This window comes from Spirosoma sp. 48-14 (genome assembly GCF_001898575.1).
GTDB lineage: Bacteria > Bacteroidota > Bacteroidia > Cytophagales > Spirosomataceae > Spirosoma.
The window spans coordinates 217,002-261,181 of record NZ_MKUD01000022.1; the positions used below are offsets into that span (position 1 = coordinate 217,002).

The following is a 44,180-nucleotide window of genomic DNA, read 5'->3' on the forward strand; positions in this document are numbered from 1 at the left end:
AGTGGTATCCAGCACAACTCTTACGATGGGTAGTTCTGTTTCACTGGTCGCCAGTGGCTGCACCGGCGACGGGACAAGGGTTCGATGGTATCAGGCTGCGGATGATCAGGAGTTGACGATGCCGATCTCGCCAACGGTAACGACACAATACTATGCCCGCTGTGAGCGGACAGTTGGAACGAAAGTATGTCTGAGTGATAAAAGCCAGAATGCAATAGTAACGGTGGTGATGCCTCCGCCCTATAATTCGGTGCAATCAGGAAACTGGAATCTACCATCAACCTGGAATTGTAACTGTATTCCAGATGGCACACGCTCGGTTCAGATCATGGATACACACACGGTAACGATCCCGAACGCTTATACAGGGCTGGCAAAAGGAGTTCAGTTTTTTGGAACTGGTAAACTGACTATGCAAGGCACTGGAAAAGTGAGTATTACCAATTGATTGACTGGAAAGCAAGTGCTTTCCAGTCAATCCGTACTTTATCGGGACGAGTAATTCGGGGCTTCTTTCTGAATCTGAATATCGTGCGGGTGGCTTTCGCGAACACCAGCCGATGTAATTTTGACGAATTTCGCCTGGTGCAAAGCCGGAATATCGGCAGCACCACAGTAACCCATTCCCGCTTTCAGGCCACCCACCATCTGGTAGACGATCTCGGCTACTTTACCTTTGAAAGGTACGCGACCAACGATACCTTCTGGAACCAGCTTTTTAATGTCGTCCTCGGCATCCTGAAAATAGCGGTCTTTCGACCCTTCTTCCATGGCTTCAACGGACCCCATGCCCCGGTAGGTCTTAAACCGACGGCCTTCGTAGAGCACCACTTCACCGGGTGCTTCTTCCGTTCCGGCCAGTAAGGAACCAATCATTACGGTGCTGGCACCACCGGCAATCGCTTTGGTTATATCACCAGAGAAGCGAATACCCCCATCGGCAATAACCGGAACTCCTGTACCCTGCAAGGCTTTCGCTGATTCATAGACGGCGGTTAGCTGGGGCATACCGATACCGGCAATAATCCGCGTGGTACAGATACTACCCGGACCAACGCCTACTTTTACCGCATCGGCTCCGGCATCGGCAAGGGCTTTGGCACCTTCGCCTGTGGCCACGTTACCGGCAATGACTTCCAGGTTGGGAAACTTTTGCTTAATATCCCGCACAGCATCCAATACCCCTTTTGAGTGACCATGGGCCGTGTCGACGCTGATAACATCAACTCCTGCTTTGACCAGGGCTTCGATTCGGCGGTTAAGGTCGGGGGTAACACCGACGGCAGCACCCACCCGTAAGCGGCCCAGCTCGTCCTTACAGGCGTTGGGATGACTCTTTTTCTTGAGAATGTCTTTGTAGGTAATCAGCCCAACCAATTTATAATCGTCATCAACGATCGGAAGTTTCTCGATGCGGTACTGTTGCAGGATGCTTTCCGCTTCTTCGAGGGTAAGCCCCTGGCGTGCCGTAACGAGCTTGTCGCTGGTCATAATATCGGTGACCGGCTTCGAGAGGTCATTCTGGAAGCGCAGATCGCGATTGGTCAGAATTCCGATCAGTTTTCCACTGTCGTCCACGACAGGAATACCCCCGATTTTGGATTCACGCATGATTTTATGCGCATCGCCGAGGGTTGCCGTTGCTGAAAGCGTGATCGGATCGATGATCATGCCACTTTCCGAGCGCTTAACCTTGCGAACCTGATCGGCCTGAGCTTCGATGCTCATGTTTTTGTGAATGATACCAATACCCCCTTCCTGCGCCATAGCAATGGCAAGCGCGGATTCGGTCACCGTATCCATAGCCGCCGAAATAAGCGGAATGTTTAGCTGAATCTTGCGGGTAAGTTGGGTAATGGTGCTGGTGTCGCGGGGAAGAACCTCCGAGTAGGAGGGCAGGAGCAGTACGTCGTCGTAGGTGAGAGCCTCGTAAAGAAACTTACTGGTATCTAAGCTCATGAGCAAATAAGCAGGTTGTGTTATTTGCCGGGTAAAATTACAAAAACTTTTCGATAATCGGCTATAAATTTAAAATATACCTCAAAAGCTGTTGACATCTATGGGCCTATGTCACCCCGGTTTGTACTCGGATATACGTATGACGAAATGTTTGTTTTTTGCTAGCCTTTCGTTGGCAATGGCTTGCGTGAAGCTTGTGTTTAACATAGATTTGCTTGCGTTAGCCTCCCTGGAAAAGGCGCTGGCTACGAAGGCCAATTTTTTAAATTACCAACACCACAAACCTTTCCATATAATGCGCTACCTATTCCTTATCTGTGTTCTTTTTCTTTCCAGCCACTGTTTTGCTCAACTGGATACCATCTACACCAATAACGAAAAAATAGCCTGCACAGTAAAGGAGGTCACCCCCGACGCGGTACAGTTTACCTACCCAAACGAAACACTTCCTAACTCCCTTTACAAAAACACGATTAGCAAAATCGTATTCCGATCCGGCCGGGTTCAGGTGTTTTCTGAGTCTACTGCTCTCAATCCGATCCGCTCCGTGGAGGATTATGAAAAGGTGACGATTACCCAGGTAGAAGGGGATACGAAAGGACTCTTCAAGTTGGGCGAAGTGAGCTCCTCGGCCCGCGGTGGAACAATCTATTCCAACGTAGACAAGGTGAAAGACCGGGCCATGAAAAAACTGAAAATGGAAGCGGCCATGAAGGGAGCGAACCTGGTTTATATGGCCTATCAGAAAACCGATGGCAATCACTATGGCGGCTACTTTCAGGCCTCAAAAGCCGCCGAAACAATTTACACTGGTGTGGCCTATACCAACAGTACGATTAACAAGGATGACTTTTTAAAGAAAATCGGGGAGCCTAAACTGCTGATGTCAACTACCCAGATTATTCTCTTAAAGGGCATGGCCATCACCAAGTCTGAGTATTCGACAGAAAACATTTCTACCCCAATTCAGATCAAACGTATATTCAATGAGGGTAGTCAGCTCTATGTCGAAGCTGATATTCGTGGCTTCTCTATGCCTGCTTACCGAATCGTTCGCTTTGATGAGTATTCATTTACCTTGCTGGCTGAGGATAAAAATAAAACAGTTGATTTTATCGTGCCCTTCAATCGGAATCAACCATAGGTTCCTGGAAAGGCGCTGGCGACGAAAGACAACTTTTGTGAGACCAACACCGAAATTTTGTAGCTGAGCAACACACCTAAACACGACCTTACCATGAACACGACCCAACCCGAACCCCAGCCCGGCGATTATTACGGTGTCGTCTACAAGGGCAGCTTACTGATACCCCTTTTTCTACTGATCTTATTGGGCGTAGGTATCTGGCTGCTGATCCGCAGACGACGAAAATAGGCCCTTTAGATGACTCTGTGACGATAATAGGGCTAGCCTATCAAGTAGCTTAACACCTTTCTGACGAATGAAATACCTCTTAAGTTTCCTCCTTGTTTGGCCCCTCTTTGTACAGGCGCAAGAGGAATGGCATCCTCGCCCTAAAAAAACAACGACCGTTACTGAGGCTGATCTGCACCAGGGGAAACGGTTGATTGGTGAGGATTTCGACTATGGGTATCAACCCTCCTCAGCCCAGGGCTGGATTATTAAAACAGGAGATACACTGCAACTGGGTAAAGGGACTATGCCTGATAAATCGTTTGCCTTTATCTATCAGGATCCCGCCAATTTGACTTTGGCTCGTAGAAATGGATTCATGGGTAAAGATTATCTGGACAATCTGTACGCTGGTACCCGTCTAGTAGTGAAAGAGTTTACGACAAGTGGATCGACAGCGATTGCGGTTGTCCGAGCAGGGGTTCGCTATTATATCCAAATCGAGAACGCTATCGAAGCCGGAGAACTCCTGCCCCCTTCTCACTATAGAAAATCGATAGTATCAGCCAGTCAGCCAGTAGGTAGCGTAGCCGATGAGCTATTGAAATTTAAAAAACTACTTGATTCCGGCGGTATAACCCAACTGGAATACGACGCTCAGAAGAAAAAGCTTTTGAATCAATAATCCCACCACATCCCTTCCTGTCCATGAAACACCTGTTTACTACATTTTTTAGTTTCCTTTCTATCTCTGTATTTGCTCAAGGCGGTAATTACGTAGCCAATTCATCAAACTCTTCAACACCTGGTCAGGATAATGTATTGATTGGGCCACTAGTTGGCGTAAGTATTACTGGAAATGGGATTGCTAATACCTTTGTTGGCTCTAATGCAGGGAGACGAAATACTACTGGCCAATCTAATAGCTTTTATGGTTTTAGAACTGGCTGGTACAATACAACGGGTATAATAAACTCCTTTTTTGGGGCAGATGCCGGTTTTAATAATACGACAGGTAGTGCTAATAGCTTTATAGGCAATACAGCTGGCTTTACAAATACGACGGGATTCTACAACTGTTTTTTAGGAAGTGAGTCCGGCTTTTATAATTCCACTGGGAATAACAATACGTTTTTAGGGAACAGATCCGGGCAACAAAATACTATAGGTACTGGTAATAGTTTTGTGGGCGCCGAAGCTGGAATTAGTAATACAACAGGTAGTGGTAACAGTTTTTTAGGTCTTAAAGCTGGTAAGAACAACACCACTGGTGAGCTGAATACTTTAGTAGGATTTCTGGCGGGTCAGAATGTGACGACGGGTAATAATAATATAATAATTGGGCCCTATTCCGGCACGGCCATTTCTGATAGTGACGATAACGTTTTAATGGGCTATAACAGCCAGGCAGAAGATGGACTTCAAAACGCCATCGCCATCGGTTCCAACAGCCGGGTAGCTGTCAGTAACGCCCTGATTCTGGGCCACGGGGTGAACGTGGGTATTGGTACATCAGCACCAACGGCCCGGCTGGAAGTGGTCAGCGATAAGTCGGATGATAGTGGCCTTCGTTTATCGAGCCTAACAGATAATAGTCGAACGGCTCATCAGAGTGATCAATTTCTAACTGTCGATAGTCAGGGTAACGTAGTCAAGGCTCGTTACCAGCTCCGAATTCAGGATCCGGCCCAGTGGAGTGATAAGGTGTTTGCGCCGGGCTATTCGCTCCAGCCCCTTCCGGCCGTTGAAGCCTATATCCAGAAGAACGGCCATTTGCCAGACGTGCCCTCCGCTGAGGAGGTAGCTGAAAAAGGCGTCGACCTGGTGAAGATGAACGCGTTACTGCTTCAGAAGATCGAAGAGTTGACGCTGCATATGATCGAATTGCAGAAAGAGGTTGATATGCTAAAGAGAACTGGTAGCAAGAATTGATAAAAAATTGTAAATATATAAATATGGGAATGCTATGAAAGAAGAGATATTAAAAAAGCTTAGTAATGTTGATTGGAGCGGAATAAATGCCGAGTATTTTACTCATTTATTTTATAACGCATTTCCTAAACTTTTACATAATTGTATTAATTTTAAGGATAAATTATTAGGGAAGTCTAGTGAAAATACACGAGTTCAAAATAATGTTGATGTTGGTCTAAAAAGTGATTTAGAATATAAAGTCACTGAGCAGATAGTTATAAAGAAAATAGTTTCGAACGTAAAAGAGAGTAGAAATTGGGCGAAAGAGATAAGCTTCAAAGACTTAATTCATTCAAAAGATACTAGAAAGATATTCGTACCATTAGATTTCTACTTGACACCAAGAAGAACTCATTTCGAAGTTAATAATGAGCCGAAAGTATCTTTATCGGATGTAGATTTCTCGGAGAAAAATATTGTTGTTCTTGGCGGCCCTGGTGCCGGAAAGACAACATTAATGAAAAAGATTTTCATTGATGAGTTGGATAAAGAAATTAAAGATAGGTCTTTTCTAACTCCGTTTGTTATTCAATTTAGGTATATTGAAAATGCAAAAGATGAGTTCACTATTTATGAATTACTTTATGAATATTTTGGAATTGATATAAATATTCACTTAGATATTTATAATATTATCTCAAGATATGAGAAGTTACTGGGAGAGTCGGATAACGAAGATGAAGATTATGCGACTCAATACGATGATGAGGAGATAGAAATTTATTCAAAGGCTATTTCTGATAAAAGTGATTCTGTAGATTATATTGATTTATTAGATAAGTATAAAACAGCCAAAACAATATACGAGCATCAGGTGAGTTCCTTCCAACAGTTTAAGGAACAGCTTATTACTGAGTTTATTGATAGCCTTAATTTGTTATTAATTTTTGATGGATTCGATGAGTTACCATCTAACAATGTAAAAGCGAGCTTGATAAAAAGTATTGAAAAATTATCGTTAAATATAAATAATACTAAATTTGTTCTTACTTCAAGAACAGGAGAGTTTGACGTTCAAATCCCCAATTGCCAAACATACGAAATAGCTGATCTGAACGGAGCCCAAATTACACAGTTTATAAGTAATTGGTTTGATAATGAGCAAAAGTCTAACAAAATGTTAGCAGAACTTGAGAAATCCCCATATAAAGATACTGCATTAAGGCCATTAAACTTGGCACATTTGTGTGCCTTGTTTGAAAGGAATGGCGAAATTCCAAGAAAACCTAAAACGGTCTACAGAAAGATTGTAAATTTATTAATTGAGGAGTGGGATGAGCAAAGAAATATTAAAAGAGCTTCCAAGTTTAGTCAATTCACACTTGATAGAAAGTTTGACTTTTTATGTAATCTGTCTTATTATTTAACTGCTAGGTTAGTTAAAGTATTCTTCACACATAGGATGTTAAAGGATTGTTACTCAGATTTATGTGATAGATTTCAATTGCCTAGTAGTGAAGTAAGTGTTTTTGTAGATGAACTTGAAAATTTTACGGGACTATTCGTTAAGTCTGGCTATGATCGTTTTGAATTTTCTCATAAATCAATCCAAGAGTATTTGGCTGCCGAATTTTTAGTCAAAACAAATCTTACTTTGGTAAGAAAACAATTTTTACTTGAAATGCCCAATGAATTAGCTATTGCAATTTCATTAGCATCTAATCCAAGTTTATACTTAGCTACCGTATTGTTTGAACTTAGCCATCATGCCGCAACTAGTAGTTTTTTGTTTCCACTTTTTCAGCGCATTTTTTTAGAAAAGCCTGACTTCGAGACTACTTACTTTTTGCCTTTAAGCTTAATTTATCTCTATGACAAAGTTAAAAGACATAATAAGGATAATTTTGAAGAGGCAATCGATATTATGTTTAGTTGTGCACCTAAAGAGGTAATCCATAAGTCTTTCTCTAAATTAAAGGAGCTTTATTGGAAAGTTGAGCAATTAGAGTCAGGGCAGAAAATTGCAAGAATAGTCGGTAACTCTCTAGTTCAATTTGATTTAGAAGAGTTAAAAGTTCCTGAACCTTACAACGCCTATATTGAACTGGACCCTTATTTAGAAAAAATTTACTCAGGCCGGTAGCATATTGACATCTAGTTTACAGCACATTACTCTAACTACTTCCGCGTCTGCCCATCCTCTGAAACTGCCCACATAGTAGTGGAGCGCAATCCCATCTCTACCCCTAATTTTTCAGCTAAAAACAAAAAACGACCCACTACTAATTGATATATAGTCAGTTGTAGGGCGTTCGCTTGCCAAGTAAAGCATGAAGTACGCGTTAAGCGAATGAGAATTTCAATTCGGCCTAAAGTGATTGGTTTAGTGTTCAAATAATTTATATGCGTTACATCAGCTCATTAAATTATAGTTATAATCATCTGGCAGGATGGGCATTTTGTTTTCTACTCAGTAATTATGCCCTACGAACTCATTTGAATGGGTTACCAGAAAAAGGAATTAAACCCGGATTCACGTTGAAGTCCGGGTTTTTTGTTCGTGGTGCCGATGGGGTTCGCATGAGATTCTCATGTTACTAATTTTCTATTATGAAAATATTATGTTTTCACTTGTGGTTGTTTATCAATAAGTTATACCGTTTACTCATTTTATTGACTGGACTTTGCCTGCGAGGAGTTAGAAAAGAAATTCAACTCAGCAGTACATGAATAAATTAATTGTCATTCGGGGGACCTCACCAACTGGGAATGTGGTACGTATGTATTTGAATGTGGATGAACATGAAGCCCTCCAGCAGTTTTTAAAGCAGTTCATCTATGTATCCAGCGATATTATCGAATTCGACCACGAACTACAGGTCGATACACCGGAACCTTATCTACGCTTTAAAGCCGTTACGGATTCTGGTAGTACCCAGTCGAAACCAATTAACACCAATACGCCAATTGTTCGGCTACCCTGGCAATAGCGGGGCAAAGCTTTTAAGCTACCGCCTATCGTTTACGCCTACAACAAATAGCCTCTGATCTGCGGGTTCAGAGGCTATTTGTTGTAGGCGTAAATGAAGTAGTCAATCAGGCTTAGGGTATTTATGCGACGTCTACCGATTATTTGACTGCAATCTGGATCGACTTGCCGCCATCTCCAGCCGTAAACTGGCAATCGCTGAATTTAGGGGCCGACATTTTGGGTCGGAAATTGTTACTGAATCCGTACGGCTCTTTCGGAATCCCGAACATATTTTTATCCAGCTTCCCGTTATTATTTTCATCGTGAAAAACCGCAACAGCATAATCCCCTGGCTCAACACTGAGGGTTGCCTGAACACTGTTGCCTTGTATATCCAGTTTTTTTCCTTCTATGGGTTTCCCGCTCGGGAACGATTCTCCTGGCTTGAATAGCGCAATAAAAACGGCTCCTTTTTGCGACTTAAGGTTATGAACCTCAATAGTTAGGGTCGCCTTTTTAGGTGACGAAGGAGCGGTCTGGGGCGTCAGATAGAGGCCAAAAAGTGAAAACCAAAGGAACATACAGTACTGTGTTTTTATAAAAACGGATTTATTTTGCATATATGATAGCCCAGCGCCCACTTCCGCCAAAACGATGGATCACCAAACCGTACCCTAACCAGGCGGAATACGGAGAGATAATTGATGGATTAACGCAGTCTTTGGGAATTAGTCCAGCGTTGGCGGCCCTGCTGGTACAACGGGGGGTTACCACTTTTAATGAAGCCCGTTTGTATTTCCGTCCCGAACTTGGGCATCTGCACGATCCATTCCAGATGGCTGATATGGACCGGGCTATTGAGCGGCTTCAGGTAGCGCTAAGTCCCGAACGGAGCGAGAAAATTCTAATCTATGGCGATTATGATGTGGATGGAACAACGTCGGTGGCACTGGTCTATGGGTTTCTGAAAAACTATCATGCAAAGATAGACTATTACATTCCCGATCGTTACAAAGAGGGCTATGGGATTTCGAAACAGGGTGTTGAGTGGGCTGCTGAAAACGGATTCTCGCTAATTATTGCGCTCGACTGTGGCGTTAAATCTGTGGAGCGGGTGGCAGACGCCAAAGCACTTGGGGTTGACTTTATCATTTGTGATCACCACCGTCCCGGATCAGAATTGCCCAATGCTGTTGCTGTTCTGGACCCCAAGCGTGACGATTGTACATACCCTTATAAAGAGCTAAGTGGTTGTGGTATAGGGTTTAAGCTATTACAGGCTTACTGTCAGAAGGCTGGTATCGAGCCGGATGTGCTTTACCCGTATCTGGATCTGGTGGCCGTCAGTATTGCTTCGGACATTGTGCCGCTGACGGGCGAAAACCGTGTGATGGCGTATTATGGGCTAAAATACCTGAATGCCGCTCCTCGTACCGGATTGAAAGCGTTAATTAGTGTGGCAGGTTTCACAAAAGCGGAATTGGATATCACCAATCTGGTCTTTGGACTCGGGCCACGAATCAATGCGGCAGGGCGGATTCAGCATGCCAAAGCCGCTGTGCAGCTTTTACTGGCCGAGTCGAAAGACGAAGCTGATGAATTCGCGCTGGCTATCAATAAACACAACAATAGCCGCCGGGAGTTTGATAGCAGTATTACCGAACAGGCGCTATCGATGATTCGGCAGAGTGAAGCGCTGACCCGAGCCAAAAGTACCGTATTATACGATGCTACCTGGCACAAGGGTGTCATTGGCATTGTGGCATCGCGTTGTATCGAGCATTTTCATCGGCCTACCATCATCCTGACGCAATCGAACGATAAAGCGGCTGGGTCGGCCCGGTCGGTGCCGGGGTTCGATGTGTACGAAGCCATTGAAGAGTGTGCCGATTTGCTGGAGCAGTTTGGTGGGCATACGTTTGCGGCCGGAATGACCATGCCCCTTGATAACATTGAGCCATTTCGGCGGAAGTTTGAAGAAGTCGTTTCGCGTACCATTAAGGAGGAGCACCTGACTCCGCTCATCGATATTGACCTACCGCTCGATTTTAGTGAGATTTCTGACAAACTGGTCCGAATAGTGAAGCAAATGGGCCCTTTCGGTCCCCACAACATGCACCCGATTTTCATGACGGATGATGTCTATTTAACAAGTGAGCCATTCATCATGAAAGACAAACATCTGAAAATAAATGTCCGTCAGGGGCGGTCGGGGCACACGTTAACCGCCGTTGGCTTCGGTCTGGCTCATGTAGCTGCCCATCTTCAGCCCGGAAAGCCTTTCTCCATCTGTTATCAGGTGGAGCACAACGTGTATAATGGCAATGTGTCTTTACAGTTGATGCTAAAAGATGTAAAAGTTTAGTCGGACACAAAAGCCAGGTATTCGCTTTACAGATTGAAAATCAGGGGTATCGATTTGGCGTTGATGGGCCAGACTCAGTCGGTAAAGGGCCAAGAAGGAATCCAGAGTTACTAAAATCCATAAGATTGCCAATTGCGTTCAGGGGAAAAATAGCCAAATGCAATCCGGGAATAATCGTCCTAATAATTGTTAATAATCAACGCTTGATAGGCATTGTAGCTAAAAACGCTTGCCAGTACGTTGGAATAGCCCGACCTTTGTTGGTAAGACTGCGTTGAAATCGTAGTTCGGTTCAGGCCGTTTTGCTATTGTATTCGAATGATTCTCAGAACTGAAAATTTAATAAAGAAATACGGGTCCCGGCTGGTCAATAATAACGTATCGTATCAGGTCGAAACGGGTGAGATTGTGGGGCTACTAGGGCCTAATGGGGCTGGTAAAACAACTTCCTTTTACATGGCGGTAGGGCTGATCAAACCGAATAGTGGTAAAGTCTTTATTGATGATACGGATGTGACCGACCTGCCCATGTATAAGCGGGCCCGACTGGGGCTTGGGTATCTGGCACAGGAAGCGTCCGTTTTCCGTGATTTATCAGTTGAGGAAAACATTCTGGCCGTACTTGAAATGACTGATCTGCCCAAGCAGCGCCAGAAAGAGAAGATGGAAGAGTTGCTGGAGGAATTTAGTCTCGCCCACGTACGCAAAAATAAAGGCAAGGTGTTGTCGGGAGGAGAACGTCGCCGTACAGAGATTGCGCGTGCATTGGCTGTCGATCCCAAATTTATTTTGCTCGATGAACCCTTTGCTGGGGTCGACCCTATTGCCGTGGAAGATATTCAGAGCATTGTGGCAAAGCTCAAACACCGAAACATTGGTATCCTGATCACCGACCACAACGTAAACGAAACGTTGTCGATCACCGACCGGGCTTATCTGCTCTTCGAAGGGAAAATTCTGAAACAGGGTTCGGCGGAAGATCTGGCAAACGATGAGCAGGTCCGGCGCTTGTATCTCGGGCAGCACTTTGAGCTGAAACGGAAAATCTAAAGTAATGCGGGTGGGAACCCGCTTTTGATGTTAATAAACATGCGGGTTCCCACCCGTATTACCCAAGTACTTCCCGCAGAACGGGCAGCGATTTGACTTCGCCGATTGAATCGATATGAATTTGATAATAGCCAACCAGAGCGTCCAGCAATTCATTTCGGGCAGATCGGGAGAGTTTTATGGGTGTGCCGAGCGGCTGGCGAAGCATGATATTAAGGGCTGTTTCCATCTCCGTATCGGGTAGAAATGGGTAAGAGTTTTCACGAAGCTGACTTTCAAACTCGCGGGCCGATTCGGGACCGAAGCCTAAAAAGAACGAGAGTTTGAGTAAAAAGGCAAGGTGAAAATTCTCAAAGTTGGTGTGGGCAGTTTCCAGAAACACGATCGAATCGACCAGAAATCGGAATAAAGCCGGGTTAGGTGCTTCTTCTTTCAGTACTTTGTTTAATAGCTCGGTTACAAACAGCGCGATCGTTGATTTGCTGACGTCGAAAGGAATACTCTGGAATGGATAGCTCGTTTTAAGCTCCGACAGTCGGTGTAAATCGCGATCAGGCTTGTTATAAACGACCATGTCCAACAGGGTCAACGGCTGGAACAGCGCAATTTTGTTGTTCTTGCTGCGAGCCGTTCGTACGCTATTGACCAGATAGCCCTGGAGACCAAATTCTTCGGTGTAGATACGGGCAATAATGGAGGTTTCGCGGTAACGAATGTAGCTGAGGGCAATTCCCTGCGTTTTTTGCAGCATTGTGAGTTGACCGCCGAAGCGGTAGAACATGAGTCTACTAAGATAACTCTTTTTCAGCGAAATTCCGGTCAAATGCCCGAATTTCGTTACCCTGAACCATAGCTGCCAACTCGCCTGAACTGGTTCGTATAGGCATACACGTGGCGATTGACAGTCTATAGGCCGGGGTAAATTTTGTACATGCACATAGTCGCTTACTCAGCGATTACCGTATTGACTAATAGACCGTTCTGGCCAGCTCAAAATCGGATGAGTCATAACCTCAGCTACCTGGTGCGCTGAGCCCGATGAAGTAAAAGTAAAAACAAGCTTACTTTGTAAACATGAATTCACCTTTATTCTATGAAACTGTATAAAACCCGTTCCGGTATCGTTGTCGAGAATGAAAATACGTTTTACACCATGCCCGATGCTGATTGGGATGAACTGGTAAACCGGGATGATCTGCATGAATTTTTGAATACGTTTACGGCCCTTCCCGCTATATCCGACGAAGGCCAGGCCTGGATACAGGCTGGATTACTGGCTCCCATTGGCCGACAGGAAGTATGGGCGTCGGGGGTAACTTACCTGCGTAGCCGTAATGCGCGTATGGAAGAATCCAAAAAATCAGGGGGGGATAACTTCTATGATCGTGTGTATGATGCCGAACGGCCGGAATTATTCTTCAAAGCCACGCCCGAACGAGTGGTAGGGCCGGGCGCGAATGTCCGCATCCGTGCCGACTCGACCTGGAATGTTCCTGAACCCGAATTGACCTTGTTTATCACCTCGACCGGGAAAATAGTCGGATACACCTGTGGTAATGATATGAGTTCGCGGAGTATTGAAGGTGAAAACCCACTGTATCTGCCTCAGGCTAAATCGTACGATGGTAGTGCTGCACTGGGTCCCTGTTTGTATGTACCCGAATCACCTATCTCGCCCGATGCAACTATACGCCTGGAAATTATTCGTAATGAGCAGGCAGTTTTTACCAATAGCATTGCCATTAGCCAGATGAAACGGCAGCATACCGAACTGGTTTCGTTCCTTTTCCGCGAATGTTCGTTCAAAAACGGCTGTTACCTGATGACCGGAACCGGTATCGTGCCTTCCGATGACTTTACCCTCAATTCGGGCGATGAAATCAGCATTACCATTGATGGTATTGGTACGCTGACCAACACAGTCGAATAGGCGAGGGGTTTCGGTGATATTGGCCATGATTACCAACCCTTGGAAACTCGCCCAAACGGTGTAAATACCTACGCGGGTTATCTGAAAAGCGTTTTGAAGAGAGTGTAATGCTTCCATTTGATAAGCACTATACTCTCTTCAAAACGCTTTTTCATGCTGTTAAATCGGAATGGGAATAATAAACATTAGGTTCCTACGGTACCTAATTGCCTAATAATCAATAGTTAAATCGCAAAGTTTGCGTTAAACTACTATTCGGAGGCAATTACTTTAATGCTCTTCCTGACGTCAGTAACTTTTTCACGCAAAGCTTCCAGCGAATCGTCCATTACCGTGACATGGCCCATTTTTCGAAAGGGTTTGGTAATGGCTTTTCCATAAAAGAATGGAAATACACCGGGCATAGCCAGCAGCGTTTCCAGCCCTTCGTATTGGGCGGGGCCGGTATGACCATCTTCGCCCAATAGATTGATCATAGCGGCAGGCTGATAGGCTGAGGTGTCACCTAACGGATAATTCAAGATAGCCCGCCAGTGTTGTTCAAACTGCGAGGTGACATTAGCCCGGATCGTGTGGTGCCCACTGTTGTGCGGACGTGGAGCCACTTCGTTGATCAATACATTCCCCGCTTTATCGAGAAATAATTCGACGGCCAGCAATCCGACAATCCCAAATGCTTCCGCTGTTTTCCGGGCAATTCGTTGCGCTTGCTGATCAATCGCTTCGGAGATTTCGGCAGGGGCAAACAGGTACTCGACCAGGTTAAGTTCAGGATGAAAGACCATTTCCACCGTCGGGAAGGTAGTGACGTCTCCCTGTTCATTTCGGGCTACCAGTACAGCCAGTTCTTTTTCAAAATCGACCGCTTTTTCTAAAACCCCCGGTGCATCGAACGCTTTACCAACATCGGAGACAGTGGCAATACGCTGAACCCCCCGACCATCGTACCCGTCGCGGCCGAGTTTATGAAAGGCTGGTAAAAAATCAGGCTGCTGGATCTCAATCATCGCCACATCAACCCGGTTGTCTGTCAGTATAAAATCGGCGGTTGGGAGGTTATGATCCCGGTAAAATTGTTTCTGCAACCGTTTGTCCTGAATCGTTCGGATTACTGAAGGTTGCGGGAATACGCGCTTCCCTTCACGCTCGAGGGCTTCCAGCGCTTCAACGTTGACGCGTTCAATTTCGATGGTTAGCACATCAACCGACTGCCCGAACTGATACACGGTGTCGTAATCAGTTAGCGAGCCCTGCACAAACTGGCTGCAAAGATGCCGACAGGGCGCTTCGGCATCTGGATCGAGAATATGAACACGAAGGTTCCAGTCAATAGCGGCTTGCAGGAGCATCAGGCCGAGCTGGCCACCGCCTAGAATACCAATGGTAGGTGTCACTTTTGTGAACGAGCGAAAGAGTGAAATCGGACGGCTCAGGCCGCCCTGCGCCGAAGCGGAGCGAATAATAGGGCAAAGTTACCGCTTCGCTCGTTCACTCGTTCGCTCGTTCGCTCTTTTTCTAGTCTCTACGCTTAATATCGCCACCACCCGACTCACTTTTCGAGAGTACTTTGGCAGAACCAGAGTAATAGATATCGGCTCCACCGGAGGCTTTCATGGTCAATTCCTGGTTTGCATGAACGTATACATCCGAACCCCCGGATGAACTGGCGTTGCAAACATCGACAGTCAGTTTTCGGGCATCCAGATCCGCTCCTCCCGATCCGTGGGCATTGAGTGTACGGGCCGAACCTTGTAAAATGGCATCGGCTCCACCCGATGCGGATACGTTCAGTTCATCGGCTTTGAGATCGAGCTTAACATCCGAGCCTCCTGATGCTTCCAGGTTTAAGTCGTTGAATGTCAAACGGCCTTGCCCAAATACATCGGCTCCACCCGATGCCTGTAAATTGCTTAACTGTTTGAAGGTGACGTACGCTTTCACATAGTTATTTCGGCCAAAATTCCAGCCACCGAACCCTTTCCGTTCAATGTATAGTTTTAGGGTGCCATTTTTGACTTCGGTAATGACCCGATCTTCATCAACTCCTTTTCCTTCGAGGGTTATTTTCTCCGAATTCCCCTGCGTTAGGTAGAGGTCAATGCCACTGCTGACACTGAGGCCGGTAAATCCTGAAACGGATCGGTCTTTTTTCCAGTCCTGCGCATGCAGGGTATACGTAGTGGTAGCGAGAAGAATCGTAGCGAAGAAGATGGTTTTCATTGGCAGGTTTGTTTTTGGATTTTTGAAGAAGATGACAAAACTTTCGGCTGCGTTGCATGCAACTAAAAAAAGATGTCCGATTTCAATGGTAGCTTTGTCCGTTACCGGACGGTGTTTAGTTAGCAGCTATGCCTAAAGGCTTATTAGTCAGATAGCTATGACTTTGGCACGACGGTTGAGTAACGTAGGCAAAAGGCCAGCAGGGCAATCTCTTAACTGAACGAACATAATTTCAAAAGTAAACTAAATATGATTCAACTACGCAACGTCTCTAAGTTCTACCCAGCGGGTTTTGGCCGGGTGTATGTGTTGCGCAATATCAATCTCGACATTGCTCAGGGTGAATTTGTTTCCATTATGGGGCCATCGGGTTCGGGCAAATCGACTCTATTGCATATTCTGGGATTATTGGAAGAGCCTTCCGAAGGAGAATATTTCTTTGATGATCAACCCGTACAGAAATTGTCGGAGAAACGCCGGACTGAACTGCACCGTACGCGAATCGGCTTTGTGTTTCAGGCGTATCATCTGATTGATGAACTGACGGTTTATGAGAACATCGAAACACCGTTACTCTATAAAGGATTGAGTGGTTCGGAGCGGAAAAGCCGTGTTGCTGAATTGCTTGACCGATTCAACATGGTGGCCAAAAAAGATTTGTTTCCATCGCAGTTATCGGGGGGGCAGCAGCAATTGGTAGGTATTGCACGGGCCTTGGCCGCTGAGCCTTCCGTCATTTTTGCCGATGAGCCAACAGGTAATCTTCATTCCGATCAGGCCCGTGATATTATGGAGCTGTTTCGCGAACTGAATAAGAAAGATGGTGTAACCATTGTACAGGTCACACACTCCGAAATCAATGCCGAATATGGTACACGTATCCTTCGACTAAAAGATGGCTGGTTGGACGATTCAGCTGTGAAGTTGAGCGAACAGGAGGCTAAGTAATGCGAACGCATCAACAGACGGTGCCCGTGTAATGCTAATGCCGTTTACCTGTTGTAGCCACTGAATGCCCATAACGTTCGTACAGAATACGGCTTCGGCTTCGATAAGCGATGTTGGTTGAAAGGTGCCTTCCTGAACGTTGAGGCTGTTTTCAGCTGCCAATCTGATAAGTTGCCGACGCAGAATACCGTTAATGCATCCTGTTTCGAGCGAAGGGGTAAAAAGGGTTTCTTTGCTAAGCCAGAACAGGTTGGACGCTAAACATTCGGATAGGTACCCATGCGTATTGAGGAGAACCACCTCGTCGAAGCCATGCTGTTGTTTATAGAGTCCAGCCAGTACATAAGGGAGGCTATTGATCGTCTTGAAGGATGAAACAGGCGATTTTGATACCCGAAAGTCTTCATAGATGCCTGTCGTTGTTTTTTCACTGATCGAAAACGGACTGCCTGGTTTGGTGGTAATGAGCAGATTGAAGCTATTCTGAGCAGGCGTATATAAACCGCCCGACTGACGCCAAACCTGAACCTTAATCCGTGCCGATTGATCGATTAGTTTATTCGCTATCAGGAGCGCCTGAATGTGCTGAAAAATGGTTTCAGCGAATTGCGCGTCGGGTGGGTTGAATTGGAGGGCAGCCATTCCAGCGGTGAGCCGATCTATATGGTCGGACCAGAACCAAATCTGGTGATTCTCGTAGCGAATTGTTTCAAATAAACCGTCGCCATACTGAAAAGCACGGTCATTTGCCGACAGGCAAAAGTCATTCTCAGAAAGTACATCCGAATTATAAACCAGAAACATACTTAGTTTGCGCCGTTTATCCCAAAATGATAGTGGCACCGAAGGTAAGTTTGTAACATTGAACCATCAAAATTATGAGTATGCAGCGCGTGCTTTTTTTAGGAATTGGAATCGTTGGGTGTCTACTAACCACCAGCCTGACGACTGTACGAGCGCAGAGCGCATCGACGGCTGTAACAGCGGGGACCAGTACTACCAAAAGGGATACACTGCCGGTATTGAATTTGCCGCAGTGCATTGAAATTGCCCTGCAAAATAATATTACTGTTCGGCAGGGCCAATTACAGGTTCAAAACAGTAACCTACTCCTGAAACAATCCAAGTATAATCAGTTACCGACTATTAATGGATTTGTCTCACAGGGGTTTAGTGCCGGTCGAAATATCAACCCAGTAACGAACCAATTTACGGATGTAGCCGTACGGTCCAATAACTTTCAGCTTTCTGGTTCGATGCCTATTTTCCAGGGGTATCAGCTTCGGAATCTGATTCGGCAGAATCAGACCATTGTTCAGGCCACTGAAAAAGAACTGGACGCCACTGAAAACAACGTTATTCTGAACGTGATTCAGCAGTATCTGAATGTGCTGACTGGGGCTGAACAATTGAATGTGGCACGTCGGCAGGCCGAAACGTCGCGGTTGCAGGTAGATCGGACACAACGCCTGGTCAATGCTGGATCGGCTCCTGAAGCTAATTTGTACGAGATTAAAGCTACCCTAGCTAATGATGAATTGGCGATTGTAAACGCTCAGAACACCGTCGATCTGGCAAAACTAGCGTTACTTCAGGCAATGAACCAGCCAGGTGGGCAACCCTTTGAAATCGAGTATATCAAACTTCCTGACCCACGTATTGAGGGGTATGAAGTATCGGCTCTACAGGTGTATGAAACCGCTTTGGCTACGCAGCCACAAGTTATTGCGGCAGACTTGCGGACGCAAAGTGCTAAAATTGGGATTGATGTGGCCAAAGCCGGCCTTTACCCACGACTTTCACTCAGTGGAAACTTATCAACTCTGTATTCAACAGTAGGTCTGCAACGATTTGTGGCTGATGGAACGACGAACGTCAATTCGACAAGTGCGCTGGTGACCCTGGGGGGCATAACGCAGCCTGTTACGATCAGTACTACATCGCCGGGTGGCTATAATGAAACGTATCGCTTTTTTGAACAGCTAAGCAATAACCTCAACCGGGGCGTTTCGTTGAATCTGAACATCCCTATTTTCACGAATCGTCAGTATCGCACGAATATAACGAGTGCAATCATTCAGCAGCAAAATGCCCAACTGACCGCCGACAACACCCGCCTGCAGTTGCGTCAACAAATTGAAACGGCGTATACTAATCTGTTGGCGGCTTCAAATCGGTATCGGGCAACTGAAGCATCGGTAGCCTCGCTGGAACGGGCATTTCAGGCATCTGAAAGCCGATTCAATGCAGGAGCGATAAATGCGGTCGATTATAGTCTGGCAAAACTTCGGCTGGATAACGCCCGGGCGCAACTGGTTCAGGCGAAATATGACTACGTTTTCCGAACGAAAATTTTAGATTTTTACCAAAATAAACCGCTTAGTTTTAATTAATGGGCGAACGAGCGAACGATAGAAAGAGAGATCGTTTCGGATCGAAAACACTCTTTCGCTCTTTCATTCTTTCGCTCTTTCATTCATTATGAAGAAGAAATCGAACCGTATCTGGTGGATATTAGGTGGCGTACTTGTACTAATCGTTGGTGGGCTGGTAGCGGCCAAACAATCTGGAATTATCGGCAAACCCAAAGCTACTGAAGTAGATTTTGCCTCGGTCAAACGATTAAATATTACTGAACGGGTTAGCGCATCAGGCCGTGTTCAGCCCCAGGTTGAAGTGAAGATAAGCCCTGACGTGTCGGGCGAAATTATTGGCCTGTATGTTAACGAAGGCGACCCCGTTAAAGCTGGTCAACTACTGTGTCGTATTCGCCCGGACAACTACGAGTCCATGATGGCGCGAGCGAAAGCGACCGTCAATCAAAGTAAAGCGCAGCTAGAACAATCCAAGGCGTCGGTAGCCCAGTCGAGTGCACGACTGATTCGCTCGAAGGCGGATTACGAGCGGAATAAAAAATTGTTTGCTGATAAGGTTATTTCGTCGGCTGATCTGGAAACCAGTGAGGCTAACTATAATGTAGCTCAGCAGGAAGTAGAAGCCGCCAAAGCGAACGTGCGGGCGGCTCAGTTCAATATCCAGAGTGCAGAGGCCAGCCTGCGCGATGCCAGCGAAAACCTTCGTAAAACCACCATTTATTCGCCCGTCAACGGCACCGTTTCCAAGCTCAATATTGAGTTGGGTGAGCGTGTTGTCGGAACGTCGCAAATGGCAGGTACTGAAATCATGCGTATTGCCAATCTGCAAAACATGGAAGTACGCGTGAATGTCAATGAAAACGATATTGTACGGGTTAACCTGGGCGATACGGCTGATATTGAAGTTGATTCATATACGACGGCTGGCCGTAAATTTAAGGGGGTCGTATACGAAATTGCCAATACAGCCAATGGGATGACCAGTTCGTCGGGTTCGGCTGCTGCTGCTTCGGTTTCGAGCGATGCGGTGACTGAGTTTGAAGTAAAAGTAAAAATCCTCAATACGTCCTATGCCGATCTGTTGGCTGAGAAAGATAAAAAAGGGTATCCTTTCAAACCGGGTATGACAGCTTCGGTGGAAATCATCACGGATCGTAAATTGGGCGTATTAGCCGTACCTATTGCTTCGGTGACAACACGTGGGGCTGACTCTACAGCTATCGATACCGAAAAGATGGCGGATAATAGCAATGGGACCGTAGCCGAAAAACCGGTAAGTCAGGCTGAGAAAAAAGATAAGCCCAAAGAAATCGTCTTTGTTAATGTGGAAGGAAAGGCCAAGCAGCGGGAAGTGAAAACAGGTATCAGTGATTTTGAAAATATCGAGATTGTATCGGGCCTGAAACCTGGCGAACAGATTATTTCAGGGCCATTCATCGCTGTTTCGAAAAAGCTTAAAGATGGTGAATTGATCACCAAGCGTGACCCCAAAAAGACGAAGAAAAAAGAGGATAAAGAAGAATAGTCCGAACCGGGATTTAACGGATTCGCGGATTAAATAGATTTTGTTTTTCCTGAGCTTCTGTAAAGCTGCTAACAAAATCTACTTAATCTGTAAATCCGTTAAATCCCGGTTCTGATTTTATTTCTTTTCTTTACCCCATGAAAGTAACACAACCTGTCCGGTTAACCATGGTAGGAGGAGGGAGTTGGGCCACAGCACTCGTCAAAATCCTTACCGAGAACAATGTCAATATAAAGTGGTGGCTCCGCAAAGCCTCTGATGCGGAACACATTAAGAAGTTTGGTCATAATCCCAGCTACCTAAGCGATGTTCAGATCAATACGCGGAAGGTAAAAGTCTGCACCAAGATTCGGGATGCTGTCCGCGATAGCGAATTTGTCATTTTGGCAGTACCGGCCGCCTTTGTAGCTGATGCGCTTACCGGTTTAAAACCAGATCATTTTGCCGGGAAACATGTGGTTTCGGCTATTAAAGGAATGATTCCTGAGGCTAATCAGCTTGTCACAGATTGGGTGAGTGATCAATATGGGGTTCCGCCAGCCCGTATGTCCGTTATTGCCGGGCCATGCCACGCGGAGGAAGTGGCACTTGAAAAACAATCCTACCTGACTATTGCCTCTTCCGATCCCGCTTCGGCTGAAAAAGTAGCGAATTTGCTTCGTTGCCGTTTTGTGCAGACAACCCCTGTTGATGATATCTATGGCATTGAGTACAGTGCGGTTATGAAAAATATCATTGCCCTGGCTTGTGGTATTACGCACGGTTTGGGGTATGGCGATAATTTTCAGGCGGTACTGGTTTCCAATGCCATGCAGGAAATCAAGCGATTTGTCGACGCCATCTATCCCAAACACCGTGATTTGAGTGGTTCGGCCTACCTTGGCGATTTACTGGTTACAGCTTACTCACCTTTTAGTCGCAACCGAACGTTTGGAACGTTAATAGGAAGGGGTTATACAATTCAATCAGCTCAGGCAGAAATGAATATGATTGCCGAAGGATATTATGCGGTAAAAAGTATTTATGCGATTAACCGAAAATTTGGTGTTAATATGCCCATTACCAACGCAGTTTATAACATCCTCTATGAACGGGCAGCGCCAACTACTGAAATGAATATGCTGAAAGGACTGTTAATGTAGAGCTACATCCGCACAACCAGGCCTTGTAATCGTTTCCTGATATATGCAAAAAGCCCCCTGACCTGTCAGAGGGCTTAATACCGTATATAGCGTTGTCGGTAAAAGTTACCGGCAGTTGTGCCTTAGCAAAAATTACTTCGCGCTATCTGCAGACATCGTCGAAGCCGAATCCGTAGCCATGGTAGAGTCTGTAGCTGCAGTAGAGTCAGACATCATGGTCGACGTAGAATCGGTCGTAGTGGTCTCAGTTTCAGTTTTTTTCGAGCTGCAAGACGTAGCCAGGGCGATCATAGCCATGAAAAAGAAGGCAGATTTCGTGATTGCTTTCATAGTTTTGAGAAAGTTTTCGTTTAAGTGATTAATGATTAATGTCAACCTTAATACCCGATCGGGAAAAAGGTAACCCAACATTTTTTAAATTTTTTTTGGGTTACGTATCAGGCATTTTTGTATTAAGTAATGACTCGACTCAATGAAGGAAAGTAAGCACCCCGTATTGACTGATGAAGAGTTGCTTATGGGGTTGGCCAGTGGCTCCGACGATGCCCTTGGGCAGTTGTATCGCCGGTACTTTCCCATGGTTCTTCACCTGGTGATGACTAATACAGGTACTGAAGATGATGCAAAAGATATTTATCAGGAAGCATTGATTGTGCTGTATGAGAAAGTGAGGAGTGGGTCACTGGAGTTGCATTGCCAATTGAAAACCTACTTATATTCCGTAAGCAGGCGATTGTGGCTGAAGCAGTTGGCACAACGGAGTCGATTTATGGTACGCGACATTGAGTCGCCAGTATCAGACGACGTTGCGCTGGATCATCTGTCCGATGATCTGTCGGTACACGAAGAACGAGACCGTCAGTTTGACCTGATGGCTGATTCGCTTGACCGGCTTGGCGAACCCTGCCGGACCTTGCTGGAAGATTTTTATATCCAGCATATGAGTATGCAGGATATAACCGAAAAGTTTGGCTATACCAATGCCGACAATGCCAAAACGCAAAAGTATAAATGCCTGATGCGGTTGAAGCGGCTGTTCTTTTCGGAGTATAAACAGTGATGAGTTATATCGTTACAGAGTTGAACGGTTGTAGCCCGTTAAACGATCTCAACTTTTTAGCACTGGAACGTTTCAATCAGACAACTTTCTTTAGATATGGACGAGGAAAGAGACATAGAAAACGCGTTACACGCTTACGGCGAACGAATCCGGTTTAAACAGCGACTGGCTAAAATTCATGCAGCGACTGACATGAGTGCCATGCGCCAGGCAGCCGATTCGTATCAATCCAGTCTGGAGTCATCGGGGCAGGTTCGTGGCTTATGGAAAACTTATCGTACCACACTGGCTGTGGCAGCATCGGCGGCTATCATTACTACATTTGGCTCTATTTTTCTGTATCGCTCGTATCAGCAAAGCCACAAGCAGGAACAGCAATACAGCCAGTTAAGTAAAGAAATTCAGGCCGTCAAATCGTCGCAGCGGAAGTTGTGGAGTGATCTGAACGGACGCGGACGGGCACTCAGCCTGAATCCCGGTCAGGTAGCCGGTACTGGATTCCTGATTACGGGTGATGGCTACTTTGTTACCAACAACCACATTGTCCATGAGGCAGATTCGGTGTATGTGCAGAGTAACAAAGGTGAAGTATATAAAGCCAGAGTCGTTTATACGGATCAGTCGCATGATCTGGCTTTTCTGCAACTCTGCGATGATAGCGCATTTCGACCGATGCCAACCGTACCGTATAGCTTCGATGCCCGTTCGTCTGATTTGGGAGAGCGTGTCTATACGTTGGGATACCCCCGTGAAGAAATTGTATACGGTGAGGGGTATCTAAGTTCTGGAACGGGCTATCGTGGCGACTCTACGGCCTATCAGGTGGCTATTGGTGTTAACCCAGGTAACTCGGGCGGGCCGCTTTTAAATGAAAAAGGAGCGATTATTGGCATTATTAGTGGTAAACAAACCACATCGGAGGGGGTAAGTTTTGCTGTTAAAACAAATTACCTGCTTGAATCGCTGAATAATATTCCGGCTGATTCATTGAAGGGACAGCCGATTCGTCTGAATAGAAAAAATGCGCTGGCCAACTTGCCCCGTAAGCAACAGATCAAGCGGATGCAGGACTATGTTTATCAGGTGAAAGTGTTTAAGCATAAAGAATAAACCGATAGGGTTAGCCAAACAATGTGATTCAGGTTTGAGTTATTGACAATGAAAAATAACTCGACAATCATGAAAAAACTCGCACTGCTGACGACTATGCTACTGATGACGACCGGAGTCGTTGTATTCGGTCAGGATACGAAGGAGAAAGCAAAGGAAGCTGCCCATCAGGCCAAAGAAACAACAAAAGCTGCTGGTCGTAAAGTAGGCCGCGAAGCGGATAAGGCAGGTGATAAGATTTCAACCGCGGCCAAAAATACAAAGGAAGACGTTAAACAGGGCACTGATAAGGCACTGAATAAAGCCGACCGAAAAATGAAAAAGGCTGAACGTAAACTTGACAAATCGAACTAGGTTTAGCCCAGATGGAAAACGGTGGTACCTCTAAAAGTTGTACCACCGTTTTTTATTGACTCAAAAACGAACTTCAATTGGTCAATGCTATGTTGTTTAGTTGACCTTTCTGTTCGATTTACTCATGAATTCATCTGTTTCTGTGCTGTTGTTTGGTATCACCCGCGATCTTACTGGGCAGTCGTCTGTATCAGTACCTCTTTTGGAAGAGGCTCGTGTAGGCGACCTGTTGACGCAACTGCATCAACAGTATCCCCAATTAGCTGGTATTCGATCGTTATTGGTGGCCGTCAATGGCGAATATGCTGAAACCGATCAGATTCTTACCCCTAGTGATGAAGTTGCTTTGATTCCTCCTGTGAGTGGGGGGTAAACATAAAAGGGGCAATGAGGAGACAAATGACTTCATTCGTTCCTCATTGCACCCGTTCTCGTATGATTACACTTACTTCCGACCCTATTGATATAACTGCTGCTTTGCAGCAACTGCAATCCTCGCAAGCGGGCGCTATTGATATTTTCCTTGGCGTTGTGAGAGATAATACACAGCAGCGATCTGTTGACCGGCTTGAGTATGAAGCCTACGACCGTATGGCTATCAGCGAAATGCAGAAGATTGCCGACGAAGCTAATAAGCGATGGGCGATTCTTAACTACACGATCATTCATCGTAAGGGAGTCTTGCGAATAGGTGAAACCGCTGTTTTGATTGGTGTAGCTACCGCCCATCGGGCCGATGCGTTCGAAGCCTGCCGATTCATTATCGATACCATCAAGCAGACCGTCCCTATCTGGAAAAAAGAAGTGTTTACGGATGGCGAGCAGTGGGTGAATGCCCATCCTTGAAATAATAGGTTCCTACAATAGGGTAGTGGTCGGAATAAGTCGTGTAATTGATGGTTTCAAAGTTTACGACAGACAGATTGGGGTCGTGAAACTGGTGATCGATGCGGATAAATTTGGGCAGTCGATTATAGGTAAAGCCAAATCCGCGTCCGGCATCTTCAAAACTATTGGGCAATACCCGGCGCATTCGTTCATAAACGACACTATAAGGCGTGTCGTTATGATCGCCAGTTACGATAACAGGATAAGGGCTTGCCCGAATATACTCCTCCACTCGTCTTACCTCTTTGTTCCGGTCGATAAACCCCATACGAAGCGCACTTAGAACCCCACGCGTTTCGTGTTGCACTCCTTTCATTTCGTTCTGCCGAAGCACCCTCCCTACCCGGATACCCATCGAGTGTAAGTGAACGTTGATGACACGGATAGTATCATCACCTACCTTGATATTGGCCCAAACCAGGCCATTGTGCGTTTCAAAGACTTCCTGACCTGAATCGACGATCGGAAAGCGAGAGAAAATAGATACCCCGATATCGCCATTCGGTTTATGACCTTCTTCAGGATGTAATAGTGCGCTATAGGGATAGCCCGCCTGGCTGAAGCGGCTTAGCAAATCATATTCGGGTAAGTTACCCTGGGTATATGTTTCCTGGAAACATTTGATCGGAGCATCAAAGCGCAATACAAAGTTGAGCATACGCTGTGCCAGTACCCCGTTGGAGTTGATTACTGGATTATCACCCGTTCCAAATTCATTGAACTGATGGACGTTGTAGCTAAACACTTTTATCGGTGTTCCCTGATCGGTGGGTTTAGCCGGTGAATGCCAGACAAAGGTACGGGAGCCAAACAGAGCAATACCCAGAATGAGAACAACACCCGATAGCCAGCTTCGCCATGGCCGTGAAGTCAGCCACAGACAAACCACAACGAAATTTAATCCCCAGGCGATGGGTATGCTGATCATGATCATACCGGCCGACCAGTGTTCAATCTGTAAGCTATACAATAGCCAATAAGCCAGGCATGTATACAAAGCCAGCATTAAGTTGATCGACCACAACAATGACCGAAAAAAAAAGGAGATGAGTTGTCCGACCCGAGTTCGTATTGTCATAGTATCGGCCTTGAGCACGCCAGATAGGTAATTTATGAGCCAAAAATAAGGTATTGTGTCGGCAACGTATATAATAGAGTTCACTCCGTGTTTGCTAAACCCGCAAAAACCTATTATATTTGTGCATTAAAACCATATGGCATTGATTAAAAAAGGGAGTCGCACTCCCTTTTTTGTTAGCCCTACCTTATGGACGATAAAGCGAAAGTAACGGAATCGCTCCAGCCTTATTTGGCTGATGGACGATTATATATTGTTGATTGCCAGATAGCTGGGCGGCAGGGGGGGCGAATTAAAGTAACCGTCCTGCTCGATAGCGATGAAGGAATTACGATTGATGAGTGTGCCAATATCAGTCGTACATTAGGCACACAAATGGACGAAATGAATTTTTTTGGTGATTCTCCCTTCACGCTTGAAGTTTCATCGCCGGGAGTCGATTTTCCACTAAGGTTCATGCGTCAGTATCTCCGAAACATTGGTCGTACGCTGGTAGTGACCCTGGCAGATGGGAAAACGCGAAAAGGTAAATTAGTCTCGGTAGCCGACGATCAAATTGTGCTGGATATTGAGCCGGAAAAGAAATCAAAAAGTAAAAAGAAAAAAGAAGCTGATTTAATGGTTGAAGCGGCTCCGGTTGGACCCACCCCAATCCCGTTTGAGCAGATTAAAAAAGCGAATGTAGAGGTATCTTTTAAATAGTTTTTAGTTTGCTGTTTACAGTTAGTTAGTATGTAATGAGCAGCAAGCAGTGAACTGAAAACAGTAGACTGAGAACAAAAAATGACCAGTGGACTTTTAATTGAATCGTTTGCTGACTTTGCCCGGTCAAAGAATATTGACCGGCCTACGATGATCGCTATTCTGGAAGATGTTTTCCGGACGATGATTCGTAAAAAATTTGGCACCGACGAAAATTTCGACGTGATTATCAACGCCGAAAGCGGTGATCTCGAAATGTGGCGGACGCGTGAAATCGTCGATGATAATTCCGAAGATATTTGGGATTATGACAAAATTCCGCTTGCCGAGGCCCGAAAAATTCAGGATGACTTTGAGGTAGGCGAGCAGGTGGCCGAGGAAGTCAAACTCGAAGATTTTGGCCGTCGGGTTGTGCAAACGGCTCGCCAGACGCTAATCCAGAAGATAAAGGATATGGAAAAAGAGCTCCTTTATCAGAAGTATAAAGATCAGGTAGGTGATCTCGTCAGTGCCGAAGTATATCAGCTTCTGAAGCACGAAATCATTCTGGTCGATAGCGAAAACAACGAACTTAGCCTGCCCCGGACGGAACAGATTCCGAAAGATCGTTACCGGAAAGGGGAAGCCGTAAAAGCGGTTATTAGCCGGGTCGATATGCTGAATGGCACGCCCAAAATTATTCTGTCGCGTACATCCCCCGTATTTTTGGAGCGCCTGTTTGAAATCGAAGTGCCTGAAATTTACGACGGCTTAATCTCGATCCGTAAAATTGTTCGGGAGCCGGGCGAACGGGCCAAGGTGGCTGTTGAATCGTACGACGATCGTATTGATCCAGTTGGAGCCTGCGTGGGGATGAAAGGATCGCGTATTCACGGCATCGTGCGTGAATTGGGCAATGAAAATATCGACGTAATCAACTACACAGAGAACTTTGAACTGCTTATCAGTCGTGCATTAAGTCCGGCTAAGATCAGTTCAATGCAGATCGATCGCGATCATAAGCGGGTGTCTGTTTTCCTGAAACCCGATCAGGTATCGCTGGCTATTGGTAAAGGCGGTCAGAATATTAAACTTGCCGGGCGGTTGGTGGATATGGAAATCGATGTATTCCGCGATAACGAAGGCCAGGAAGATGATGAAGATGTTGACCTGATGGAATTCTCCGATGAGATCGACGGATGGATGATCGAAGAACTTCGTAAGGTTGGTCTGGATACTGCCAAGAGTGTACTGGCCTTAAGTAAAGAAGAGCTTGTTCGCCGGACCGATCTGGAGGAAGACACAGTTGAGGAGATTGTTAATATTCTGAAACAGGAGTTTGAATAACAATGAATAACGGCTAATGAATAATGTAAAATGAGTCGGTAAGAGGCTGCGAATCATGATTCATTTTACATTATTCGTTACACATTCTTAAAATAAGGGATTTTAATTCCCGTAAGTATTGTTCATACCATAGGAACAACCATTAAATTTGCCGAATATAGACCGAACGTATGGCAGAAGAAAAGTCAATGCGCCTGAGCCAAGTGGCAAAAATTCTCAACAAAGGACTGTCCTCTGTTGCGAGTAGTCTGTCTGCCAAAGGGTTTAAGGTTGAAGTAAATCCTAACACCAAAATCAACATGGAACAGTTGGAGGTGTTAGCGAAAGAGTACAAATCAACGGAACTCCTGAACGGAGCTCGCCGGACCGAATCGTCGGTTACCGTTGCCGAGCCACCGCGTTCTCGGGAGGAGGATGTCGTTGCCTGGCGTCGTGATGATGCCGGACGGCCACTAGTCGACAAGAAACCCGAATCAGCTCCGGCTGAATTGCCTAAACCACCCACTTCGGAACCTCGATCAACGCCACAAACGGCCCAGACAGGATTGCCGGGATTAAAAGTGGTGGGTAAAATCGATTTGAATCCCAAACCAGCAACTCCCCCTGTGACTCAGGCAAAAGCAACGCCACCACAGGAAGTAAAAGCACCTGAACCACCTAAGCCTGTTGAGACTAAGCCTCAGCCGGTCAGTGTGGTGACACCTACGCCTGAACCACCCAAACCCGTTGCTGTTCAGCCACAAGCTGAAGTGGTAAAACCTGTAGAGACGCCACCGGCTCCTGTTGTTGAGGTGAAACCCGCACCCGCTCCCGCTCCTGTGCAAGTGTCTGCTCCAGTTAATACACCACCGAAGGAAACTCCTCCGGCTGTTGCAGAGCAACTGAAGAAGGCAGAACCCGTAAACGTGGAGCCTGTAAAATCCGAATCTGTACCAGCGCCAGCTCCACAAGTGAAAGCAGAGCCAGAGAAGCCTGTTGTTACTGTTAAGCCGGAACCGCCCAAGGCTATTGCTACTCCTGCACCTTCTGTGCAGCCGAAACCAGAGACTCCACAGGCGAAACCAGTATCGGCTCCTGCTAATGAGGAGGAGGAAGAAGTGCCTACCGAAACGATTCGGGCAGCTGGTAGCCATCAGCTTGGTGGATTGAAAATCCTGGGTAAAATAGAACTTCCTGTCAATAACCCACGTCAGGGCCAGGGCGGAGGTAATAATAATAACGCAGATAAGAAAAAGCGCAAGCGGATTCGCGGTGGACGCGAAGGTGCGTTAGGTAGTACCTCGCAGCCTCAGCAGGGCCAGGGTGGCGGACCTAACAATCGGAATGATCGCCCTCCACGGGATGGGGATCGGGGGCCAGCCAATCGGAATCCGAATGACCGGAATCAAAACGATCGCAACCAGGCTGGTGGCCAGCGCGATGGCAATCGTCAGCCAAATCAGGCTGGTGGTCAACGCGACGGTAACCGTCAACAGAACCAGCAGGCTGGTGGTCAACGCGATAATAATCGTCCACAGACCCAGAATGCGGAAACGGATCGTAACCAGGCACCTGCCAATCGGGGTGGTGGAGGCCAGGGACAAGGCCAAAATGCGAACACTAATAACCGGAATCAAGGTGGTGGTGGCCGCAATAATAACAATAACAATGGTCGGGATCAGCGCGGTAATCGTGGTGATCGGAATAATGATCGAAACAACAATCGCCGTGAAGCGCCTACCCAGGCCGATGTTCGGAAAGCTATTCAGCAGACGAATGCCCGAATGCAGGGTAATACACCGAACCGTGGAGCCGATCGTCGACGCGACCGCCGGAATCAACGGGAGGAAGATCGTCGTTTGCTGAACGAACAGGAGGAGCTGGAAGCAAAAACACTGAAAGTGACTGAGTTTGTATCGGCTAATGATCTGGCATCTTTAATGGATGTGTCGATCAACGATGTCATCTCAGTTTGTTTGAACCTCGGTATGTTCGTCTCGATCAACCAGCGGTTAGATGCTGAAGCGATAACGGTTATTGCCGATGAGTTTGGGTTTGATGTACAATTCGTATCGGCCGAAGATGAAACGGAAGCTGGTATTGATGTAGAAGCCGATGCTCCAGAGGACCTACAACCACGGGCGCCTATTGTGACGATCATGGGTCACGTTGACCACGGTAAAACATCGTTGCTTGACTACATCCGTCGGGCTAAAGTGGCGGCTGGTGAGGCTGGTGGTATCACACAGCACATTGGTGCCTACAGCGTAAAAACCTCCGATGATCGGATGATTACCTTCCTCGATACACCAGGTCACGAAGCCTTTACGGCTATGCGGGCACGGGGAGCCAAGGTAACTGACGTAGTTATCATCGTGATTGCTGCCGACGATAGTGTGATGCCGCAGACTCGTGAAGCGATCAATCACGCTCAGGTAGCAGGCGTTCCCATTGTGTTTGCTTTCTCGAAAGTAGATAAACCAGGAGCTGATGCCGAGAAGATTCGTACCGAGCTGGCTGCTATGAACTTCCTTGTTGAAGAATGGGGTGGTAAGTATCAGGCTCAGGAGATTTCGTCGAAATCGGGTATGGGTGTTGATGATCTGCTTGAAAAAGTATTGCTCGAAGCCGAATTACTCGAATTGAAAGCGAATCCTGACCGTCGGGCACTGGGTACAGTAATCGAAGCATCGCTCGATAAAGGTCGGGGCTATGTATCAACTGTACTGGTTGAAAATGGTACACTGCGTCAGGGTGATGTCATGCTTGTAGGCGCTCATTATGGGCGTATTCGGGCAATGACCAACGACCGGGGTGAACGGATCAAAGAAGCAGGGCCAGCAACACCCGTTCAGATTTTGGGTCTGCCGGGCGCACCTCAGGCAGGGGACAAGTTCAACGTGATGGAGACGGAGCGTGAAGCCCGCGAAATTGCGAACAAACGCGAACAACTGCTGCGTGAGCAAACCCTACGGACCCGCAAGCACATTACGCTGGAAGAGATCGGTCGTCGGAAGGCTATCGGTACCTTCAAAGAGCTGAATGTGATTGTGAAAGGTGACGTGGACGGATCAGTAGAAGCTCTGTCTGATTCATTACTCCAACTGTCAACCGAAGAGGTGCAGGTGAACATCATCCACAAAGCTGTGGGGCAGATTTCCGAATCGGATGTACTGCTGGCTTCGGCTTCGGATGCGGTCATCGTTGGCTTCCAGGTTCGTCCATCGTCGAGTGCCCGTAGACTGGCTGAGCAGGAACAGATCGAAATCCGTCTCTACTCGATCATTTACGACGCAATCAACGAGGTAAAAGATGCTATGGAAGGCTTGCTGGCACCGACTGTTGAAGAAGTGATTGTTGGTAATATTGAAGTTCGTGATGTGTTCAAGATTAGTAAAGTTGGTACGGTAGCGGGTTGCTACGTAACCGAAGGTACGATCAAGCGGAATAACAAGATCCGGATCATTCGCGACTTCATTGTGATACATACCGGTGAAATCAGTGCACTGAAACGCTTTAAGGATGATGTCAATGAAGTGAAAACAGGCTACGAGTGTGGCTTGAGCATTAGAAACTTCAACGACATCGAAGTAGGTGATATCATCGAAAGCTTCGAACTGAAAGAGGTTAAACGTACGCTATAATAAGAACCGCTCCGGCGGTTCTGAATTGCCCCAACTGGTAAAGCCGGTTGGGGCTTTTTTGTGCCTGTTATCCAGACCGATAACCAAATGTCTGATTTTTGAGTAGATTAGCCGAGTTGATCGATTTAAAAAATCAATGTTCACTGCCGCGCCTTAACCTATTCCTGTAATGGCCTATCGACCAGGCTTGCATTTACTGTCTACGTTCACGTCTTCATCCGATCAATTGGTTGAGGCTTCAGCCTGTCAGGCTCTTTTCGATCAGTTGATTGACTCATTGCAGCTCACAAAAGTTGGGGAAGTGTATCATGCGTTTCCGAATGGCGGGTTTACAGCCGTTGTCTGTCTGACCGAATCACACGTATCCATACACACCTGGCCCGAATTAGGAATCGCAACCTTCGACGTATTCCTGTCGAACTACCTGCATGACAACACGGCAAAAGCCCGTCAGTTTTACGAAGAGGTACTACGTCATTTTTCCGCCACCGAACTTTCTAAACAGGAACTGACTCGATGACTGACATGGCTACTTCCGGCCAGACACCTCCGTCGGCCACGCTTAATTGTCCGAAATGCCAAACCGAAATTACGTACTACGATGTAGCGGGGAGTTCATATTATGGATGCCCAAATTGTCATGCGTTTTTTCAATATGAGTACGAAAAGTCACCCTATATTCTGACGGCCTTCTCAAATTCGGCTTCGCCGGTTGTGTTACCAATCGGAACAGAAGGTTACCTGAATAGCCAGTTTGTAAGGGTTGTTGGGTTTATTCATAAACGGGAAGCGGGTACAACGTACGATTGGGTCGAATACATGCTGTTCCAAAAGGATGGCCGATACTGCCAGTTGGCAGAGTATGATGGTCATTGGATGTTCATCGAACCAACAGGTAAGATGTATCAGGATCAGGCCAATTTTGTTCAAACGGAAGAGCGGCAGTATAAAATTTTTAGTCGGTATAAGGCCGAAGTGATCAATGCTGTGGGTGAGTTTGACTGGAATCTTCTGAATGATGAACAACTGACAATCTCCGAATACATTCAACCGCCCTACATGGTGGTTCATGAACAGGATCAGCAACGATCCGACTGGTATAAAGCTCGTTATGTGAAACGGTCTGAATTGGCAACCGCCTTTGGCATGGCTGAAAAGAGTTTGCCACCGTCTGTCGGCGTTGGCGCTATTGAGCCGAGCGATGCCAATCAGGAAGCCTGGAGGGCCACCTGGGCAATTACTGGACTGGCACTGGTTTTGATTCTGGTTATGCAGGTCGTGCTGATGATTGTCAGGCCATCGAAAGAATTAATCAATCAATCCTATGACACCCAACCCGATTCGGCAGGTGTTAGTAAACCGATTATAACTCCGTCGTTCGATGTGCAGGGGCCAACATCGTTACTCATTGATCTGTCGGCAAATAACCTGACCAATCACTGGCTTGAGTTGAGCATTACGTTGATGAATGAAAAGTCGGGGCGGGTTTATGAGGTGTCAAAGTCGTTGGAATATTACGAAGGTGTTGAGAGTGGCGAAAGCTGGACGGAAGGAAGCCGAACCGAAGAGGCCATTTTGTCGAGGGTCCCGTCAGGACGATACCACATGAACATCTACCCGGTATCTGAAAAAAATCAGACAATTTCGTATGCGGTTCGCGTTCGTCAGAACAAAGGGCTGGGTTCAAATCTAGTTTTATTTGTCTTGTTATTAGCTATTTACCCGATTATACAGGTATTCCGTCGAAGCTCGTTTGAAAGTCGACGGTGGGCTAATAGCAACATTGAAAATGAACAGGCAGAATGAATACAGGTTTTTCAAAAATCAAATACTACGTCCTGGTGGTGCTTGTCGCACTGGGCGTATTTGTATGGGCTGGCTTCACGGGTACGCGTCTGTTGGGTGATGATAATCTAAGTGACGATACCGACAATCGTTATTACGGAAGTTCAGGACGTTCCTACTCCAGCCATCGGCATTTCTATCACAAATAACCTTTACCTCAATATGGAATATAAGTACATAACCGCTTCCATCGTTTACTCGCTGCTGGGTATTATTATTCTGATTATCTGTTTTGTGGTGATCGAAAAAATAGCCCCTGAAAATCTCTGGAAAAAAATTGTTGACGAGCAAAACGTAGCGCTGGCCATTTTAGCAGCCGCCTTTATGATTGCTGTGGCTATTATCATCAGTTCGGCCATTCATGGTTAGCCCTCCCAAGCAGGTAAAACCACCGTCGGAGTTGCGCCCATTGCACTGGTTACTGCTGGTGTCCGTATTTGTGATTGCGACCTGTGGACTCATTTATGAACTTGTGGCTGGCACGCTGGCGAGCTATCTGCTAGGCGATTCCGTTACCCAATTTTCAACAATCATTGGCGTGTACCTGTTTTCGATGGGCATTGGCTCGTGGCTATCGAAATATCTGGACGGCAATTTATTAAAGTGGTTTATCCAGATTGAGCTACTGGTAGGGCTGGTTGGTGGTTTTAGTGTACCCTTGTTGTTTGTTTTGTTTGAACAGGTCGCTTCTTTTCGATTATTGCTTTACCTGTTAGTAGGGTTCACTGGGGCGCTGGTAGGGCTGGAGATTCCGCTGCTGATGCGGATATTGGAAAACCAGATTACTTTCAAAGATCTGGTGTCGCGCGTTTTTACCTTCGATTATATCGGCTCTCTGCTGGCTTCGCTCGTATTTCCGTTGTGGCTCGTACCCCAATTAGGCCTGATTCGAACGTCGTTATTTTTTGGTTTACTAAACGTAGGCGTCGCTGGATTCCTGCTATATCGCTTTGCTGAAACCCGCTCGTTTCGAGCCGTTTTTACAGCTATTTTAGGCTTGAGTATAAGTGGTTTAATGGCTGCGTTTGTGTATGCCGAGAAGATTATGGCTTACAGTGAAGGGGCGACTTTTCAGGACGCCATAATCTATAGCAAAAGCACCCCGTACCAGCGAATCGTACTGACTCGCAATAACCGGGAATTACGACTCTACCTGAATGGAAATCTTCAGTTTAGTTCGGCCGACGAATATCGGTATCATGAAGCCCTCGTTCATCCGGCCATGCAGGCACGTCCAACTGCCCGACGGGTGCTTGTATTGGGCGGGGGCGATGGGCTGGCGGTTCGGGAGTTACTAAAATACCCGGCGATTCAGCAAATCAGACTAGTTGATCTCGACCCGGCTATGACGTCGTTATTCCGGCACAATCCAGTTCTGGTAAGGCTCAACCAACGCTCACTCCTGTCGCCCAGGGTGGAGATTATCAATAAGGATGCGTTTACATGGATACGAGAGGACACCGCTCGTTATGATGTGATGATTGTTGATTTTCCTGACCCTTCTAATTACTCCATTGGAAAGTTATACAGTACAACGTTCTATACTGAACTGGAAAAACGACTGGCTCCCGACGGGATAATTGTTGTACAGTCGACCTCGCCCTATGTAGCCCGAAAATCGTTCTGGTGCGTGCGGAATACGTTAGTTGCGGTTGGTTTTCAGACGATTCCGTATCATGCTTACGTACCCTCATTTGGTGAATGGGGCTATGTGCTGGCGCTGCGAAATCAGCACTGGCGAGTTGGGAGTGCCTTGCCCACCGGATTACGTTTTGTGAATGCCCAGACGATTCGTGATATGCTCTATTTTCCACCCGATATGGCAGCAATGTCAACGGAAGTGAATAAATTGAATAATCAGGTTCTGGTACAGTCGTTTGAGGAAGAGTGGGCACCCTATGGACAATAATCCTGATTCAACCAATCGTCGTCAATTTCTGATTCGGGCTGGGGCAGGGGCTGCCACGCTGCTGGCTGGCTCGTCAGCTTTACTTTCCTGCACACCAGCTCGTTCGGTTAGTCATATTCAGGGGAGTATCAATGGCGCCAATCATCAGGTAGGGCATAAACTGCGGTCGATCCCCGATCTGACAAAACTACCAATTAAGGAAAAAATATTGACCGATGTGCTGATTGTAGGTGGGGGAGTAGCTGGTTTATCGGCTCGTCGCTGGTTGCAGAAGCAGGGCGTTCGGGATGTACTCTTACTGGAAATGGCGTCGCAAACAGGGGGTAATGCGGCTTATGGGCAGAACGATGTTTCGGCTTATCCCTTAGGGGCTCATTATCTGCCCATACCCGATATTCGAAATAAAGACTTGCTTCAGTTTCTTCAGGAATGTAATGTGATCACCGGATACGACGATCAGAAATACCCTGTTTATAACGAATACTTTCTATGCCATGATCCAGAAGAGCGGTTGTATATCAATGGATTATGGCAGGAGGGGCTGGTGCCTGATACGGGGTTGACTAAAGAAGATAAGCAGCAGACGTCCCGTTTTTTTGCCCTGGTTGATCAACTGAAGCAGGTTAAAGGCGCCGATGGGCGTGATGCCTTCGCCATTCCCCTCGATCAGTCATCAGCAGATGAGCATTTTCGGGCATTGGATGCCATTTCATTTGCCAGTTATTTAACCCAGGAAGGCTTTACGTCTCCGTATCTGCGTTGGTACCTGAACTACAGTTGCCGAGATGATTATGGGGCTACACTTGCCAATACGTCGGCCTGGGCAGGTTTGCATTATTTTGCCTCACGTAAAGGGAAAGCGGCCAATGCCAGTGCGTCTTCTGTGCTGACCTGGCCGCAGGGAAATGGCTTTCTGGCAGATCATTTGCGTAAACAGGCTGATTCGCCTATCCGGGCTAATTTACTCGTGTATGGGATGGAGTTCTGGGATTCGGCTGTAACGGTGCGGGTCTATGATGCGTTGGCCAATCAGAATCTTGTGGTGCAGGCAAACCGGGTTATTCTGGCGACTCCACAGTTTATAACCCAACGATTGCTTCATTCGGTTGCCTCAGAACGAAGTGCGTTAGCGGGCTTCCAGTATGCGCCGTGGCTGGTTGCCAATCTGACCGTATCGGGATTACCACAGGGCAGAGGATTGCCACTTTGCTGGGATAACGTGCTGTACAATACCGCATCGGTCGGTTATATCAACGCCAATCAGCAGAACCTGCAAGATAGCTCCCAAAAAGTAATTACGTATTACAAACCCCTGACAGATACCAGCCCTGATGTAGCCCGACAAGCCGCCTACACAACTACCTACGAGCAGTGGCTCTCTCAGATTCTGGATGAACTGGAGCTGGCTCATCCGGGCGTAACGGTCTATGTGTCGCAGGCCGACATCTGGCTATGGGGGCATGGGATGATTTCGCCATCACCCGGTTTCATTTGGGGTAATGAACGTCGGAAAGCAGCACAGCCGTTGGACAATCGTGTCTTTTTTGCGCATTCCGACCTGAGCGGTATCTCGATTTTCGAAGAAGCATTTTATCAGGGTATTCGTGCGGCCCAGGAGGTGGTTGGTTCTGTATGAAACAGCCGTGGATCAAAAGCCCCCGTTTCGATGGTTGGTTCGTGTTAGCTCCTCCATTTGTGGCACTATTTGTTGTTATGTTATTACCCGAGCGGTTTCGAACGACGGATGAAATGCCGTTGATCGGGTGGGTAGTTCTGGTGATGCTGGTCGACGTGGCGCATGTGTACAGCACTTTGTTTCGTACCTATGCGGACCCTGTTCGCTTTCAGAAACAAAGACTACTCTTTCTGGGAGTACCCCTGATTTGTTATCTGGTGGGGGTAGCCTTGCACAGCCTGGATGGACTTTGGTTCTGGCGGGTGTTGGCGTATCTGGCCGTTTTTCATTTTGTTCGGCAGCAATATGGGTTTCTTCGTATCTATAGCCGGGCGGAGAAGAATCCTGCCTGGTCTGTCCGACTCGATACGATGATGATTTATGCAGCTACCCTGTATCCGATTCTATGGTGGCACCTGACCCCTGGTCGTCATTTTACCTGGTTTATCGAAGGTGATTTTGTCCAGCATGAAGCCGATGAGCTCAAGGGTCTATTAACAGGCTTGTATGGTTGCCTGTTGGTTGGGTACATAGGCAAAGAAGTGTGGCTATATCGCCAGCAAAGGTGGTTGAATGTGCCCCGAAACCTGCTTGTTCTGGGAACGATTGTTTCCTGGTATTTTGGTATCATCCAATTCAATGGCGACCTGGCCTTCACTATGCTCAATGTGGTATCGCACGGGGTTCCATACATAGCCCTGATTTGGGTGAGCGATGGAAAAAATGCACTCCCTCGAAAATTTCCTGAAACAAGATTGATGAAATGGGCGTTGCGAAACCGTTGGGTCACTTTTCTTGGTGTACTCGTTTTGCTGGCCTATCTTGAAGAAGGATTATGGGATAGCCTGATCTGGCGTGAACATGCTTCTGTTTTCGGCTGGTTTCAGGTGCTCCCGGCCATATCCAACAAACAGATTATGGCGTTACTGGTTCCCTTACTGGCATTGCCACAAATGACCCATTACGTGCTGGATGGTTTTATCTGGCGCGGTAAACAGAAATTATGACTATTCTTACCGTTAGTGACATTCATGGTCGAAACGTTTGGAAGGAAATCAATACAGACACTCATGATCAAATTGTTTTCCTGGGCGATTATACCGACAGTTATGTATTCGACGATGAAACAATTTACAACAACCTACTTGACATCATTCAGCTAAAGCGTAGCTACCCCGATAAAATTGTACTATTGATAGGTAACCACGATGCGCAGTATATGCACTTTCCGTATTACCGCTGCTCAGGATTCCGGCCGTTGGCACAGCCTATGCTGAGTGAGGTTTTTGAGGAATATGAGGGGTTATTTCAAATTGCCTATCAACAAGGCTCTTATCTGTTTACGCATGCAGGCATTACTAACCAATGGTTAGCACATCTTCTGGAGAAAACAGAAAATAATTCACTTTCCATTACACCCGATTATGATTTGGCTGAATTATTGAATGATGTTCATCAGCGGTCAATGGCCTACCGAAATTTATTGTTTGAAGTAGGACCCCGGCGCGGTGGGAACGATCCATTCGGTGGACCAATCTGGGCTGATCGTCAGGAAACTAAAGTTGATTATCTGTCTGGCTTTCATCAGGTTGTAGGGCATACCCCTATAAATGAATTTACCACGTTTGGTGATACGGTAAGCTCAATTACGTATACGGATGTTTTGCAAACCAAATCAGCATTTTACGAAATCATAATACCTGATTAACTTAGGCTCACAGAAGCGATTTATGTGGTAAATCGGCTTCCGAAAAAACGAAAGACCCATTGCAATTCGTTTAAAAACAATGAGGTTGTCAAGTAATCATTCATAGCCATTCGTAGTCATTGGTTGTTTATTACACTACATGACGGCGAATAACTATGAATAACTGGTTGATGGCCATGAATGACTTTCTCTGTTTCGTCTGAATGAATTTTTTATATCCTACATTCCTGTTTGGCCTGATGGCTGTATCGGTTCCGATAGCCATTCACCTGTTCAATTTCCGGCGAACCCGACGGGTGTTTTTTACCAATGTAGCTTTACTACGGACGGTACAAACGGAGACCAAATCATTTCGTCGGCTGAAACACTGGCTCATTCTGGCCTGTCGTTGTCTGTTCCTGATTTGTCTGGTGCTGGCGTTTGCCCAACCGTTTATTCCAAGCAAGAATAAACTGGGTTTATCGCGGCAGGGGGTAACGAGTTTGTATGTCGACAATTCGTTCAGTATGCAGAACGAACGGAACACCAAACGCTACCTCGATATTGCCATTAGCAAACTGGATGAACTGCTGACGCTTTTTCGGAATGCTGCATCGCTACAATTGATCACCAATGATTTTTCGGCGGCTGAGCAACAGGCTGGTACGGCCGAAGCCGTTCGGGATCGGGTAACCTCCATTCGGTTTGCTCATACACCCCGTAACTTAGAGACGGTCTATCGTCGCCAGCGAAATCTGCTGAGCTCGCTCAACCCAAGCGGCCGCAATCAGTTGTTCTGGTTTTCTGACTTTCAGAAAAGTACCGTAGGCGATCTGTCGCGGCTGAAAATCGATACTACTGATCGGTTATTTATTGTGCCTCTGGATGCACAGTCAACCAAAAACGTCTATGTCGATTCTGTCTGGCTTAGTACGCCGTTTATTCGCGAATTGCAGAACAACAGCGTGAATGTCAAGCTGAACAATGCCGGTCGGGAAAATGTCAAAAACCTGCCTATACGACTTTATCTGGACGATACACAAACCTCAACAGCGTCGGCTACACTGGCACCGGGAGGGTCGGCTACTGTATCGCTTAATTTCAACGTGACCTCCAAAGGGTTTCACCGGGGGCGTATCGTATTCGAGGATTTTCCCATTACGTTCGATAATCAATACTTTTTTGTGATCGAAGCGTCGCCCGCCGTTCGGGTATTACACCTGTTTGAACAAAAAGCCAGTTCGCCTGCTCGATCAACGGATTATGTCGACGCGGTGTATTCGAACGACAGTTTGTTTGTCCGAAGGAGCTTCAATGCCCAGAATTTTGATGTTGGTCAACTGAAAGAGACGGATTTGGTGGTACTGGAAGGCGTTTCCGACGTGAGTGGTGCGCTTCGTACTGAGCTGGAACGATTTGTCCGGCAGGGAGGAAGCCTAACCATTATTCCACCCACTAATCCGAACACTGCTTCCTATGAACCATTTCTGCGGTCGCTAGGTGTTGGCAGTATTCAGGTAATGGCGGCAACTGGCAGTACCCCATCACCATTGCCCGTTGCCGACCCCGACCGGCGAAACCCATTCTTTGTTGATGTATTTCAGCAGAGTTACCAGTCGGATCGGCTGAATATGCCAACTGCCGCTCCGGTCTGGCGTTGGAATTCGGGAGATCGCCTATTGAGCTTGCGCGATGGAAGCCCGTTGCTGACACGAACAACCGTAAGAGGGCAGGCGGGTCGTCAGGGTAGTGTTTATCTGCTGGCTAATCCGTTATCAACCACTTACGGTAATCTGGCCGAACACGCGCTGTTTGTTCCCGTCATGTATAAAATGGCGGCCATGAGTGTTCGTCCACAACGAACGGCTTATTCATTCGATGAAAACCTGATTACCATTCCGGTTGCTAATCCGTCTGAGAAGGCGGTTTATAAACTGAAACATGATAAGCTGGAAATTATTCCAATTCAGCGGGTTGTAGGAAATCAGTTGCTTCTCGAAATGCCAAAAAGTAATGAACTGGCGGCTGGACAGGAAGTTGAAGCAGGCTACTATGCCTTGCAGTTGGATGGAAAGACTGAACGGTTGCTAGCCTTTAACCACGGTAATGAGGAATCGTCGATGGATTTTTATTCGGCCGACGAACTACGCCGAGCCTTTGCGAATCAGCCTAATGTTGAAGTGTTCGACAGCATTCAGGATGGTGATTTTGTGCAGGTACTGGAACAGGAAAACCTGGGTAAAAGCCTTTGGAAATATTTTCTGCTTGCCGCCCTGGGCTTCTTGTTACTGGAAGCTGGCTTAGTTCGGTTTATGAAAGGGTAACGTATGCAACGGTGCTATCGACATCTGCCAATACGATTTCGGGATACGTTTCAGGTAAATTTGCGTGTCCTCGAGCTTTGCTGAGTATGAAAACAATCTTTCGCCTTTCTGTGATGCTGGTGGCCGTTGGCTTACTGGCTATGACGGTTGCTAAACCAACACGCGTCGTTTTTTTTGGTGATTCCATCACACAAGCGGGTGTCAAGCCCGGTGGGTACATTGATAAGTTAAAAACTATGCTTCCATCGGATCAGTATGAACTGATTGGTGCAGGTATTGGAGGTAATAAAATTTATGACCTCTTCCTGCGTATGGACGACGACGTGATTGCCCAAAAGCCCGATGTTGTCGTGATTTGGGTGGGTGTAAATGACGTCTGGCATAAAGCCACGTCGGGTACTGGTACCGATCCCGATAAGTTTGTCCGGTTTTACGAAGCAGTTGTGAAGAAATTGCAGGCTGCCAATATTCGGGTGGTTTTATGTACGCCAGCCGCCATTGGCGAAAAAAATGATATGACAAACCAGCAGGATGGCGACCTGAACCAGTACAGCCAGTTTATTCGTAACCTGGCTAAACAGTACAATCTCCCACTGGTCGATCTGCGGAAAGCATTCCTGGACTACAACCTCAAAAATAACCCTGAGAATAAAGATCGGGGTATTCTGACCACCGACCGCGTTCACCTCAACGATGCAGGTAATCTGTTTGTGGCCGAACAAATGCAAAAAGTGCTGGTTTCAGCGAAGTAATAATTACGATAAGTTGCACAAAAAAACCGTGCCACAGTATAAAGCTGTGGCACGGTTTTTTTGTGCCCAGAAACTCTGGCGTTATCAGACTTTAGATCTGGACCGTTTGCCGAAAAATAGCTCAACGGATAAACCATTGGGGGAGGTTGTAGTTAACCTGCTATTCTGACAAATCTCACTACCTAATCGACTATGATGACCGAATTATTTGGCGATTTGCTTCATAAAGACGATCAATTGACTGATGGCCAGATGATATGCCGGGCGGTAGTGGCCTTTCTGTTGACCATTGCGCTGGTGCGATTGGCTGGTCGACGTTCATTTGGGATGCGTTCTCCTTTCGATACGGTGATTTCGCTGCTTTTAGGAGCAACCCTTAGCCGGGGTATTGTAGGAGCATCATCATTTACAGGCGTCCTGGGAGCGAGTCTGGCATTGGTTATTCTGCACCGCCTGCTGGCCTATTTATGCATTCAAAGCCCCTTATTAAGTCGCCTAGTGAGTGGCAACGATAAGATACTATTTGAGAATGGACATTTCAACCGCAGCCATATGAAAGCGATGCTGGTGAGCGAGCAGGACTTACGGGAGGCTGTCCGGCAGGTGGGGCAGAAGGACAGTATTATTGATATAAAAACGATTCTAATTGAGCGAAATGGTCAGATCAGCGTCGTAAATAAGGATAAGGTCTGATGTAATACAGCACGCAATGGATACAGAAACATCCCTTACCTATTGCGTACTACACTGTGAAAGCAAGAAGTTGATTGCTATAGCGTTTGGTCCAGTTTGTGTTAGTGAGGTCAGGTCCTTACAATCTGACCTCACTAACGCAAGCAATGTCTAATAGTTCTTGTCGGAACCGAAATTCAGAAAACGACTGTTTCCACTACCACGGCTCGGTTTATTTTGAGGAGCACTCGGCTTCGAATGAGACGGTTTCGACTCAGAAGGTCGCCCGAGCGAACGATTTTTGTCGAACTGGCCATCAGGTCGATTACCTTGAGTTCGTCCCTGATTTTTCGTTTCGGCAGAATTGGGCTGGCGATTCGAAGGGCCATTTGGACGATGCCGAGCTTCCTGTCTGGCTGGATTGCCAGAGCCATGCTGGCGGCTATTCGGCTGAGAATTTCGTCGGTTTTGACCCTGCCGTTGTGTCGGAGCGGGTGTTACTGAAGCCGTAGCTACATCCATAACATACGGATGATCTGTAACAACAGGAACCGTTTTGCCAATCAGCTTATGAATATCTTTTAAATAAGCCGTCTCTTCCGAATCACAAAAGGACAACGCAATGCCATCGTGGCCTGCTCGACCCGTTCGCCCAATACGGTGTACATAAGTTTCCGGGATATTGGGGAGTTCGTAGTTGATCACATGCGAGAGTTCGTCCACATCAATACCGCGAGCAGCAATATCGGTTGCTACCAGTACACGGGTTTCGCGGCTTTTAAAATTCGAAAGAGCACGTTGCCGCGCGTTCTGTGATTTATTCCCATGGATGGCTTCAGCCTGAATTCCGGCTTTTAGCAGATCCTTGGCAACCCGATCAGCACCGTGTTTAGTGCGGGCAAAGACCAGAGCCGAGCGGATATTTCGGTCGTTCAGGATGTGAACCAGTAATTTCCGTTTGTCTTCTTTTTCCACAAAATACATCGCCTGCTGGATGGTATCGGCGGTTGAAGAAACGGGCGTTACCTCTACTTTGGCGGGATTGTGCAAAATTGTATCGGCTAGTTTTGCCACATCGGGCGGCATCGTAGCCGAGAAAAATAACGACTGTCGACGTTCAGGCAGACGTACAATAACTTTTTTGACATCGTGGATAAAGCCCATGTCGAGCATGCGGTCGGCTTCGTCGAGGACAAAGAACTGAACATCGCGAAGATTAATGAAACCCTGGTTCATCAGATCCAGCAAACGGCCGGGGGTAGCGATCAGCACATCGATGCCAGCTTTTAAGGCATTCACCTGGGCATGTTGCGAGACCCCGCCAAAAATAACCGTATGGCGAAGGTTCAGGTGACGTCCGTAGGCGGTAAAGCTTTCGGCAATTTGAATGGCTAACTCACGGGTTGGCGTCAGTACCAGTGT

General features: G+C 46.6%; 41 protein-coding genes. 33 read left to right on the plus strand and 8 right to left on the minus strand.

Features of this window, described 5'->3' with window-relative positions:
• The first annotated feature begins 25 nt into the window (after positions 1–25).
• On the plus strand, positions 26–448 hold the full coding sequence (locus BGO59_RS13810; protein WP_293684196.1) for a hypothetical protein: 423 nt from the start codon (positions 26–28) through the stop codon (positions 446–448).
• A gap of 38 nt (positions 449–486) precedes the next feature.
• Here the strand turns inward: BGO59_RS13810 and guaB are convergent, their stop codons facing one another.
• On the minus strand, positions 487–1,959 hold the full coding sequence (guaB, locus tag BGO59_RS13815) for an IMP dehydrogenase (RefSeq protein WP_293684197.1): 1,473 nt from the start codon (positions 1,957–1,959) through the stop codon (positions 487–489).
• Positions 1,960–2,254: 295 nt separating this feature from the next.
• Here guaB and BGO59_RS13820 point away from each other — a divergent pair, with 295 nt between their 5' ends.
• From BGO59_RS13820 to BGO59_RS13845, 6 genes are all read left to right on the plus strand, one after another.
• A complete protein-coding gene (locus tag BGO59_RS13820) occupies positions 2,255–3,103 on the plus strand; it encodes a hypothetical protein (RefSeq protein ID WP_293684198.1) in 849 nt (282 codons plus the stop codon).
• Positions 3,104–3,196: 93 nt separating this feature from the next.
• Positions 3,197–3,334, plus strand: coding sequence for a hypothetical protein (locus BGO59_RS13825; RefSeq protein ID WP_293684199.1), 138 nt, complete (start codon positions 3,197–3,199; stop codon positions 3,332–3,334).
• Positions 3,335–3,401: 67 nt separating this feature from the next.
• The gene (locus BGO59_RS13830) at positions 3,402–3,998 is read left to right on the plus strand and encodes an SHOCT domain-containing protein (RefSeq protein ID WP_293684200.1); all 597 of its coding nucleotides are present in this window, start codon (positions 3,402–3,404) and stop codon (positions 3,996–3,998) included.
• 23 nt (positions 3,999–4,021) lie between these two features.
• A complete protein-coding gene (locus BGO59_RS13835; protein WP_293684201.1) occupies positions 4,022–5,245 on the plus strand; it encodes a hypothetical protein in 1,224 nt (407 codons plus the stop codon).
• 34 nt (positions 5,246–5,279) lie between these two features.
• A complete protein-coding gene (locus tag BGO59_RS13840) occupies positions 5,280–7,370 on the plus strand; it encodes a hypothetical protein (protein WP_293684202.1) in 2,091 nt (696 codons plus the stop codon).
• Positions 7,371–7,953: 583 nt separating this feature from the next.
• Positions 7,954–8,217 (plus strand): hypothetical protein, encoded by a 264-nt coding sequence (locus BGO59_RS13845; protein ID WP_293684203.1) that lies wholly within the window; start codon positions 7,954–7,956, stop codon positions 8,215–8,217.
• Between the two features lie 139 nt (positions 8,218–8,356).
• Here BGO59_RS13845 and BGO59_RS13850 read toward each other — a convergent pair whose 3' ends face one another.
• On the minus strand, positions 8,357–8,779 hold the full coding sequence (locus tag BGO59_RS13850) for a DUF2141 domain-containing protein (protein ID WP_293684204.1): 423 nt from the start codon (positions 8,777–8,779) through the stop codon (positions 8,357–8,359).
• Between the two features lie 41 nt (positions 8,780–8,820).
• Between BGO59_RS13850 and recJ the strand changes: the two genes are divergently transcribed.
• Both recJ and lptB read left to right on the plus strand, forming a co-directional pair.
• Positions 8,821–10,563: a single-stranded-DNA-specific exonuclease RecJ gene (recJ, locus tag BGO59_RS13855; protein ID WP_293684205.1), complete on the plus strand. Its 1,743-nt coding sequence runs from the start codon at positions 8,821–8,823 to the stop codon at positions 10,561–10,563.
• Between the two features lie 318 nt (positions 10,564–10,881).
• Complete coding sequence (lptB, locus tag BGO59_RS13860; RefSeq protein ID WP_293684206.1) at positions 10,882–11,613, plus strand: LPS export ABC transporter ATP-binding protein; 732 nt, start codon at positions 10,882–10,884, stop codon at positions 11,611–11,613.
• A gap of 58 nt (positions 11,614–11,671) precedes the next feature.
• On the opposite strand, the gene recO is transcribed toward lptB, so the two are convergent.
• Positions 11,672–12,364: a DNA repair protein RecO gene (gene recO / locus BGO59_RS13865; RefSeq protein ID WP_293684287.1), complete on the minus strand. Its 693-nt coding sequence runs from the start codon at positions 12,362–12,364 to the stop codon at positions 11,672–11,674.
• Between the two features lie 342 nt (positions 12,365–12,706).
• Between recO and BGO59_RS13870 the strand changes: the two genes are divergently transcribed.
• A complete protein-coding gene (locus tag BGO59_RS13870; RefSeq protein ID WP_293684207.1) occupies positions 12,707–13,543 on the plus strand; it encodes a fumarylacetoacetate hydrolase family protein in 837 nt (278 codons plus the stop codon).
• A gap of 251 nt (positions 13,544–13,794) precedes the next feature.
• Here the strand turns inward: BGO59_RS13870 and BGO59_RS13875 are convergent, their stop codons facing one another.
• Both BGO59_RS13875 and BGO59_RS13880 read right to left on the minus strand, forming a co-directional pair.
• Positions 13,795–14,937: a 5-(carboxyamino)imidazole ribonucleotide synthase gene (locus BGO59_RS13875; protein WP_293684208.1), complete on the minus strand. Its 1,143-nt coding sequence runs from the start codon at positions 14,935–14,937 to the stop codon at positions 13,795–13,797.
• 121 nt (positions 14,938–15,058) lie between these two features.
• Positions 15,059–15,763 carry a head GIN domain-containing protein gene (locus tag BGO59_RS13880; RefSeq protein ID WP_293684209.1) on the minus strand — a complete coding sequence of 235 codons (705 nt, stop codon included), beginning with the start codon at positions 15,761–15,763 and terminating at the stop codon, positions 15,059–15,061.
• A 249-nt stretch (positions 15,764–16,012) separates the two neighbouring features.
• Here BGO59_RS13880 and BGO59_RS13885 point away from each other — a divergent pair, with 249 nt between their 5' ends.
• Positions 16,013–16,711 carry an ABC transporter ATP-binding protein gene (locus BGO59_RS13885; protein ID WP_293684210.1) on the plus strand — a complete coding sequence of 233 codons (699 nt, stop codon included), beginning with the start codon at positions 16,013–16,015 and terminating at the stop codon, positions 16,709–16,711.
• Here the strand turns inward: BGO59_RS13885 and BGO59_RS13890 are convergent.
• Positions 16,676–17,515: an aminotransferase class IV gene (locus tag BGO59_RS13890; RefSeq protein WP_293684211.1), complete on the minus strand. Its 840-nt coding sequence runs from the start codon at positions 17,513–17,515 to the stop codon at positions 16,676–16,678. The genes BGO59_RS13885 and BGO59_RS13890 overlap by 36 nt on opposite strands.
• An 80-nt stretch (positions 17,516–17,595) precedes the next feature.
• Here BGO59_RS13890 and BGO59_RS13895 point away from each other — a divergent pair, with 80 nt between their 5' ends.
• The 8 genes from BGO59_RS13895 (at position 17,596) to BGO59_RS13930 (ending at position 25,123) form a co-directional block, all read left to right on the plus strand.
• Positions 17,596–19,104, plus strand: coding sequence for a TolC family protein (locus tag BGO59_RS13895; RefSeq protein WP_367120202.1), 1,509 nt, complete (start codon positions 17,596–17,598; stop codon positions 19,102–19,104).
• Between the two features lie 88 nt (positions 19,105–19,192).
• A complete protein-coding gene (locus BGO59_RS13900; protein WP_293684213.1) occupies positions 19,193–20,611 on the plus strand; it encodes an efflux RND transporter periplasmic adaptor subunit in 1,419 nt (472 codons plus the stop codon).
• Between the two features lie 137 nt (positions 20,612–20,748).
• Positions 20,749–21,753, plus strand: a complete 1,005-nt coding sequence (locus BGO59_RS13905) for an NAD(P)H-dependent glycerol-3-phosphate dehydrogenase (protein ID WP_293684214.1) — start codon at positions 20,749–20,751, stop codon at positions 21,751–21,753.
• A gap of 472 nt (positions 21,754–22,225) precedes the next feature.
• Positions 22,226–22,813: a sigma-70 family RNA polymerase sigma factor gene (locus tag BGO59_RS13910; protein ID WP_293684215.1), complete on the plus strand. Its 588-nt coding sequence runs from the start codon at positions 22,226–22,228 to the stop codon at positions 22,811–22,813.
• A gap of 96 nt (positions 22,814–22,909) precedes the next feature.
• On the plus strand, positions 22,910–23,923 hold the full coding sequence (locus tag BGO59_RS13915; RefSeq protein ID WP_293684216.1) for a serine protease: 1,014 nt from the start codon (positions 22,910–22,912) through the stop codon (positions 23,921–23,923).
• Positions 23,924–23,992: 69 nt separating this feature from the next.
• On the plus strand, positions 23,993–24,277 hold the full coding sequence (locus BGO59_RS13920) for a hypothetical protein (RefSeq protein ID WP_293684217.1): 285 nt from the start codon (positions 23,993–23,995) through the stop codon (positions 24,275–24,277).
• A gap of 124 nt (positions 24,278–24,401) precedes the next feature.
• Complete coding sequence (locus tag BGO59_RS13925) at positions 24,402–24,650, plus strand: MoaD/ThiS family protein (RefSeq protein ID WP_293684218.1); 249 nt, start codon at positions 24,402–24,404, stop codon at positions 24,648–24,650.
• A gap of 62 nt (positions 24,651–24,712) precedes the next feature.
• Positions 24,713–25,123, plus strand: coding sequence for a molybdenum cofactor biosynthesis protein MoaE (locus BGO59_RS13930; protein ID WP_293684219.1), 411 nt, complete (start codon positions 24,713–24,715; stop codon positions 25,121–25,123).
• Here BGO59_RS13930 and BGO59_RS13935 read toward each other — a convergent pair.
• Positions 25,086–26,243 (minus strand): endonuclease/exonuclease/phosphatase family protein, encoded by a 1,158-nt coding sequence (locus tag BGO59_RS13935; protein WP_365982184.1) that lies wholly within the window; start codon positions 26,241–26,243, stop codon positions 25,086–25,088. The genes BGO59_RS13930 and BGO59_RS13935 overlap by 38 nt on opposite strands.
• A 189-nt stretch (positions 26,244–26,432) precedes the next feature.
• Between BGO59_RS13935 and rimP the strand changes: the two genes are divergently transcribed.
• The 14 genes from rimP to BGO59_RS14005 all read left to right on the plus strand — a co-directional run bounded on the left by rimP (position 26,433) and on the right by BGO59_RS14005 (position 42,779).
• Positions 26,433–26,945: a ribosome maturation factor RimP gene (gene rimP, locus BGO59_RS13940; protein ID WP_293684220.1), complete on the plus strand. Its 513-nt coding sequence runs from the start codon at positions 26,433–26,435 to the stop codon at positions 26,943–26,945.
• Positions 26,946–27,026: 81 nt separating this feature from the next.
• Positions 27,027–28,271, plus strand: a complete 1,245-nt coding sequence (nusA, locus tag BGO59_RS13945; RefSeq protein ID WP_293684221.1) for a transcription termination factor NusA — start codon at positions 27,027–27,029, stop codon at positions 28,269–28,271.
• A gap of 170 nt (positions 28,272–28,441) precedes the next feature.
• Complete coding sequence (gene infB / locus BGO59_RS13950; protein WP_293684222.1) at positions 28,442–31,894, plus strand: translation initiation factor IF-2; 3,453 nt, start codon at positions 28,442–28,444, stop codon at positions 31,892–31,894.
• A gap of 169 nt (positions 31,895–32,063) precedes the next feature.
• On the plus strand, positions 32,064–32,414 hold the full coding sequence (locus BGO59_RS13955; protein ID WP_293684223.1) for an S-adenosylmethionine decarboxylase family protein: 351 nt from the start codon (positions 32,064–32,066) through the stop codon (positions 32,412–32,414).
• Between the two features lie 5 nt (positions 32,415–32,419).
• Positions 32,420–33,700 (plus strand): DUF4178 domain-containing protein, encoded by a 1,281-nt coding sequence (locus BGO59_RS13960; protein WP_293684224.1) that lies wholly within the window; start codon positions 32,420–32,422, stop codon positions 33,698–33,700.
• Complete coding sequence (locus BGO59_RS13965; RefSeq protein ID WP_293684225.1) at positions 33,697–33,888, plus strand: hypothetical protein; 192 nt, start codon at positions 33,697–33,699, stop codon at positions 33,886–33,888. Before BGO59_RS13960 ends, BGO59_RS13965 begins: the two co-directional genes overlap by 4 nt.
• Before the next feature lie 13 nt (positions 33,889–33,901).
• Complete coding sequence (locus BGO59_RS13970) at positions 33,902–34,108, plus strand: DUF350 domain-containing protein (protein WP_293684226.1); 207 nt, start codon at positions 33,902–33,904, stop codon at positions 34,106–34,108.
• Positions 34,101–35,648 carry a polyamine aminopropyltransferase gene (locus BGO59_RS13975; RefSeq protein WP_293684227.1) on the plus strand — a complete coding sequence of 516 codons (1,548 nt, stop codon included), beginning with the start codon at positions 34,101–34,103 and terminating at the stop codon, positions 35,646–35,648. The genes BGO59_RS13970 and BGO59_RS13975 overlap by 8 nt, the downstream gene beginning before the upstream one ends.
• On the plus strand, positions 35,638–37,284 hold the full coding sequence (locus BGO59_RS13980) for an NAD(P)-binding protein (RefSeq protein ID WP_293684228.1): 1,647 nt from the start codon (positions 35,638–35,640) through the stop codon (positions 37,282–37,284). Before BGO59_RS13975 ends, BGO59_RS13980 begins: the two co-directional genes overlap by 11 nt.
• Entirely contained in the window at positions 37,281–38,330 is a 1,050-nt protein-coding gene (locus BGO59_RS13985) for a hypothetical protein (RefSeq protein ID WP_293684229.1), read from the plus strand. The genes BGO59_RS13980 and BGO59_RS13985 overlap by 4 nt, the downstream gene beginning before the upstream one ends.
• A complete protein-coding gene (locus BGO59_RS13990; protein WP_293684230.1) occupies positions 38,327–39,031 on the plus strand; it encodes a metallophosphoesterase in 705 nt (234 codons plus the stop codon). Before BGO59_RS13985 ends, BGO59_RS13990 begins: the two co-directional genes overlap by 4 nt.
• Positions 39,032–39,234: 203 nt before the next feature.
• Entirely contained in the window at positions 39,235–41,334 is a 2,100-nt protein-coding gene (locus BGO59_RS13995) for a BatA domain-containing protein (protein WP_293684231.1), read from the plus strand.
• A gap of 86 nt (positions 41,335–41,420) precedes the next feature.
• Positions 41,421–42,086, plus strand: a complete 666-nt coding sequence (locus tag BGO59_RS14000) for an SGNH/GDSL hydrolase family protein (RefSeq protein ID WP_293684232.1) — start codon at positions 41,421–41,423, stop codon at positions 42,084–42,086.
• 192 nt (positions 42,087–42,278) lie between these two features.
• The gene (locus BGO59_RS14005) at positions 42,279–42,779 is read left to right on the plus strand and encodes a DUF421 domain-containing protein (RefSeq protein ID WP_293684233.1); all 501 of its coding nucleotides are present in this window, start codon (positions 42,279–42,281) and stop codon (positions 42,777–42,779) included.
• A gap of 150 nt (positions 42,780–42,929) precedes the next feature.
• On the opposite strand, the gene BGO59_RS14010 is transcribed toward BGO59_RS14005, so the two are convergent.
• Positions 42,930–44,180: DEAD/DEAH box helicase (locus tag BGO59_RS14010; protein WP_293684234.1), on the minus strand; the 1,251-nt coding region annotated here is incomplete at its 5' end.

Coding starts and splice junctions, on each gene's coding strand:
- BGO59_RS13915 (WP_293684216.1), top strand. CDS start 22,910: ATGGACGAGGAAAGAGACATAGAAAACGCGTTACACGCTTACGGCGAA.
- BGO59_RS13935 (WP_365982184.1), bottom strand. CDS start 26,243: ATGACAATACGAACTCGGGTCGGACAACTCATCTCCTTTTTTTTTCGG.
- BGO59_RS13905 (WP_293684214.1), top strand. CDS start 20,749: ATGAAAGTAACACAACCTGTCCGGTTAACCATGGTAGGAGGAGGGAGT.
- BGO59_RS13885 (WP_293684210.1), top strand. CDS start 16,013: ATGATTCAACTACGCAACGTCTCTAAGTTCTACCCAGCGGGTTTTGGC.
- BGO59_RS13990 (WP_293684230.1), top strand. CDS start 38,327: ATGACTATTCTTACCGTTAGTGACATTCATGGTCGAAACGTTTGGAAG.
- BGO59_RS13900 (WP_293684213.1), top strand. CDS start 19,193: ATGAAGAAGAAATCGAACCGTATCTGGTGGATATTAGGTGGCGTACTT.
- BGO59_RS14000 (WP_293684232.1), top strand. CDS start 41,421: ATGAAAACAATCTTTCGCCTTTCTGTGATGCTGGTGGCCGTTGGCTTA.
- BGO59_RS13920 (WP_293684217.1), top strand. CDS start 23,993: ATGAAAAAACTCGCACTGCTGACGACTATGCTACTGATGACGACCGGA.
- recO (WP_293684287.1), bottom strand. CDS start 12,364: ATGCTGCAAAAAACGCAGGGAATTGCCCTCAGCTACATTCGTTACCGC.
- BGO59_RS13870 (WP_293684207.1), top strand. CDS start 12,707: ATGAAACTGTATAAAACCCGTTCCGGTATCGTTGTCGAGAATGAAAAT.
- BGO59_RS13835 (WP_293684201.1), top strand. CDS start 4,022: ATGAAACACCTGTTTACTACATTTTTTAGTTTCCTTTCTATCTCTGTA.
- BGO59_RS13890 (WP_293684211.1), bottom strand. CDS start 17,515: ATGTTTCTGGTTTATAATTCGGATGTACTTTCTGAGAATGACTTTTGC.
- rimP (WP_293684220.1), top strand. CDS start 26,433: ATGGACGATAAAGCGAAAGTAACGGAATCGCTCCAGCCTTATTTGGCT.
- BGO59_RS13830 (WP_293684200.1), top strand. CDS start 3,402: ATGAAATACCTCTTAAGTTTCCTCCTTGTTTGGCCCCTCTTTGTACAG.
- BGO59_RS13925 (WP_293684218.1), top strand. CDS start 24,402: ATGAATTCATCTGTTTCTGTGCTGTTGTTTGGTATCACCCGCGATCTT.
- BGO59_RS13810 (WP_293684196.1), top strand. CDS start 26: ATGGGTAGTTCTGTTTCACTGGTCGCCAGTGGCTGCACCGGCGACGGG.
- BGO59_RS13995 (WP_293684231.1), top strand. CDS start 39,235: ATGAATTTTTTATATCCTACATTCCTGTTTGGCCTGATGGCTGTATCG.
- BGO59_RS13930 (WP_293684219.1), top strand. CDS start 24,713: ATGATTACACTTACTTCCGACCCTATTGATATAACTGCTGCTTTGCAG.
- BGO59_RS13840 (WP_293684202.1), top strand. CDS start 5,280: ATGAAAGAAGAGATATTAAAAAAGCTTAGTAATGTTGATTGGAGCGGA.
- BGO59_RS13910 (WP_293684215.1), top strand. CDS start 22,226: ATGAAGGAAAGTAAGCACCCCGTATTGACTGATGAAGAGTTGCTTATG.
- BGO59_RS13960 (WP_293684224.1), top strand. CDS start 32,420: ATGGCTACTTCCGGCCAGACACCTCCGTCGGCCACGCTTAATTGTCCG.
- BGO59_RS13970 (WP_293684226.1), top strand. CDS start 33,902: ATGGAATATAAGTACATAACCGCTTCCATCGTTTACTCGCTGCTGGGT.
- BGO59_RS13985 (WP_293684229.1), top strand. CDS start 37,281: ATGAAACAGCCGTGGATCAAAAGCCCCCGTTTCGATGGTTGGTTCGTG.
- recJ (WP_293684205.1), top strand. CDS start 8,821: ATGATAGCCCAGCGCCCACTTCCGCCAAAACGATGGATCACCAAACCG.
- BGO59_RS13880 (WP_293684209.1), bottom strand. CDS start 15,763: ATGAAAACCATCTTCTTCGCTACGATTCTTCTCGCTACCACTACGTAT.
- BGO59_RS13825 (WP_293684199.1), top strand. CDS start 3,197: ATGAACACGACCCAACCCGAACCCCAGCCCGGCGATTATTACGGTGTC.
- BGO59_RS13980 (WP_293684228.1), top strand. CDS start 35,638: ATGGACAATAATCCTGATTCAACCAATCGTCGTCAATTTCTGATTCGG.
- BGO59_RS13850 (WP_293684204.1), bottom strand. CDS start 8,779: ATGTTCCTTTGGTTTTCACTTTTTGGCCTCTATCTGACGCCCCAGACC.
- BGO59_RS13845 (WP_293684203.1), top strand. CDS start 7,954: ATGAATAAATTAATTGTCATTCGGGGGACCTCACCAACTGGGAATGTG.
- BGO59_RS13965 (WP_293684225.1), top strand. CDS start 33,697: ATGAATACAGGTTTTTCAAAAATCAAATACTACGTCCTGGTGGTGCTT.
- guaB (WP_293684197.1), bottom strand. CDS start 1,959: ATGAGCTTAGATACCAGTAAGTTTCTTTACGAGGCTCTCACCTACGAC.
- BGO59_RS13955 (WP_293684223.1), top strand. CDS start 32,064: ATGGCCTATCGACCAGGCTTGCATTTACTGTCTACGTTCACGTCTTCA.
- infB (WP_293684222.1), top strand. CDS start 28,442: ATGGCAGAAGAAAAGTCAATGCGCCTGAGCCAAGTGGCAAAAATTCTC.
- BGO59_RS13975 (WP_293684227.1), top strand. CDS start 34,101: ATGGTTAGCCCTCCCAAGCAGGTAAAACCACCGTCGGAGTTGCGCCCA.
- lptB (WP_293684206.1), top strand. CDS start 10,882: ATGATTCTCAGAACTGAAAATTTAATAAAGAAATACGGGTCCCGGCTG.
- nusA (WP_293684221.1), top strand. CDS start 27,027: ATGACCAGTGGACTTTTAATTGAATCGTTTGCTGACTTTGCCCGGTCA.
- BGO59_RS13895 (WP_367120202.1), top strand. CDS start 17,596: ATGCAGCGCGTGCTTTTTTTAGGAATTGGAATCGTTGGGTGTCTACTA.
- BGO59_RS14005 (WP_293684233.1), top strand. CDS start 42,279: ATGATGACCGAATTATTTGGCGATTTGCTTCATAAAGACGATCAATTG.
- BGO59_RS13820 (WP_293684198.1), top strand. CDS start 2,255: ATGCGCTACCTATTCCTTATCTGTGTTCTTTTTCTTTCCAGCCACTGT.